Source organism: Cryobacterium sp. TMS1-13-1, from assembly GCF_004403125.1.
Lineage (GTDB): Bacteria > Actinomycetota > Actinomycetes > Actinomycetales > Microbacteriaceae > Cryobacterium > Cryobacterium levicorallinum.
Map to the genome: position 1 here is coordinate 343,590 of NZ_SOGX01000004.1, position 57,671 is coordinate 401,260.

The following is a 57,671-nucleotide window of genomic DNA, read 5'->3' on the forward strand; positions in this document are numbered from 1 at the left end:
TACCAGGGTGATGGCGACCCGGTCAAGCAGAGCCAGCTCATCGACGCCGCCGTTGCGACGCACCCCGACGGACTGATCGTCTCGATGGCCAACCCGGACGGCGTCAAGAACGCTGTCGAAAAGGCGGTCGCCGCTGGCATCCCGGTGATCACCATCAACTCCGGCCTCGAGCAGTCCAAGGCATTCGGTGCCCAGACCCACGTCGGTCAGAGTGAGTTCATCGCCGGTCAGGGCGCGGGCGAGCAGCTCGCCGAAGCTGGTGTCGGCAACGTCATCTGCGTCATTCACGAGGCTGGCAACAGCGGACTGGAAGAACGCTGCAAGGGCGCAGCTGACACCCTCGGCGGCACCGTCACCAACGTTCAGGTCGACGTCGCGAACGTCGCGGACGCGCAGAACACCATCAAGAGCAGCCTTCTGGCTGATCCGTCCATCGACGGCGTGCTCACCCTGAACCCCGGTATTGCCGTAGCAGCCAGCCAGGCCATCGACGAAGCCACCAGCTCGGCAAAACTGGCGACCTTCGATGTGTCCTCCGACGTGACGCAGCTGATCCTCGACGGCAAGATCCTGTTCGCGGTCGACCAGCAGCCCTACTCCCAGGGATACCTGCCCGTGACCTTCCTCACCCTCCAGGCTCGCAACGGCGACGTCGTCGGAGGCGGCATGCCGGTCTACTCCGGCCCTGGTTTCGTCACCAAAGACAACGCGGCCGAGGTCGCCAAGTTCGCGAAGAATGGAACGCGATGACCGTCACCGCACCCGCGGTAACCGATCAACGGATGATCGATGAAAGGCTTAAGCCAGCCGGTCTCATCATCACGCTGCTGCGCCGACCCGAGGTCGGCGCAGCAGTGGCCGCCCTCGCTATCTTCATCTTCTTCTCGGTCTCGACGACGGCGTTTCTGACGCCGGCCGGCGTGGCCACCTGGCTCTACTCGGCATCGCTGTTCGGCATCATGGCCGTCGCGGTTGCCCTGCTCATGATCGGCGGGGAGTTCGACCTCTCCGCCGGCGCCATGGTCGGTACGACCGGACTGATCGTCGGAATCGTCACAACCGAGTGGGGCGTCAATATCTGGCTCGCCCTCGTCATCGCCCTGGCGATTGCCCTGGCCATCGGTGCGGCGAACGCCTTCGTGGTGATGAAGACAGGGCTGCCGAGCTTCATCGTCACCCTCGCCACCTTCTTCATTCTGCAGGGAGTGAACCTGGCGGTCACCAAGATCATCACCGGCACGGTGTCGATTCAGGGCATGAGCGCCGTTCCTGGCTTCGATGCTGTCAAGGTGTTCTTCGGCTCCTCGTTCGCATTGTTCGGCATGGACGTGAAGATCTCCATTGTCTGGTGGATCGCGATAACCGCTCTCGCCACCTGGATTCTGCTGCGTACTCGCTCCGGAAACTGGATCTTCGCGGTTGGTGGCCAGATCGAAAGCTCACGCCAAGTGGGCGTGCCGGTCATGAAGGTCAAAATGGGCCTGTTCATGACCACCGCCGGCGCGGGCTGGCTCGTCGGAATGCTCCAGCTGTTCGATGTCTCGACGGTGCAGGCCACGACCGGAATCGGCCAGGAATTCATCTACATCATCTGCGCTGTGGTCGGCGGATGCCTGCTGACCGGCGGCTACGGATCGGCCATCGGTGCGGCCCTCGGCGCTCTCATCTACGGCATGACCCTGCAGGGCATCGTCTTCGCCCAGTGGGATAACAACTGGCTCAAGGCGTTCCTCGGTGGGATGCTGCTGCTGGCCGTGCTCGTCAACCTTTATGTACGCCGCCAGGCAGGAGTTCGCTCATGACGCCGGGAGACACATCCGCTGCCCCGCCCATTCTTGAGGTTCGGGATATCGGCAAGACCTATGGTTCGATTTTGGCGCTGCAGGGAATATCGGCCTCGGTCGGGGCAGGTGGGGTGCTCTGTGTGCTGGGGGACAACGGTGCCGGCAAGTCGACCTTCATCAAGATCCTCTCCGGGGCGCACGCGCACACCCACGGCAAGCTTCTCGCCTACGGTGTCGAGCGCACCTTCGGCAGCCCGCGCGAGGCACTGGACCTGGGCATCGCCACGGTGTATCAGGACCTCGCCGTGGTTCCGCTGATGCCGGTGTGGCGCAACTTCTTTCTCGGCTCCGAACTGACGCGCGGGTTCGGCCCGTTCAGCCAGCTGGACGTCAAGGGGATGCGCCGGATCACCAAGGAAGAACTCGCCAAGATGGGCATCGACCTGCGCGATGTCGACCAGCCGATCGGCACCCTGTCGGGCGGTGAACGCCAGTCGGTGGCCATCGCCCGAGCCGTGTATTTCGGCGCGAAGGTTGTCATCCTCGACGAGCCGACCTCTGCTCTGGGAGTCAAGCAGGCCGGTGTCGTGCTGAAATACATCGCTCAGGCCCGCGATCGCGGCCTCGGCGTGGTCTTCATTACGCACAACCCGCACCACGCCTACCCGGTCGGCGACCGGTTTCTGCTGCTCAAGCGTGGAACCAGCCTCGGCGATTTCAAGAAGAGCGAGATCACGATCGAAGAGATGACCAAGCTCATGGCCGGGGGAGCGGAACTCGACGCTCTCGCCCACGAACTCGCTCGCGCCTAACCCGCTGGATCTACAAAAAAGTCTGGCCGTCTGACCCTTCGGGGTTAGGCGGCCAGACTTTTTTGGTGCTTTTGGCAGGACTGCTACTTCTCGACCAGCGTCACTTCGAAGGAGTACAGGTCGGGGCGGTAGCAGTGCTGGCCGAACTCGACCGCGCGTCCGGAGTTGTCGAAGGCCGTGCGGTCCATCGTGAGCAGCGCCGCATTCTTCTCGATCTCCAGCAGCACGGACTCCTCGTTGGTGGATTTGCGTGCTCCGATGTGCTGGCGGGCGACCCGCATCGTCACTCCGCGCGAACGCAGCACCTGGTAGAGCCCGTGCGCGACGAGATCGTTGGGTTCGATTCCGATGAATTCTTCGGGGAGCCAGTTTTCCATCACGGCGACCGGCACGTCATCGGCCAGGCGCACGCGCCGAATGTACAGGGTGGGACTTCCCTCGGCCACGCTGAGTCGCTCAGCCGTTTTCGCATCCGCTACCCGGGTTTCGAGAGCGAGAAGGTGCGTAGAGGGCACCTTATGCGTGTTGGTGAGGTCGTCGTAGAGGCTGGTCAGTTCGACCTTGCGCGTCACCTGGCCGTGCACGACCTGGGTGCCGATGCCGCGACGGCGTACCAGCAGGCCCTTGTCGACGATTTCTTGGATGGCGCGGCGCACTGTTGGGCGGCTGAGGCCCAGGCGCTGGCCGAGGGCGACCTCGTTCTCCAAGCGTGATCCGGCTGGCAGTTCGCCACTGAGAATGGCCTTCTCGATGCGCTGCGAGACTTGAAAATACAGCGGAATCGGGCCGGACCGTTCCAGATCCATGAACATTCCCATGGGGAGGGTGTTTTCTTCCTTCGCGCTCATGTGACCCCTTCACTGACATGCCAAGAGCTTTGGCTGGTTGTCATGACAATATCAGGTCATAGCGACGTTGTCAGGAGGCGCGGCAGGTCACATTCATGACGCCCTCCGCAGCGCCGGTGGCGGTGTTATTGCATTCGACAATATTGCTGAGCTCCCACGTCATCGAATAGCCAAAGCCCGGACCGTTCACGGCGGCGGTGTTATTGCGGAAGATATTGTCTGTGCCCCACCCGTCGAGGATCTCGTGGGTCTGAAAACCGTCACGGAGCGAATTCGTGCCGGTGTTCGAGTCGATGACCCAGCCGTTTCCCTTGATATCCACCCAGGAGTCGGCCTCGCTCAGCGCCGACCAGTCGAAGGTATTCTGGCTGACAATTCCATTGCTCGTGCCCTCCTTCACATCGACGGCTTCTGAGGTAGTCTGCGAGAACGAGTTGCCCGTCACCGTGTTGCGATCGCTCCGGTCTGGCTGGCATCCGCTGATATCGCACCAGTTGCTGTCGGCTGTGCCGATATAGACACCCTCGCCGAACTTCGGTTTGCGCAACCCGGTGTCGAAAACGGTGTTGTCGGCGACGGTGTTGTCGGTGCTGAACCGGCGAAGGTGGATGGCTTCGTCGCCGATCGTAGAGACGGTCAGTGCGCGAATGGTGGACCCGACAGTACCGTCAGCCATGACACCTTTTTGCGCGTTGGTGACAGAAAACCCCACCAGATTCCAATACTGGGCGCCGTCGAGATGCATCACGTAGCCGTTCATCGGGTCGCCGCCGTCGAGCACACTGTCGGTTCCTCCGCACAGAGTGATCGGCTCGTCGACGGTGCCTGATGTCGTCGCGACGAAGTTGCCCTGATAGTTTCCGTCCGCCAGCCCGATGACGTCCCCGGGCGCGGCGTCGATGAGTGCCGAGGACAGCTCGTCAGCGGATGCCACGTTGATCGTCGCGCGCGGGCAACCTGCAACGTCGCGTGCCGTGGGCGCCTCGGCGAGTTGGGGGTGGGCATCACTCGCGGTATCGTCGACGACGATGGCGACCGGGGCAGGTTCAGGGGCGCACACGCAGTCACGCTCAGCATGAGCGTGAGGCTCAGGCTCACGAGTACCAGCGCAGGCCCGACCTGAGATCTGCTCATAACGATGACTCTAGCGTTGGCCGGACCGTGCCGACTTGGTTCGCGTCAGGTGCCGAGACTGGCGACCGCAGCTACCGCCGCACGAACGGATGCCGCCGCCTCGGCCGCCTCCGCCGCCGACGTGCCAGCACCCAGCGTGAACCGCACCGCGGTCTGCGCCAGATCGGCCGACACCCCCATGGCGGTGAGCACATGCGAAGGCTCGCTGCTGCCGGCCGCGCAGGCGGACCCGCTCGAACAGACGATGCCGCGCGCTTCGAGCTCGAGCAACACCGCCTCGCCGCTGGTGCCGGGAAAGACAAAGGACGCGGTGCCCGGCAGGCGTTCGGTCGGGTGGCCGGTGAGCCGGGCCGACGGCGTCTCGCGCAGTACCGTGCCGATGAACTCGTCGCGGAGGGCGCTGGTGCGCTGGGCAGTGAGAGCCCGTTCCTCACCGGCCAGGCGGAGCGCCACGGCCAGGGCCACCGCACCGGCGACGTTCTCGGTGCCGCTGCGCTTGCCGCGCTCCTGGCCACCGCCGTGCAGCAGCGGCTCGATCACGAGGCGGCCGCGCAGAAAGACGGCGCCGATGCCGGGGGGAGCACCGAGCTTGTGGCCGGAGAGGCTCAGTGCGTCCACGCCGAGGGCTTTTACGTTGAGGTCGAGCCAGCCACCGGCCTGCACCGCGTCGGTGTGAAAGGGCACACCCTGCGCGACAGCGGCCAGTTCAGCCAGGGGCTGCACGGTGCCGACCTCGTTGTTGGCGTAGTGCACCGAGACCAGGGTCGTGTCGGGGCGGAGCGCGCGGGCCAGGTCGGCGGGGTCGACGCGGCCGGCGGCATCCACTGGCAGCAGGGTGATCTCAAAACCGTGCAGTCGGCGCAGGTAATCGCAGGAGTCGAGCACGGCCTCGTGTTCGATCGGAGTGGTCACGATGTGGTGGCCGCGCGGGGCGCCGAGGGCGATCCCCTTGACGGCGAGGTTGTCGCTTTCGGTTCCGCCGCTCGTGAAGGTCACCTCGCCGGGGCGGCAGCCGAGCGACCGGGCGACACTGCGCCGCGCCTCCCGCAGCGCGGAGGCGGCCGCCTCACCGACCTGGTGGTGGCTCGACGGGTTGCCGAAGCCGCTCGTGAGGTGCGGCCACATGGCCGTAAGCGCTTCGCGGCGCACCGGGGTCGTTGCGGCGTTGTCCAGGTAGATCATGGGTTCGCAAGTGCGAATCCGGCCGGCTCGCTCACCCGAATGGCCACGTCGAGCCCGAGGTCGAGCGAGTGCACGCTGTGGGTGAGCGCACCGACCGAGATGACGTCGACACCGGATGCCGCGATCGCGCGAACCGTAGCGAGCGAGACTCCGCCGCTGGCCTCGACGATGGCCCGCCCGGCGATCTGCTGAACCCCTTGAATCAGGTCTGCGGGGCTGAAATTGTCGAGCATGATCGTGTCGATGCCGGCCGCGAGTACGTCGTCGATCTGGTCGAGCCGGTCGACCTCCACCTCGAAGTGGGTGGTGTGCGAAAGCTTCGCCCGCACTTCAAGCAGGGCCTCGGTCAGGCCGAGCGGGCCGGCCGCGAGGATGGCGAGGTGGTTGTCCTTGGCCATCACCGTGTCGGAGAGGCTGAACCGGTGGTTGTGGCCGCCGCCATCGCGCACGGCCTGGCGCTCCAGGGCGCGCAGCCCGGGCGTGGTCTTGCGGGTGTCGACGATGCGGGCCGTGGTGCCGGCCGTCTCGGCGACGTACCGGGCGGTCAGGGTGGCGATTCCGCTCATCCGCTGCACGAAGTTCAGCCCGATGCGCTCCGCCTGCAGGATACCGCGGGCGGGGCCGGTCACCTCGGCCAGCGTGGCGCCGGTGTCGAACGAATCGCCGTCCTGGACGAACGGACGCACCTCAATGCGCGGGTCGGTCAAGCGAAAGGCCGCCGCGAAGACGGCGGTGCCGCTAAATACGCCGGGTTCGCGCGCCTCGAGCCGGGCGGTCGCGACGGCGTCTTCCGGAATGAGCACGGCCGAAGTGAGATCGCCCCAGGGCGCGTCCTCGTCGAGGGCGGCCTGCACGACAACGTCGATGGAGTGATTGCTCAGCATGCGATGGCCTCCTTGGCCGGAATGAGTGAGCGGGATTGCGAGTAAGACAGGGCGAGTTCGGGCCGGGTGTCGGTGAAGTCGGAGCGGTAGTGCGCGCCGCGCGACTCCTCGCGGGCCAGGGCTGCGCTCACGAGTAGGCGGGCCAGGTCGAGCAGGTTGCGGTCTTCGAGGGCGGCGACGTCGCGGCTGGTCGCTGGCGGCGAGACCCACTGGGTGAGGCTGTGAGCGGCGTGCCTGAGGCCGACGCCGGAGCGGTGTACTCCGGCAGAGTCCCAGAGGAGCTGCTGCAACGTGTGGCGGTTGACCAGCGTGCCGAGACCGGCCGGCGGTGTTCTCGTGGCGGTCTCGGCAGGCTCGACCAGCGAGGGGGAGCTATCCGCAGGTTGGCTCGCGTTGGCCGGGTCGAACAGCGGGTGGGGGAGGTGTTCAGAGCGGGTCGCGTTGGCGAAGCTGGGGGAGAGCACTGTGCATGGCGACAGCGTCGTGCTCGCCCGCCAGGGCTCGCCGAGCGCGCGTACGGCTCGGTCCGCGAACACGGCCGCCTCGAGCAGGGAGTTGGAAGCGAGCCGGTTGGCGCCGTGCGCCCCTGTGCGGGCGACCTCTCCCACGGCGAAGAGGCCGGGCAGGCTGGTTCGACCCCAGGCATCCGTTTCAACGCCGCCCATCCAGTAGTGAGCGGCCGGAGCCACCGGAATCGGATCGACCGCCCAGTCCAAACCGGCAGCCCGGCAGGCCGCTGTGATCGTGGGAAACCGGGTTTCGAGCAGCTCGCGGCCCAGTGCGGTTGCGTCGAGCAGCACCGGCGTGCCGCCCTGCTGCTCCATCTGGCTGGCGATCGCCCGGGCGACGACGTCGCGCGGCGCGAGCTCAGCGTCGGCGTGCTCGGCGAGCATAAAGCGATCGCCGAGTTGATCGCGCAGCACGGCGCCTTCACCGCGCACCGCCTCCGACACGAGCGGTGTGCCGGGCACGGCGAGGGCGGTCGGGTGAAACTGGTAAAACTCCAGATCGGTAACGGATGCTCCCGCTCGCCACGCCGCCGCCACCCCGTCCCCGGTTGCGACGGAGGGATTGGTGGTGTGCGTGAACAGCGCGCCGGCGCCGCCGGTGGCCAGGATCACGGCGTCAGCGGCCAGCGAAAGCTGCACGCCGTCCGGGCCGAGCACGCGGGCGCCCGTCACCCGGTCATCGTACACGATCAGGTCGACCAGCATGGTGTGCTCCCGCACCTCGATCGTGGCGCGGCGTTGCACGGTCGCCACGAGCGCTGCCTCGACCGCGGCGCCGGTGGCGTCACCGCCGGCGTGCACGACGCGGGAGCGGGAGTGGGCGGCTTCGAGGCCGCGGGCCACGCCGGATTCATCCCGGTCGAAGTCCACGCCGAATCGAATCAGGTCGCGCACCCGCGCCGGACCCTCCTCACAGAGCACGCGCACGGCCGCCGGGTCGCACAGACCGGCGCCGGCGCGCAGCGTGTCGAGCACGTGGGCGTCCACCGAGTCGTCCCGAAACAGGGCGGCGGCGATTCCGCCCTGGGCATAGCGGGTATTACTCTCGGGCAGTACCGACTTGGTGACCAGCACCACCTGGTGGCCGGCATCCGCTGCCCGCACGGCGCCCAGCAGGCCGCCGAGGCCGCTGCCGATCACGAGGATCGCGGCCATGTCAGGCGCCGACCAGGATCGGCGGTCGGGCCGCCAGCATCCGCTCGAGGGCGACGCGCGCGTGTACGGCGACATCGGCCGACACCGTGATCTGGTTGAGGACCTGGCCCGGCGCCTCACCGCCACCGACGAGCGCCTCGAGCACCCAGGCCAGGTAGCCGGCGTGGATGCGGTACATGGTCGAGCAGGGGCAGATCACCGGGTCGAGGCAGAATATCTCGTGCTCTGGGTGCTGGGCGGCGAGCCGGTTCACGAGGTTGATCTCGGTGCCGATGGCGAAGGTTGTACCGGCCGGAGCTGCTGCGATGGCCTTGGCGATGAAGTCGGTGGATCCGGCCGAGTCGGCGGCGTCGACGACCGCCATCGGGCATTCCGGGTGCACCAAGACCCGCACGCCGGGGTGCTCGGCGCGGGCGGCGTCGATCTGCGGCACGGTGAAGCGGCGGTGCACGCTGCAGAAACCGTGCCAGAGCACGACGCGGGCGGTGTCGAGTTGCTCGGCCGTGTTGCCGCCGAGCGGCTTGGTCGGGTTCCACATCGGCATTTGGTCGAGCGGCACCCCCATCGCCTTGGCGGTATTGCGGCCGAGGTGCTGGTCGGGGAAGAACAATACGCGCTGGCCGCGTTCGAAGGCCCACTCGAGCACGGCCTTGGCGTTCGAGGAGGTGCAGACGATGCCGCCGTGCTCGCCGCAGAAGCCCTTGAGCGCGGCGGAGGAATTCATGTAGGTGACCGGAATGACCGGAACCCGGCCGGAGGCATCCGCTTCGGTGCCGTAGAGGTCTTCGAGCTGTTCCCAACACTCGGTGACCGAGTCGATGTCGGCCATGTCGGCCATCGAGCAGCCGGCGGCGAGGTTCGGCAGAATGACGGCCTGATCGGGCCCGGAGAGCAGGTCGGCGGTTTCGGCCATAAAGTGCACGCCACAGAACACGATCGCGGCGGCGTCGGGGCGGCTCTGGGTGGCCTGGGCGAGCTGAAAGCTGTCGCCGACGAAATCGGCGTGCCGCAGCACCTCATCGCGCTGGTAGAAGTGTCCGAGAATGACGACCGAGTCGCCGAGCACGTTCTTGGCCTCGACGATGCGGGCGCTGAGTTCCTCCGGCGAGGCAGTGCGGTAGCGCTCGGGCAGTGCGCCCTGGCGGGGAGAGCCGGCCGGAATAACGTCACCCATCGACGATCCGGGGCCGTAGCCCGGGGCTCGGGTGTCGAATTCCCACGGATCTGTTGCCAGGTCGGGGCTGCACGTGCTGCCGGCGGCTTTGCCGGTGCCGATGAGACGAATGGTGGTCTCGACCGAGGGAATAGTCATGGTCGTGCTCCTTGAGAGGTGGTGAGAAGTGAGAACAGGGGTTAGAGCGTGGGCCCGGGCGGGTCGTGCTCGTTGCCGCGACCGTCATAGCGGTAGAGCCGCGCCGGTCGATGGCGGGCGCCGGCTACGTGCTGATCGGTGCTGATCAGGGTGCCGCTCGACTCGATCGACCGCCGAAAATTGGCCGGATCGAGCGCCTTCTGCAGCACGGCCTCGTGCACCTCGCGCAACTGGGCGAGGGTGAAGGTGTCTCCGAGAAAGGCGTGCGCGATGCGTGCATATTCGACCTTGGTGCGCAGGCGCCAGAGCGCGTATTCCACGATGCGGTTGTGGTCAAACGCCAGCGGTGGCAGTTGGTCGGCCGCGAACCACCGCACGTTTTCACCAACGGATGCCCGCTCCGCGACCTCCGAGCGCACCAGCGCCCAGTACACGACGGAGACCACGCGCAGCCCGGGGGAGCGGTCGATATCGCCGAAGGTATAAAGCTGCTCGAGGTAGCGTGGCGACAGCTCCGTGGTCTCGCGCAGGGTGCGTGCTGCGGCTGCGGCAAGTTCTTCGTCGGCCGGCAGCCATCCGCCCGGCAGCGCCCAAAGATCTCGGTGGGGGTCGCGGGTGCGCCGAACGAGGGGCAGCCACAGGGTCTTGAGCCCGGACTCGTCGTCGGGGCGCAGGGCGAAGATCACGGTCGACACGGCCAGGCTTGAACCCGCAGCGCCTGACCCCGCAGCGCTCGCCGGGGCGTCTCCAACGGCGAGCGGGCTCTGCTGCGCGATCGGGGGTGTCTGTACGGAATGTTCCAGCACGGGGATCCAGTCGTAAAGGTCTAGTTGACTCTAACTGCTGGATCCATCATATAGTCAAACTGACTCAAACACCCGAATGTGACGAAAACCCGTCGTTGTCCGGCTGGCACAACTCATCCACGGCGGTCGTCCGTTGTTGTTGTTGCGCACACAGGTCCGCAACTAAATTCGTTGGGAGTCAGGCTCCGCGGGCTGCGGCAGTTGCGCGCGCGCCGGCCCGGCTGATGCCCATGCCTGTCACCCCCCAGAGCGTCACCCGGGCCATCGCCTCGATCGCGATGCGCGGGCTCATCTTCGACGACCCGCGCACCCGCTCGACGAAGGTGATTGGCACCTCGATGACGCGCAGGTCGGCGCGCACGGCGTGCAGCAGCATCTCGATCTGAAAGCAGTAGCCAAGGCTGTCCACGCTGGAGAGGTCCATGCGTGACAGGGCGCGGGCCGAATACACTCGGTAGCCGCCGGTGGCGTCGCGTTGGGGCAGTCGCAGCACCATCCGGGAGTAGAAGGACCCGCCGCGGGAGAGCGCGCGTCGATGCCAGGGCCAATTCTCGATGGCCCCACCCGGTATCCAGCGCGATCCCAGCACCACGTCGGCCGTTTCGGCCGCGGTCAGCAGACTGGCGAGTTGCTCCGGCCGGTGGGATCCATCGGCGTCGAGTTGCACAAGCTGGGTATAGCCGTGGCTGAGAGCCCAGCCGAAACCCTCGAGGTAGGCGGCGCCGAGGCCGGTCTTGTCGGTGCGATGCAGAACGTGTACGGCCGAATCCGAGACGGCAAGCTGATCGGCGAGGCTGCCGGTGCCGTCGGGGGAGGCGTCATCGACGACCAAAATGTGCGCCGCGGGGACGCTCGAGCGAACGCGTTCAACAATGCTGGCCACGTTCTCGGCCTCGTTGTAGGTGGGAATGATGACCAGCGTGGTGGCTGCGGAGTTCTGGGGCACTGGCTTACCTCGTCATTTCAATAATGATGGTGCGGTTGACCAGCGTCGTCTCGTCGACGCGGAATCCTTGGAGTTGCAGCGTGCGGACATCCGTTTCATTTCGCCAGTCCGCACTCCCCGAGTATTGCAGCAGCCAGACCGTGTTGAGGTTCGCTACGGCCGGAAGCGCGTCGGTCAGCGGGGCTACTTCGTCCCAGAGCCAGGCCGTGTCGCTGTAGGAACGGGTCAATGTCACGTCGTGCAGGCCGGCGAACGCCTCGGGGTAGAGGTGCATGGCCAGCCGCGGAATGCGCGATGGGCGCACGCTCTGGTCGAAGACGACGCCGTCGCCGGGCAACGCCTCGGCGGCCAGCACGGCCGCCACCTGACGCCAGTCGCTGCCCTCGTTCTTGCCGAATTCACCGCGTTGCACGGTGTAGGCGGGCACGATGGTGGCCACGAGCAGGGCAACGCTTGCGGCGCGCAGCCAATTATTGGCCAGAGCGGCCACCCCCACGGCGATCACGATGGCCACCGCCGGGGCGCAGATCGACAGGTAGCGCGTCGAATACATGGGGGTGACTAACTCGTTGCCGATCAAGAGGATGCCGCTCGGCAGCAGCATCCAGGCCAGGAAAATGCTCAGCGCACCGCGGCTGGGCAGACCAGCCTGATAGTGCGTGCCGCGGAGCCGAAAAAATACGGCCAGGACGGCCACGATAATGAGCGCCCAGGCCATGATCGCGACCGGAACGGTGTCGAACCACTGCATGACCGCGGCTTCAGAGACGGTGACCCTTGGGCGGCGGCCGATGAACGCGATCTGCTCCCGCTGGGCTGAGCCCGCGAGCAGAATGGGCAGGGCCAGCAGTAGCCCGAGCAGGCTTGCCCCCAGCCAGAGTGCCAGGCTCCACCAGAGTCGGGCAGTGGGTCGGCGAAGCGGATGCCGGCGGGCCAGCGCCACGACCGCCACGGCATGTACCGGAAGCAGCAGGGCCAGGTAAAGGAAGACGTATATTCCCAATGCGAGCAGCAGGGAGTAGCCACCCCACAGGGCGATCTGCCGCCGGCGACTCGCGGTGCGGCTGCGCACCGCGAGCACCAGCAGCACGGTCAGCCACACGCCGATCGCCGTCGCGATCGCCGTCGATCGCGCTTCAGACCCCATGTAGGTCACCCGGGGCAGCACGGCGAAGATCAGGCCGGCGCCGATCGCCGCCGGGTGGGAGATGAATTTTTCGGCCAGAACGACGGTGCCGGCGGCGGCAGCGCCGATCGCGATCGCGCTCGGCAGCCGGGTGGAGAACTCGGAGGCGCCGAACAGGTCAATCCAGCCGTGTAGAAACAGGTAGTAGGCGCCGTGCACCGCATCGATGTTGCCGAGCATCAGGAACAGTGAAGGCAGTGACCGCTCGGCGGACATCACACTGGCCGCTTCATCGCCCCAGTACGACGGCTGCCAGGACCAGGCGGCCGACACGACGAAGGCGACGAGACCCACGAGAAAGGCTGACCATCCGGTTGACCGGAGGGTGAAATCGGGTCGGGCCAGCGCGCGAGAAGCCAGGGGATGAGGCGCGATAGCGGAGGTCACCCGTTCAACCTACCCAGCAATTGTTAACGGTAGCCATCGAAACCCCTCGAATTTGCCGCAAAGACCAATCCGTTTGTCCCACGGTGTCGGCATCGGCCGCCAGCTATGCTTTCGCCATGAGCCCAAAAGCGCAGCCAGACCAGCCAGCCGCGGTGGGCGTTGCCGTCGCCCAGTTCGCGCCGGGGACCGATAAAGCGCAGAACCGGGCCGTGATTCGCCAGCTGGCGACGACCGCAGCCCGGCGTGGTGCCCACCTGGTCGTGTTCCCGGAGTACTCGGCCTTCTTCGAGCCCAAACTCGGGCCGGCCTTCGTGGCCGCCGCGGAGCCGCTCGATGGCCCGTTCGGTACGGCGCTCGCTTCGCTCGCAGCCGAGCTGGGCATCCACATTGTGGCCGGCATGCTCGAGACGACGGAGGACCCGGCCCGGTTTTCGAACACCCTCGTCGCCGTCGATCCGACCGGACGCCTCGTCGCGAGCTATCGCAAACTGCACCTCTACGACGCCTTCGGCGATCGCGAATCCGACTGGGTGCTGCCGGGGGACCTCGACGATCCTGAGATCTTCGAGGTCGGTGGACTGCGGGTGGGCCTGCAGACCTGTTACGATATTCGCTTTCCCGAAGTAACCCGTCGCCTCGTCGATGCCGGAGCGACCCTGGTGCTGGTGCCGGCCGAGTGGGTGCGCGGCCCCCTCAAGGAGCACCATTGGCGAACGCTGCTGACGGCCCGGGCTCTCGAGAACACCGTGTTCGTGGCCGCCGCCGATCACACGCCGCCGATCGGCGTGGGTACGAGCCTGATCATCGACCCGATGGGCGTCGCGTTGGTGAGTCTTGGGGAGGCAGCGGATGTCGCGATTGCCTTCCTGGAACCGGCCCGCGTTGCAACGGTGCGCGCGATCAACCCGGCCCTGGCGCTGCGCCGGTTCGCCGTAGTGCCGCGCTGATTCTGACGACGCTGACCCGGCTAGCGTTCGCTGACGCTCGCCTTGGTCGCGTGGGTCTGGGCGGCCGCCCGAATTCCGATGGCCGGTTCAATCTTGGGCGTGTGGTTGGCGTCGACGGCCGCACTCTCTTCGGCGGTCACGACGAGCCCCTGGGAGCTGTTAGCCGAACGGGTGAGCTGAGCGACCCAGTTCGGATTGATGGTCGGGGCGTGGCCACCGGCGAACTTGAAATAGAGCGGAATTGCCGGGTGCAGCCAGGCCGAACTCCGCCCGTCGCCGACCACTGAGGCGTCGCGCCAGGAGAGCAGAAAGCTCTCACCGCGGCGCAGTTTCTGAACGATCACGAGTTGCAGATGTGCCAACATTCGGTCTTCGAATTCCACGACGACACGGTCATACGTGAGCGAGCCCATGAGTGCTACCTTCGGTCGGTCGTGCTGCCCGCAACGAGAAGCAGAGGGTGTTGAAACACTGGCGCAGTAACGATTGAAAGCGAAGCCTGCACTTTAGCGTGGAACCGGGTACTCCTAATCACTGTCCTCCGTTCGGGGGACAAATACAAGCAGTTCAGCAAGTGCCCAGCGCATTGTCACGTTGTGGCTTGGTCGACCGGCAGCGGAGCGGCGAATTCGAGCCGAAGCAGCACTTCGAGCGGGCGTTCGATCTGACCGAAGTGCCCGGCTCCCGCAATCGTGCTGATCACGCACTGGGGCACAACCTCGCGCAGCTTCGCGTCGTCGGCCGCTGTGACGAACACGTCGTCGTCACCGTGCACGGCGCGCACCGGGCACACGATCTGAGCCCACCGCCGGGTTGCGTCGTAGGCGCCGGCGCGGACAGCGGCCAGCACGAACCCGGCTGGACGCACTTCGGTTCCGAGCGCGGCGACCACGGCCCCGTCGATGATTCCGGGGCGGCGAAACAGCGGCGCGACGAGGCCGCGCAGTAGATTCAGTCGGGCGAGGGCCGTGATCAGGCTACGGCTGGCGCTGCCGCCCAGCCGCAGCATCCGCATCGTCAGCAGCAGCGTGGTGAACGCCGGCAACACGAAGAAGTGGCGAATCGGGTGGCGCACGCTGTCCTGGATTGAAAACGACGTGGCCGAGACCAGACCGACGGATGCTGTCGCCCGCGTCTCGCTCGCCGCCAGCTGCAACGCGATGAACCCTCCCATGGAATGACCCACGACGTTCCACCGCTCATAGCCGAGGGCGCGCGCCACCTCGGCGACTGTCTCGGCCATCGACTCGACGGTCAGGCTTGCTTCATCCGCGGGAAGCGGCGAGTCGCCCCATCCTGGCAGGTCGGGAATGATCAGATCGGGCAGGTCACGTTCGGTGGCGTGGGCCGCCTGCAGCAGGGGCGTCCAGGTCGTCCAGGATCCGGCAGCACCGTGCAGCAGAATGGTCGCGGTCTGGCTGGTCGTGCGGCGCCCATGCCGTACGACGACGGTGCAGCCGCGCAGCCGCATCGAACTGGTCGTCAGCCCAAAATGACGCGCATCCGGGTCGAGCGCGAAGGGGCTGTAGCCCAGCACGGTCGCCGGGGGTGCCGGTCGGGGCTGGGCAGCCGGCTCGGGGATCGGTGCCGGCACGGGTTGCGCCGGGGGCGGGCCGGGCTTCGGCCGCGGCCCCGGAGTATCAAGGGCGGTCGCGACGGAGAGGCTTCTGCTCGTTGGTCGGGTCATCAAGATGCTCATGTGCATAGTTCGGTGCGCAGACCGCGCTGGATTGCTCCCAGCCCTGACAAAGATGGGGCACGAAATCTCAACGCGCAGGAAGCGCACGCGTTGAGCCAATTAACAGGCAGGAATATCGAGTGCGCCGCGGCCGTTGCCGCCTACGGGCGAAGAGCGACGACCGCTCGCCCGTCCTCCCTGAACCTGTCGATCTGACTGACCGGCTGACTCGTTATTTTCAGAAAGAAGTACCCGTGAACCTCTTTTCCCCGCTGACCCTCGGCGACCTACAGCTGCCCAACCGCCTCGTGATGGCGCCGCTGACCCGCATCCGTTCTGGCCAGTCTGGGGTCCCCGGCGAGCTGGTGGCCCTGCACTACACGCAGCGAGCCACACTCGGCCTGATCGTGAGCGAGGGCACCTACCCGAGCCACGCCGGCCAGGGCTTTCCCGGTCAGCCCGGTCTGGTTGAACCGGAGCAGCTCGCCGGCTGGCAGGCCGTGACCGACTCCGTGCACGCCGCCGGCGGACGCATTGTCGCCCAGGTCATGCACGCCGGTCGGGTCACGCACGAAGCCACCACCGGCGGCTACCGCGTCGTTGGGCCCAGCGCGATCGCCATCACCGGAAGTACCCGCACCTACGACGGCAAGCAGGACTTTCCCGTGCCCCACGCACTGACCGCCGAGGAGTTGCCGGGCATTATCGAGGACTTCGTGCGCGCGTCGAAGAACGCCATCGCGGCCGGATTCGACGGCGTGGAGCTGCACGGCGCCAACGGCTACCTGCTGCACGAATTCCTCTCGCCGGCCTCCAACGTGCGGGGCGACTCCTTCGGCGGGTCGCCCGAGAATCGTGCCCGTTTCGTGATCGACGTTGTCACGGCGGTCGCCGCGGCGATCGGTGCCGGCAAGGTCGGCCTGCGCATCTCGCCCGCGCACAACATTCAGGATGCCCTCGAAACGGATGCCGACGACCTCGCGGCCACCTATGGCGCCCTCCTCGGCGGGATCGCCCCGCTGGGCCTGGCTTACCTGAGCGTGCTGCACGCCGACCCGGCCGGGGAGTTCGTGCAACACCTGCGGGCGCGCTTCGGTGGCAACTTTCTGGTGAACAGCGGATTCGGCGTGATCACCTCGCGCGACGAAGCCCTCGCCCTGGTTCGTGACGACGTCGCGGACGCCGTCGTGGTCGGTCGCGCGGCCATCGCGAACCCCGACCTGCTGCGTCGCTGGCAGGAGGACCTGCCGGTCAACGAGCCCAACCCGCTCACTTACTATGCCGACGGCGCCCGCGGCTACACCGACTACCCCGCCCTGGCTTCCTAACTGCACTCCCGCCCGGGGGGCGGGTGCATAACTCCTGCAATTCGTGTTGCGTCGAAAAAAGTTCCGTGTCATTCCGGGGTTGAGAACGCGCTGCCGCAGAAATTGCAGGAGTTATGCACACGGGGGCTACGCAGTCAGCGTCGGGACAGGGCGGCCAGCTCGGCCGACGCCTGTTCCAGAAGTTCTATTTTCTTGCAGTAGGCGAACCGCACGAGCGGCGCATATTCGGCCCGGTGCGCGGGGGAGCAGAACGCCGCAATCGGCACCGCGACCACCCCGGCCAGTTCGGGGAGCCGGCGGCAGAGGTCGGCACCGTCGGTGAAACCGAGCGGTGTGGCGTCCGCCACGATGAAATACGAGCCCTGCGGCACACTGATGGCGAATCCGGCCGCGCGAAGCCCCGTGGCCAGGACATCGCGCTTGCCCTTCATCTCGGCGGCGATGTGCGCAAAATACGCGTCCGGCAGGTCGAGCCCCACCGCGATGGCCGGCTGAAACGGCGCCGCGTTCACATAAGTGAGAAACTGCTTGACCGCGAGAATGGCGGTCACGATTTTGGCGGGCGCACTCAGCCACCCCACCTTCCAGCCGGTCAGGCTGAACGTCTTGCCCCCGGATGAAATGGTGACCGTGCGCTCCCACGCCCCCGCCAGCGTCGCGATCGGAATGTGTGGCGCCCCGAACGTGAGGTGTTCGTACACCTCATCCGTGACGATCAACGCGTCGTGCTGGTGTGCGAGCTTGACAATCAATTCCACAGCCTCCCGGGAAAATGTCGCGCCGGTCGGGTTGTGCGGATCGTTCACGATGATCAGTCGGGTGCGATCGGTCACGGCGGCGCGCAGGGCGTCGAGGTCGGGCTGGAAGTCGGGAGCACGCAGCGGAACCGTTCGATGGATGCCGCCACCCAGGCCGATCAGTCCGCCGTAGGCATCGTAGAACGGCTCGAAGGTCACGACCTCGTCACCCGGTTCGATCAGCGCCAGAATGGTCGCCGCAAGCGCCTCGGTTGCGCCGGCCGTGACCAGAATCTCACTGCCGGGGTCGAGCGTCAGCCCGTAGAACCGCTGCTGGTGCCGGGCAATCGCCTCGAGGAGGACCGGCTGGCCGCGCCCAGGCGGATATTGGTTCACCCCGTCGCTGATCGCCTGGTGGGCGGCCTCGAGAACCTCGGCCGGTCCGTCTTCATCCGGAAAGCCCTGTCCGAGATTGATGGCACCGGTGCGCGTTGCGAGCGCGCTCATCTCGGCGAATATGCTCGCTGCAACGCTGCCGTCTTCCGCGAGGAGCCCGGCCCCGCGGGCTGTGCGTCGCCAGGCACCCGAGACGATCGGGGTATGTTCTGTGTGGAATGAGTCCTGCATGGGCTCCAAACTATCGCCTCGGCAAGGTCTCGGCTTGATCATTGAATGCTCTCAGGCCGTACATACCGAACGTTCAGGTTCGGGCGCAAAGCTGGCAACGCTTGGAAGGAGCACCCGATGACCGACAACAATAAAGATTCTGGCACCACCCCCGATCCGGCTGATGACGCAGCAGACTTTGCCGTGAATGAGTCCGGCGAGGCTTCTCCGCCCACGGTACCGCCGGTGCCACCCACCGAAGCGCCGGCCGCACCCTCGGCCCCGACCGCCCCGCCGACGAATTCCGAGCCCGCCGTGCCGGTCGTCAACGCACCGACCCAGCCTGCCGCGACTGAGACCGGCTACCCGGCCGAGAACCCAACCTCCACTTACCCGACGGATGCCTTCGGGCGCCCCGTCGAGACCGCCACAGCCTCTGCCTACGCCCCCAGCGTCGCCCCGCAGGACTACGCCACCGCTAATTCCTACCCCGGGCAGCCGTTCCCGGCCGGCAAGACCAAGGAATCCGGTCGCCGCAAGGGCAGCGTCGCGCTCATCGCCGCCCTCGCTATCGGCGCCCTGGTCGGCGGATCATCCGGTGCCGGCATCACCGCCCTGATGATGAGCAACCAGAGCAACGGAGTCCGGGTCAGCGAAGCCTCCGGCCCGAGCAACGTCGTGGTCAATGACTCCACGAGCGTCAATCAGATCACCGCCGTCGCCGCGAAGGCCTCGCCGAGCGTCGTGACCATCGATGTCGCCAATGGCTCCTCGGGCGGTACCGGCTCAGGGGTCATCCTCACCGAAGACGGCTACGTGCTCACCAACACCCATGTCGTCACGCTCGACGGGGCCGCCTCGGACGTCACGATCGAGGTCAAGAGCAACGACGGCAAGCTGTACACCGCTACGCTCGTCGGCACCGACCCTATCTCCGACCTCGCCGTGATCAAACTGACCGATGCCAGCGGCCTGACCCCGATCACCTGGGGTGACTCCTCTGAGCTCAACGTCGGCGACAGCGCCATCGCCATCGGCGCCCCCCTCGGCCTTTCCGGCACGGTCACTGACGGCATCGTCAGCGCCCTCAACCGCAGCATCACCGTCGCAAGCTCGGCCGCACCGAGCTCGCCCGACCAGACGGTACCCGACGAGGGCGACAGCCAGAACCCGTTCTTCTTCGACTTCCCCAACCAGAACGGCGAACAGTCGCAGGGCTCCCAGGGTGCCACCGCGAGCATCTCCCTCCCCGTGATTCAAACGGATGCCGCCATCAACCCCGGTAACTCCGGTGGCGCCCTGCTGAATGACGCCGGTGAGCTGATCGGTATCAACGTGGCCATCGCGAGCGCCGGCAGCACGACCGCGTCGTCGGCGGCCGGAAGCATCGGCGTGGGATTCTCGATCCCGTCGAACTTCGCCCAGCGCATCTCCGATGAGATCATCGCCAATGGAACGGCCACGCACGGCCTGCTCGGTGCGAGCGTCAGAGACGCGTCGAGCTCGACCAGCAGCACGGTGGGCGCCCTCATCGTCGAAGCCAGCTCCGGTGGTGCGGCCGAACAGGCCGGCCTGCAAGCCGACGACGTGATCACCAACTTCAACGGTGTGCCGATCACCGACGCGATCGACCTCACCGCCCAGGTGCGGGTACTCCCGGCCGGTGGAACCGCTGACCTCACCTATGTGCGGGACGGCAAGTCGTTCACCGTCTCGGTCACGGTCGGCGAGCTCACCAGCTAAGCCCCGCTCCCTTCCTGCACTGCACATCGCGTCGCCGGCTCGCCGGCGACGCGATGTGTTTGTCTGCAGGCGCGTGACGGAACGTCGGCGCGCGGCGAATTGCCGGGCTGGTAGGCTCGATCGTCCTACCCCATTATCGGAAAGCTGGCCAGCCAGGTGCACCAAGGTAGTACGGGATTTCTGCCCGGGGTCTCGTACGTGATGCCCGTGCTGAACGAGGCGACACACGTGCGAGCTGCAGTCGAGAGCCTGCTGGGGCAGGACTACCAGGGACCGTTTGAGGTCACCCTGGCGCTCGGACCGAGCATCGACGGAACGACCGAACTGGTCGAGGAAATGGCCGCCGTAGATGCTCGTATTCGTGTCGTGGCCAACGATGTGGGGTCGACTCCGGCCGGCCTGAACACGGCCATTCGCGCCTCCCAATATGCGGTCGTCATTCGCGTGGACGCTCACTCGGTGTTGCCCCCCGAGTACGCCCGCGTCGCGGTTGAAACGCTCGAACGCACCGGCGCCGACAACGTCGGCGGCATCATGGATGCTCGCGGAATCAGCGCCTTTGAACGGGCTGTAGCCCGCGCCTACGGCACCCGCATCGGCCTCGGCGGCACACCGCACCACGTGGGCGGAGCGGAAGGGGCCGCCGAAACGGTCTACCTGGGCTGTTTTCGCACCCAGAGCATCCTCGACGTCGGGCTCTTCGACGAGGGTGTGAAACGCGGCCAGGACTGGGACCTCAACCGTCGGCTGCGCGAGGCCGGTGGCCTGGTCTGGTTCACGCCGAAGCTGCGGGTGCTCTACCGGCCCCGGCCGACCCTGGCCCAATTGGCGCGGCAGATGCTGTCGACCGGGCTGTGGCGCGGAGAACTCGCGCGGCGCTACCCGGCGGCCAACGGCATCCGTTATTTCGTGCCGCCGGCCATGGTGCTCGGTGTGACTCTCGGGGTGCTCCTCGGCCTCGGGGGGCTCCTGCAGCTGGCTCTCGGCGCAACGCCGTGGCTGCTCCTCGGCCTGATTGTTCCGGCCGGGTACCTGCTCATCGTCATCGCCGCGACTCTCGCGGTGGCCCGACCAGACGGATTTCGTGCAGGACTGCACTTTCTCGTAGTCTTGCCGTGCATTCACTTCTGCTGGGGAATCGGCTTCGTCCTCGGATATCTCAAGCTCACCAGCAACATCACGGCACACACGGGAAGGTGAGCAGATGACCAGTGCGCCCCACATCTCGCCCAACCGGCCAGCCCGACCGGAGTCGATCGCCCAGCTCCGAGCCGTCGCCCAGCCGCCGGAGGTGCGCCTGCGTGCCAACGCCGAGCACTGGACGGCAAGCCTGTACCTGCGCGACCTGTCGCCGTACCTGACCTGGATGCTGCTGAAAACCCGCATCTCCGCCAACGGCGTGACCGCTCTGATGATCCTGGCTGGCTGGTCGACCGCCGCAGCGCTGCTGATTCCGGGAATCTGGGGCGCACTGCTGGCCCTCGCCCTCAGCCAGGTGCAAATGCTGATCGATTGCTGCGACGGTGAAGTCGCCCGCTGGCGCGGCACGTCCTCACCCGCGGGGGTGTTTCTCGACAAGGTCGGGCACTATTCCACCGAGTCGCTCATTCCCATTGCCCTCGGCTTTAGGGCAGCCGCGTACCCGTTCGAGTCGCCCGAGGATTTTCTCTGGACCAGCCTCGCGCTGCTGCTCGCCCTGATCATCGTGCTGAACAAAGCGCTCAACGACATGGTGCACGTCGCCCGCGCCAACGCCGGCCTGACCAAGCTCGCCGACACCCACGGCGAGAAGACCCCGACGCCCCGCCTGATCGCCCGCGTTCGCCGTCTCGCGCGCTTCGTGCCCTTCCACCGGCTGTACCACTCGGTCGAGCTGACCATGGTCATCTTCGCCGCGGCCGTCGTTGGGCTGGTGATCGGGCAGCCGATCGTTGACCGGGCCGTGCTGAGTATCCTGGTTCCGCTCGCATTTCTGTCGCTCATCGGTCATTTCGTGGCCATTATGGCGTCCAAGCGTGTCCGTTCCTAGCTTTGGCTCCGGTACCCCGACGGTCGGTGTCGTGGTGCTCACCCAGGGCACCCGGCCGGAGGACCTCGACCGCGGAATCCGCTCGGTGCTGGCCCAGCAGGGGGTTACCCTCGACGTAATCTGTGTCGGCAACGGCTGGCAGCCGACCGGCCTGCCTGGCGGCGTGCAATCGCTCGGGCTGCCGACGAACCTCGGCATTCCGGCCGGACGCAATCGCGGGGTGTCGCTCGTCAGCGGGGACTACCTGTTCTTTCTCGACGACGATGCGAGCATTCCCGACCCGAACTTTCTGATCAACGCGATCGGCAAGCTGCGCGCCGACCCCACGATCGGCCTGCTGCAGCCGCGGGTCGAGGACCCGACCGGCGTCGAATCGCCCCGGCGGTGGATTCCGCGCATCCGCAAGGGCGAGGCCACCACGCCCGGACCGGTGTTCTCGGTCTGGGAGGGCGCCGTGTTGCTGCCGCGGGCCGTCTTCGACGCGACCGGCGGCTGGGCCGAGCCGTTCTTCTACGCCCACGAGGGCATCGAACTGGCCTGGCGGGTCTGGGACCAGGGCCGGGTCGCCTGGTATGCCGGCGACCTCGTGGCCAACCATCCGGTGATCCTGCAGACCCGGCACGCCGACTACTATCGCCTGAATGCGCGCAATCGGGTTTGGCTCGCCCGTCGCAACCTGCCTGCCCTGTTGGTGCCGCTCTATGTCGGCGCCTGGACGGCAATTCAGGTGCTGCGCTGGGCCCCGAACAACCGGCCGGCCCTGCGCGCCTGGTTCGGCGGCTGGCGCGAGGGCTGGCGCAGCGATCCGGGGCCGCGGCATCCGCTTCGAGCACGCACGATCTGGCGCATGACCGTCGCCGGGCGACCGCCGATTATCTGAGGGACGGTAGGCTGATGCGGTGGTAATTCGGAAAGACATCAGGCGTGCCGTCAAGCTGGTCAAGGATGTTGTGGCATCCCGCAAGGTGCAACACGCGCTGCGCGGCCCGCTGAAATCGCGGGAAATACGCGAGGACAACCACTTCAAGATCGCCGTCTACTTTGCTGACGGGCCGGTCAACATCTACCAGATGCGGCAGTGGTACCGGCCGCTCGCCACCCTCGCCAAGACCTGGCCGGTGCTTGTGCTCAGCCGCACCGGCGGCGGCACCCTCAAGCTCATGGACGAGTCGCCGGTTCCGGTCGCCTACGCGCGCACGGTGCCGCAGCTCGAGCGGATCGTCGCCGAGCAGGACATCCGCATCGTGTTCTATGTCAACCAGAACCCGCGCAACTTTCAGATGATGCGCTACGGGCGCTGCTGGCACGTTTTCATCAACCACGGTGAGAGCGACAAGATGTATATGATCACCAACCAGTTCAAGGCCTACGACTACTCCTTCGTCGCCGGGGACGCCGCGCTGGCCCGACTGGACCGGGTGCTCTGGGACTACGACTTCGACAAGCGCGCCATCAAAATCGGGCGCCCGCAGGCCGACTATTTCAGCGGCGAACTGCCGTACACGCGCGACGAACGCCAGGTCGTGCTCTACGCCCCCACCTGGGAGGGCGATCGAGCCGCCGCCGCCTATGGCTCTGTCGCCACCCACGGGGTCGCGCTGGTCACCGCCCTGCTGGCCACCGGAACGCATCGGGTCATCTATCGTCCGCACCCGCGCAGCGGCGTTGTCGACCACCTCTACGGTGCCGCCAATAAGACCATCATCAGCGCCATCGCCGCAGCGAACGCCCGCGATCCGCGCGCGCAGCACGTCTACGATTCCGGCCCAGACCTCGGCTGGCAGTTGGCCGCCGCTGACGTCGCCATCGTCGACATTTCGGCGATGGTGTACGACCGCCTCGCCACCGGCAAGCCGCTCATTATCACCCGCCCGGTGAACCCGACGGCCGTGATCGACACGAGCGGGTACCTCTCTGACTGTGAGTGGCTGCCCGCCGAGGCGGCCACGGACATCGTCGCCGCCGTCGACCGGCTCACCCACGATGGCGCGGCGGTCGAACGACTGCAGGGCTGGGTGCAGCGCTATTTCGGCGACACCACCCCCGGCGTCGCAACGGAGCGCCTGCACACGGCCGTGCAGCATCTCATGGACGAATGGGATCGGTTCGCGGCCGTGCACGACCACGATGCACCCATCGTGCCCGATCCCGCCACGATCCCCGACGACGAGCTATAGCGTCGGGTTCTGACCGGGTGTTGCGCCTCCCCGCCAGCCTTGCGCGCTGCTGTGCTGCACGGGCGCCCGATTGTGGCTCGCGCGTCGGGCCGGCCGCGCGCGCGAGCGGCTTGGGGTTGCGCGAGCAGCACCAGCACGACCGACGCGCTACTCCCGTGCGGGGTCGGGCGGCGATTCGAGCGGCTGCGGCTGCGCAGTCGGCCACGAAGCGGATGCCGGAGCCTCGGCCGGTCCGGCCGCCACCGGCTTGCCCCGGTGCGTTTCCCGCACTCGGATCTCCCGCACTCGTGGGTCCAAATCCGGCTGAAACCCGGTGGGCGGCGGGCCGAACGCGAGTCGTGACGCGTGCATGACCTTATTGCCCAGAATGTGATTGCCGACACCACCGATGACCGCTCCGATGCCAAACGGGAGGACTTTGCCGAGCAGGCTGGCGCTGCCACGGGTGGCGAACTGACGCAGAAAAGCGCTCTTGAGCCGGTCGGTCAGGGGGCCCAAAACCGCCCGGGGGAGGCTGTTCGTGATGAGTTCGCCCCAGTAGGTGGTGCGGGCCGTGCCCGAACCGGTGACCTGGCCAGCGAGCTGGCGCACCAGATCGCTGCCCTCCCGGCCCAGCATCATGGTCATGACCAGGGCGCGGGCTCGCTCCGGATCCTCCACGGCGATACCGTGTACCTCGCTGACTGACTGCGTGAACAGCGCCGTCGCCTCGAGAAAGCCGGCGGTCTCCAGGCCAGACAGGGCGATGGTCACGCCCGTGCCGACCCCGGGAATGACGGCGGTCGCGCCCACTGCTGCGCCCCCGGCGGTGACCGCCGCGAGATAGCGCTTCTCCAGGATACGCACGATCTGCTCCGGCGAGGCGTGCGGATTGCGGCGACGGATGCTGCGGATATGGGCCAGGACCACTGGCCGCTGAATGGCCAGAACCCGGTCGATTCCCTTCACAAACCCGGTCGGTAGGGCGCCGCCCTGCGGATTCCCGCCGGTCGACGACAGCATCGGTGTGCTTTTCCTGGCCATTGATCGCCTTCCCCTCGCCCGTCTCGTCGAGTGTACGTGGTGCGCCGGGCACACGCTGTGCCGCGCGGCGACTCCGGCAAGACATCAAATACCACGTCTGGGCAATTGTCCAGCCGGTAGTCAAGACCGGGGCGGGCGGCTACAACTGAGGAATGCCCGAGCCGAAATCAGAAGCATCCAGACTGCTTGGCCGCCGTCTGCGCGAACGGCGCCTGACTCTTGGCTTCAATCAGGAGTCGGTGGCCCTGCTCGCCGGACTCAACGTGTCGAATTATGCCCGGATCGATCGGGGGTATGGAAACCCGACGATGTACACCCTCATTCGACTCGCCGCCGTCCTGCAACTCGAACTCAGTGAGCTGGTGATCGGCCTGGAGGTCGAACAGCTTCCGCCCACCCGGGACGCCTACCTGGCCATCAACTTTCGCTGACGATGCTTCTGGTCAGGCCTTGGGCTTGACGGCGTAGTCCGCGTTGTAGCGCTCAAGCACGTCGGTGATCGGGGCATCGAGCACAAGATCGCCCCGGTCGAGGTAGAGGCCGCGGGTGCAGAACCGACGCAGGTCTCGCTCATTGTGCGACACGATGAACAGCGTTCGGCCGCCGGCGAGAAGCTCTTCGATGCGCTGATAGCACTTCTCCCGAAAGGCCTTATCTCCCACGGCCAGTACCTCGTCGACCAGCAGAATCGGTTCTTCCAACCGGGAGATCACGGCGAAAGCGATGCGCACCTTCATACCGCTGGACAGATGCTTGTACGGCGTGTCGATGAAATCTGCGATCTCGGCGAAGTCGATGATCTCGTCAAAGCGTTCCGCAATTTGCTTGCGGGTCATGCCGTGCAATCCCGCAGTGAGATAGACGTTGTCGCGCACGCTCAGGTCGTCGACGAATCCGCCGGTGATCTCGATCAGCGGTGCGACGCCCTCGGTCACGTGCACCGTTCCCGTATCGGGAAGTACGACTCCGGTGACGAGTTTGAGCAGGGTGGACTTGCCCTGGCCGTTGCGGCCGACGACACCGATGGCTTCCCCCGGCTGCACGGTGAAGCTCACGTGCTGCAGGGCCCAGAATTCGCCCGGACGGCTGCGCCGGTTTCTGGCACCGAAGAGGTCCTTGAAATTGCGACGACCGCGACGATTCCTACGAAAGCGGATGCCGACATCCACTAGCGAAATCACCGGCAGCACCGCGGCTGTCTGGTTCACCACTAGATCTCCTTCAGAACGGCGCGTTCGGTGCGGCGGAAGACCAGCAGCCCCAGCCCGAGAAAGACCAGGGACATGACAACGCTGATCGCAACGGCGAACCAGTCGAGTTGCTCCGGAAAAAACGCTGCCCGGTAGAGGCTGAAGATGCCGGTCAGTGGGTTGAAAGCAGCCCAGAACTGCAGTTCGGGCGGAAGATCGGTGGTGCTGTAGATGATGGGGGAGGCGTAGAAGAGAAATCGAAGGATGAGTTTGACGGCCCGTTCCAGGTCCCGAAAGAACACGACGAGCGGTGCGACGAGCAGGCCGACCCCCGCGGTCAGCGCTGCCTGAATCACCATGGCGAGGGGAAAGAACAGCGCGTCGATGTGCAGTTGCGCGCCGTACACAATGGCGAAGAGAACCAGTACCGGTATCGAAGCGAGAAGCTCGATGCCCTTGGAGAGCACGAGGCGGTTCACCCAGATGGTGCGGGGAATGCGGGTGGAGCGGATGAGCTTGGCCTCGCGCAGAAATGCCCTCGTGCAATCGGAGACAGCCCCGTTGAACCACATCCAGGGCAGCAGGGCGGCCAACAGGAACACGATATAGGGCTCGTTGCCGACGTTTTTGTCAAATACCTGGGTGAAGACGAACCAGTAGATTCCGGCCATCACGAGCGGATCGAGGATGGACCAGAAGTAGCCGAGTACCGAGGTGGAGTAGCGCACGCGAAGATCGCGCTGCGTCAGCAGCCAAAGGGAATGCCGATACCGCGCGATCGGCGTGCGCTGTTCGGGGCGCACCAGGGCGTAACTACTCACGCCGTCTATCGTATGGGAGCCGGACTTGGTCTCGTGCCAGCCCACACTTACTGGGCTCTGGCCCAAACACCCCCAAACAGTGGTCGTCAGCCCCGCAGTCGCATAGGTTAAGGATCAGCGGGTTGCGTGGATTGGTGCTTGTCGACGCAGCCACCCGCACACTAGCAAGGGAGCCCGCATGGCCTACAACGTCGCCCAGAAATTAATTTCCTCGCACCTGATAGTCGGAGAGATGATCCCCGGCACCGAAATCGGCATCCGCATCGACCAGACCCTCACCCAGGATGCAACGGGCACCCTGGTCATGCTCGAGCTGGAAGCTCTCGGCCTGGATTACGCACGCACAGAGGTTTCCGTGCAGTATGTCGACCACAACCTGTTGCAGGCCGACAGCAAGAACGCCGAAGACCATGACTTTCTGCGTTCTGCCTGCCAACGCTTTGGCATCTGGTTTTCCAAGGCCGGCAACGGGGTATCGCACCCGACGCACATGCAGCGCTTCGGCATCCCGGGCAAGACCATGGTCGGCTCGGACAGCCACACCCCGGCGGCTGGCTCCCTCGGCATGCTCGCCATCGGCGTCGGCGGCACCGAGGTCGCGCTGGCGATCGCCGGCGAACCGCTCTACATTCGCATGCCCGAAATCTGGGGGATTCGTCTCACCGGAAAGCTGCCGCCGTGGACGAGCGCCAAGGACGTCATCCTTGAAATGCTCCGTCGCCACGGTGTGAAGGGCGGTGTCAACCGGATCGTCGAGTACTACGGTCCGGGGCTGGCATCGCTGACCGCGATGGACCGGCACGTGATTGCCAATATGGGCGCAGAGCTCGGAGCAACGACGACGGTGTTCCCCGCCGATGATCAGGTTCGCACATTCTTGCGCGCGGAGGCGCGTGAGGACGACTTCGTCGAACTGCTCGCCGACGCTGATGCCACCTATGACGTGAACGAGGAGATCGATCTCGCGACGATCGTGCCGTTGATCGCGCTGCCGAGTTCTCCGGGCAATGTCGTTCCGGTGAGCGAGGTCGCCGGCCGGCCGGTCGAGCAGGTGGTGATCGGGTCATCCGCTAACCCGGGTCTGCGCGACTTCGCGATCGTCGCGGCGATCACCAAGGGACGTCAGTCCTTCCCCGGGCTGAGCCTCGACGTCAATCCGAGTTCACGCCAGATTCTGCAGGACCTGACCAAAATGGGGGCAACCCTCGATCTGATCGGCGCCGGCGCGCGGCTGCACCAGTCCGGCTGCATGGGCTGCATCGGCATGGGGCAGGCACCCGCTAACGGCAGCATCAGCCTGCGTACCATGCCGCGCAACTTTCCGGGTCGCTCGGGCACCCAGGAGGACTCGGTCTACCTCTGTTCGCCGGAAACCGGGGCTGCGGCCGCGTTGACCGGAAAAATCACCGATCCGCGCGACCTCGCCGACTTGTTCGGTATGGACTATCCCGAGATCGTCCTGCCCGAGTTCTCCAGTGTGAACCTGACCATGCTTGAGGCGCCGCTGCCGGCGGCGGAATCGCTCACCATCGCGCTGGTCAAGGGCGAGAATATTTCGTCCCTGCCGGTCTTCGGCCCGCTCGCCGAGCGTATTGAGGCGCCCGTTGCGCTGATCGTTGGCGACGATATTTCAACGGATGAGATTCTTCCCGCCGGTGCGCGTGTCTTGCCGTTTCGCAGCAACGTGCCCAAACTTGCCGAATTCACCTTTGATCAGGTCGACCCGACCTACCCGACCCGCGCCGCGCTCAGCCGGGACACGACCGGCCATATGATTGTCGCCGGTGCCAACTACGGGCAGGGTTCCTCCCGCGAGCACGCCGCGATCACGCCCCGATTCCTCGGCCTGCGGGTGGTGCTGGCGGTGTCATTCGCGCGCATCCACTGGCAGAACCTGGCGAACTTCGGCGCGCTCGCGCTGCAATTCACGGATGCCGCCGATCACGATCGCATCCAGCGTGACGACGTCCTGGTGCTCGATGGTATTCGGGAGGCGCTCGCCAACGGCACCGAGATTCTCGTTCGCAACACCACCCGCAACGAGACCTATGCGGTGCGGCACGAACTCTCGACCCGCCAGATCGAGATGCTCCTGGTCGGCGGTCTCATTCCGTGGCTGCGTGCCCGGCACGCGCAGGGCGAGCCCGAGATCGGCGCAGCGGAGTAGCGGTACAAAGAACGGGACCGGCTTCAGCCGGCCCCGTTCTGGTTATTCGGTGCTGTCGACCACGTATCGGTAATATTCGACGCCCTCATCGAAGAAGTCGGGTCCGTTCGATGTTCCGACATGATCGACCACGAACTCGTCGTGGGCGGGCGGGGTGACGTCGATCAGGCGTCCCGCGTGCACGTCGATATATTGCGTTTCGTTCAGATCGACAGCTCCGAGCAGCGCGCGGTCGAAATTGATTCGCGCCGCCGCGTCTTGCCACCCGGCCACAACCCGCAGCGGCAGGGCCTCCGCCGCGTCGCCACTGCCATAGCCGAGGGCCAGCCAGTCCTGATCGGCCAGATCCAGGCCGTCGGTCAGGGCCTGGTGCAGGCCAGCGGCGAGCCAGGCCGGCAGAGCAGCGGTGTAGAGATTACCGAGGTCGCGCATGGCTTCCGAGCCTAGTCCGAGCTTTTCCCGAACGAGGGTGTCCCAGAGCGGGGTTTTGCGCAGCTGGTTGCGCGCCCGGCGCGCCAGCGGAAAGGCATCACCGGTGTTTTCGGCGAGCTGCGCACCGATGATGCCGAATGGTTTTGGGGCCAGCAGCTCAGCGCTCAGCCGATCGGCGTCGACGCCGGCTGCGGCGGCGAGTGCGCGCAGCTCGTCGTGACCGTCAGTATCGTGCGCGAGAGCGAACAGGTAGGCCATGACCCACCCGGTGGTGGGCATCTGGTGGTACGGGCGGTGCATGAACACCGCGTCGATGTCGTGAAAATAGTCGAGATTTCGGCCGGGGCGTTTGTCGAGCATCGCCGTCATCGCGTGGTGGGTGGCATCGATGTAGCAGCTGGTCGAGTAATGCCCGTTGAACATGGGCAGGTCCTGCAGCTGGCCGTCGTCGCGGTCGGGCTGATTGCGAAAACGTGTAAACGGCTTGCGAAAGTCGGCCACCCGATAGTCGGAGTCGCTGCCAGCCCCGGCGAGGTCCACCTCCAGTAGCCGGGCGTCGCTCTCCAGCAACATGGCGACGGCCCCTGCTCCCTGAGTGGGCTCGCCGCTGCCACCGCGCGCGTACTCGGCGATGTCGGCGCAGACGACGATGGCCTGGCGACCGCGGCCATCCGTTGCTAGATAGCGCAGCGCAGCTTTCATGCCGTACACGCCGCCGAGGCAGGCCTGCTTGAATTCAGGCACTTCGCAGTCTCTGGCCAGCAGTGGCAGGCCGGCGGCGGTGAGGGCCTCATTGACCATGCCCTTCACGATGACAGCACCGGCCGAATTGTCGGTGCTTGATTCGGTTCCGAGGGCGAGCAGCCCGACCTGGGTCGGGTCGATGTCGTAGTCCCTAATCAGTCGCCAGACCGCGGTAGCCGCGAAGGTATAGACACTCTGCCGGGGTGCGCGCATGCGAAAACTGCGTCCGACCACCGAACGGAATTTCTCCCACGGTTGGTCATTCCACTCGCACCACGATTCGAGCTGAACGCGATACGGCGGGAGGTACAGGGAGAAACCACTAATTCCAGGAGCCAACTGTGTCCACTTAACTTTCAGGTGATTGCGGGGCCGCGACGGTCACGCTATTTTAGCCGGCCAGGCTGCGAGTCGGGGCGCGGGCCGGTTTGAACGGATGGTGTCGGCGGCCCCGGCTAAAATGGAGGTAGAACCGATCGGAGCAGTCCTGTGTCACAGACCCTTGAGGCCGGCGCTACGGCCCGCGCCCGCGCACACAGCAATATTGCACTGGTCAAGTACTGGGGCAAGAACGATGCCGTTCTCAATACCCCGGCGGTCGGGTCGATCTCGATCACCCTCGACGCCCTCTACACCGACACCCGAGTGACCTTTCGCACCGGGCTCGCGACCGATGAATTATGGCTGAACGGATGCCGGCACGACGCCACCAAGGCCAGCCGCGTTCTCGACCTGGTGCGTTATTCCCGAGGTGCCACCCTGTGCGCGATCGTGGAGTCCGCGAATAATTTCCCGACCGGAGCCGGGCTGGCCTCGTCGGCGTCCGGTTTCGCCGCTCTCGCCGTCGCCGCGGCGGGCGCAGCCGGGCTCACGCCGACCGCGCGGGAGCTGTCCATCCTGGCCAGGCACGGCTCCGGTTCGGCCGCCCGTTCCATTTTCGGCGGTTTCGCCGAGATGCACGCCGGCAGTGCTGCCGACGGTTTGGACTCGTACGCCGAGCAGCTGCTGCGCGGCGCGGACTGGCCGCTCGCCATTTTGGTCGCTATCACCGAGCACGAGGCGAAGCCGATCAATTCGACCGTCGGCATGGGCGCGACCGCGGTCAGTTCGCCGTTCTACCCGGCCTGGCTTGCGACGGCCCCGACTGATCTCGCCGATATGCGGGCCGCGATCGCCGCTTTCGACTTCGTGCGTGTCGGCGAACTCGCCGAGTACAACTGCCTCAAGCTGCATGCCCTGATGCTCACCACCCGGCCAGCGTTGATCTATTGGAACGCCGCGACAGTCGCCGTGATGCACGCCGTTCGCGACCTGCGCGCGTCCGGCATTGCGGCCTACTTCACCATTGATGCCGGACCGCAGGTGAAGGTGCTCTGCCTGCCGACCGATGCGTCCCGGGTGCACGCCGCACTGTCGACCGTGGGCGGCGTGCTCGAGGTGCGCCAGAGCGCGCTCGGCCCCGACGCCTACCGGCTGGACTGACGTGACAGCGATAACGTCATCGGCCCCTGGAAAACTTTTTCTGCTCGGTGAATACGCGGTTTTGCACGGCGCACCGGCGCTGCTGGCGGCCGTCGATCGCCGAGTCACCGTCACGGTCGTACCGGCCTTGTCCTGGCGGCTACACGCCCAAAGCATTGGTATCCAGCACCTCGACCTCGACGATGAGGGGCAACTACCGGCCGCCCTCAACGCCCAGACCCGGTCGACCCTGCGCCTGTTCGATACGGTGCGAGCGGCAGTGCGAGCCCGAGCCCGAGCCGGCGGCGGCCCGTTCGAGATCAGCATCGACAGCGCGGAACTCTCCCGCGATGGCCACAAGTTGGGGCTCGGGTCGAGCGCTGCGGTGGCCAGCGCGCTCACGGCCGCCCTGGCCACGGCCTCGAGGCTGCACCTCGATCGCGCGGCGCTGTTCACGCTGGCTCAGTCGGCCCATCGGGCCGCCCAAAACGGCACGGGTAGCGGCGGAGATGTCGCCGCAAGCGTCTACGGCGGTCTGCTCTCCTATGCCGTCGGTGCAACGCCGGTGCCGCTGCAGTGGCCCAACGATCTCACCATGCTGGCCGTGGTCACCGGTGAAGGGTCGGTGACAACCGATCTGGTCGGTCGGGTGAACGACTTTGGTGCCGAGCATCCGCTGCAACACGCCCAGGACGTGGCGAGGCTGACCAGGCTCGCGCACACGGCACAATCAGCGCTCGCCGACCGCGCAGAATTTCTGCGCCTGATCGACGACTACTTCACCGCGCTGGCCCGGCTCGACAGCCACGCCGAGGCCGGCATCGTTACCGCGCGTCACCGGGAGCTGCGCGTCGTGGCTCAGCGGGCTGGTGGCGTGTTCAAGACTTCCGGAGCTGGCGGCGGAGATGTCGGACTCGCCTTCAGCGCGAGCGGCTTGGCCGCCGAACGGCTCGCGGCGGCACTGACCGACGCCGGCGCATCCGTTGTACCGCTGGTCCTTGGAGCAGAGGGGACAAAGTCATGAGCGGCTCACGCATCGCGAAGTTCTATCGGAAGTCGGTGCAGAAACGACTGGAGTTGCTACACGAACGCGGAACGTTGAACGATGCTGATTACGCCATGCTGCAGCCCGGTGCCGGCCTGCTGAACGCCGAAACCGCCGATCGTCTCACTGAAAACGTGATCGGCGTATTTTCGATGCCACTCGGGCTCGGACTGAATTTTCAGATCAACGGCCTGGACTATCTGGTTCCCATGGTGGTGGAGGAGCCGTCCGTAGTGGCTGCGGTCAGTTCCACCGCGCTTCTGGTGCGCCAGGCGGGTGGTTTCGCCAGCAGCTCCGACGAGCCGCTGCTGATCGGCCAGGTGCAGATCGTCGACGTTGCCGACCCGGCGCGTGCTCGCCAGGCTCTGCTTGCGCAATCCGAGCACATTCTGCAGCTGGCCAACAGCGGCCACGCGAACATGGTCGCCCGCGGCGGCGGCGCGCGCGGTATCGAGGTGCACCTGCGCGGAGCGACGGCGCAAAACGGCGAGCTGCTGGTGGTACATCTGCTCGTCGACACCCGCGATGCGATGGGCGCGAACCTGGTCAACTCCATGTGCGAAAGCATCGCACCCCTGATCGAGCAGATCAGCGCTGGTCGGGTGTTCCTGCGCATCCTCTCAAACCTGACCGATCGCGCCCTCGTGCGTGCCCGGGCGGTCATCCCGGAAGCCCTGCTGGCAACCGGGGACTATCCCGGCGACCGGGTGCGCGACGGGATCATTCTGGCCAGCGAATTCGCCGCCATGGACCCCTATCGGGCCACCACCCATAACAAGGGCATCATGAACGGCATCGACGCCGTCGCGATCGCCACCGGCAACGACTGGCGCGCCATCGAGGCCGCCGCCCACGCGTACGCCGCCCGCGGGCCACGTTATGCACCGTTGTCGACCTGGAGCGCCAACGACGCCGGCGACCTGGTCGGCGAACTGACCATGCCGCTGAAGGTCGGCACGGTCGGCGGTCAGGTGGAATCGAACCCGGCCGTGCGCATCGCCCATACAATTTTGGATGTCGCCTCGGCGCGCGAACTGGCCGAGGTGATGGCGGCCGTCGGGCTAGCCCAGAACCTGGCTGCGCTCAAAGCGCTCTCGACCACGGGGATCCAACACGGCCACATGCGCCTGCACGCCCGAGCGGTCGCGGTGGCCGCCGGTACCGGCCCGGCGCGGTTCGATGAGGTCGTCGAGCAACTCCTCGTCGGCGGCGAGATCAAGGTGTGGAAGGCGCGGCAGATTCTGGCCGAACTCGAAGCCCGGCCGTCGCCGGTCCGCGCGCCCCCGACCGCAGTGCCCCAGGCTGCAGCGCCCCAGGCCGCAGCGATGCCGGCCGCAGCGATGCCGACGCGTGCGCCGCTCGGTGCCCGCTCGCAGGTCGGCTACGGAAAGATCATCCTGCTCGGCGAGCACTCCGTGGTCTACGGCCGCCGCGCTATTGCCGCGCCGATCGGCCTCACGGTGCGAGCCGAGGTCGTTCGCGGCGAACCCGGGCAGGCGCCGGTCATCACCGACTGGAACGTTGATGGTTCGGCGCAGGAAACGATCAGCCCCGACGTCTCACATCAGGTCGCCGCGTTGATCGCGGCGCGTCTCGGGCTGCCCGAATCCGGCGTGCGGGTCGACGTGTTTTCGGAGCTTCCGCGCGCGAGCGGCCTGGGAGCGTCGGCCGCGTTCGCCGTCGCACTGATTCGAGCGACCGCCGAGTGCTTCTCGATCGAGCTCAGCGACGAACAGGTGTCGAGCCTGGCCTTTGAGTGCGAACAGATCGTGCACGGCACACCCTCGGGCATCGACAACACCGTTGCCACCTTCGGTCGGCCGATCCTGTTTAAAAAAACGGATGCCCCGAGCGGTCACGAAATAAGCGACATTGTCACACCGCATCCGATCCCGATCGTGATCGGTCTCAGCGGTGTGCACGCCCTGACCGCGCACACCGTGGCCGCGGTGCGCGCGGCGTGGCTGCACAACCGCGCGCGTTACGATGCGATCTTCGATCAGATCGACTCCCTGGTGGGGGAGGGGGCCGACGCCCTGCGCCGGGGCGACACGGCCGAACTGGGCGAGCTCATGAACATCAACCAGGGCCTGCTCAATGCCCTGCAGGTGTCGAGCCCTGAGCTCGAGCAGATGGTCGCCATCGCGCGCCGGGCCGGTGCGCTCGGTGCCAAGCTCACCGGCGGGGGCGGCGGTGGCGCGATTATCGCCCTGGCCGGGCCCGCTGGCGCCGAACCGATCCGTACCGCTCTGCACCAGGCCGGCTACACCACCTATCTCACCGAGATTCGATAATCGATCGCCGCCCCGGGTGTGGGTGATCGCTGGTTCCGTCAGGTTCACCGGCGTGCGCTGCGTCGCGAACGGAGGCCCCTGGCTACGTCACCGGGGTGCGCTCTCCTCGGCGACCTGGTCGCCCGATGCGCGCTGCAGCTCGCCCTGCAGTTCCTGGAAGTACGCGACTTCCTTCTGAATACCGGCGGTCTCGCGGGGCGAATATCCGGCGGCCGCCAACTCATGCGCGATGTGGGAATAGGCACGACCATACTCGGCCACCGCCGCGTACAGGGCAGCTCTACGCGGCTCGTTCTTCGACACGACCTCGGTGTTGTCGAGGTTTCTGGCGCAAAAATAGTTTCGGTAGTCGAGGGTGCGTTTCGGCGGGGAAACCGGCTCGCACAGCTCACGAAGCGCATCCTCCGCTGCATCCAGCATTGAGCGGTTGTCCTTCAATCGATTCTCCGGCATGTCAGCCCATCCTTTGCGAAGTCAGTCCTTCCAACCTACTCGGGGCAACGGGCGGTCTCGGCGCACGCGGTACGTTTGATGTGCGGAGCATTTATTGCCCGCATGACTGGTAGCTCAGAAAGAGACCCCCATTTATGCGCATTCGCGCCCATTCAACATCCTGGCTGCGCGCCGCAGCCGCCGTCCTTGCGACCGTCGCCCTGGTCACCGGGTGCACTGCCACCACCCCCACAACCGCCGCCGACGCGAACACCCTCACCTACGCCATCAACGGCGGCACGCTCAGTGGCGGCAAGATGGACATCCACTCGTCGGCGTTCCAGGCCACTGCCCTCGTGATGCGCAACTCCTTCGACTCCCTCGTCTATGAGAAAGCCGACGGCTCGTTCGCGCCATGGCTCGCCACGTCCTGGCAGATCTCGGACGACGGCCTGCACTACACGTTCGATCTGCGGGGCGATGTCACGTTCCACGACGGCGAACCCTTCAACGCCGAGGCCGTCAAGGCTAATTTCGAGCACGTCGTCGCCCCAGAGACGGCGTCAGCGGATGCTGCCAGTCTGATCGGGTACGCCGAAACCGGCGGCTTCTACGCTGGCACCGAGGTCATCGACGAATTCACCGTTCGGGTGAACTTCAGCCAGCCATACGCGCCATTCCTGCAGGCGGTAAGCACCGCCAAGCTTGGCTTCTACTCGCCGGCCACTCTGCGGGACAACGCGGCGCAGCTTTCGGCCGGTGGACCGGGCATTTCGGTGGGAACCGGACCTTACGTGCTGAGCGAATATACGCCAGACCAGAGCATCGTCTTCACCGCAAATGAAGACTACGACTGGGCGCCGGAGGGTAGCTCCCATCAGGGCGCGCCCGCCATCGACACGCTCGAGTTCCGCATCCTTCCCGAATCCTCGGTGCGCACGGGCGCCCTCACGAGCGGCCAGGCGCAGATCGCCAGCGACATCACCCCGAACACAGTGAGCCAGATCGGCGACGACTTCTCGATCGAGAACGTGACGATGCCTGGCCTGCCGTACACCCTGTTCCTGAACGAGGCGCACGGCGTCTTCGCCGACGAGAACGTGCGCCGTGCCTTCGCGCTCGGGGCCGACATCGGTCCGGCCGTCGAGACCATCTACCAGGGACAGGCGGAGCGCGCCTGGAGCATCCTCTCCCCGGCCACGCCCAACTCCTACGACCCGAGCCTCGAAGACAGCTGGACGTTCGACCCAGACCAGGCCAATGCGCTGCTTGATGCGTCCGGCTGGACCGAGCGCGACTCCGAGGGCTACCGCACCAAAGGTGGAGCCCGACTGAGCGCCCAGTGGCTCGCCTACACCCCGGTCTCCGACGCCAACGCAAGCCTCGGCGACGTGGTGCAGTCTGACCTGCGCGACATCGGGTTCGAAATCGTGCGCGACAACCGTGAGATCGCCCAATACTACGAGGCCTTCGACGCACGCGACTATGACCTGTCCGACTGGAGTTTCCCCAGCGTCGACGCCGACGTCCTGCGCGCCCACCTGCACAGCGGCGGCTATAAGAACGGCTCGTCTACGGCCGACCCGGTCGTCGACCAGCTCCTCGACGACGCCATCGCCACGAGCGACCCGACCGAACGCGAAGCGCTCTACCAGCAGCTGCAGCAGTGGAACGCGACCCATGTGGTCATGGTGCCGATCACGGTGCCCACCGCCATCACCGCCTACAGCAAGACCATCGAGAACCTGAGCTTCGATCTGTACGGGCAGCCGCTCTTCTACGAGGCGTCCCTCACGACCGCGCCGTGACCGCGCACCGCGAGGGCCGTGCGCGTCGATCCGGACGACCGGGCGCCCGCCTGGCCGGCCGGATCGGCGGCATGATCCTCGTGGTGTGGGGCGCCGCCACCGTGGGCTTCTTCTCGCTGCGGTTGATCCCCGGCGACCCGGTGAACGTGCTCGTGGGGCTCGGCAACGTGTCGCAGCGAGTGCGCGACCAGATCCGAGCAGACTGGGGCCTCGCCGACCCGCTTCTCCTGCAGTATTTCCACTACCTCGGGCGCCTGCTGCAGGGTGACCTCGGCACGTCGTATCGCATGCAGCAACCCGTCGCCGCGGTGATCGGCCAGCAACTCGCGCCGACGATGCAACTGATGGGCCTCGCCATCGTTGTCGCCCTGCTGCTCGCGTTCGGGTCGGCGCTGCTCGGCCGCGGCAGGCGTACCGGCCCGGTGGCTGGCCTGCTCGAGCTCGTGGCGGTGTCCTCGCCCACGTTTTGGATCGGCCTGGTGCTGATTGGTGTTTTCGGCTTTGGACTGGGTTGGTTCCCCGTGGTTGCCACCGCCGGGTTCGGCGCGCTCGTGCTGCCCGCCGTGACCCTCGCCATTCCGGTGGCCGGCATTCTCAGCCAGGTGTTGCGCCAGGGCCTCGACGACGCGGCCGCTCTGCCCTTCGCCGACACCGTGCGCGCCCGTGGAGCGAGCCAGACCCGCCTCCTGCTGCGGCATACCCTGCGCCACGCCGCAGCGAACAGCGTCACCCTCACGGGCTACATCGTCGGTTCCTTGCTCGGCGGTTCGGTGCTGGTAGAGACCGTCTTCGCCCGTCCCGGACTCGGACGCGTGGCCCTGAATGCCATCGTCAATCGGGATGTGCCTGTGGTGCTGGGCATTATTGTGCTCGCCGCAGTGTCGTTCTCGTTGGTCAACCTGCTAGTCGACTTCGTGGCCGATCGTCTCGACCCGCGCCTGGCGACCGAGCAGGCCTACGCGTGAGCATTCTCGCCGCCGCGCGCTCCCGAACCGCCCGCACCCGACGCGTGACTCGGATGCCCACACCGGCCCTCTGGGTGGCCGCCGGCTTCCTACTGCTCCTCTTGCTGTCCGCATTATTTCCCGGGTTGTTCACCGGGGCTGACCCCGTGCGCACGGACATCGGCGCTGCGCTGCTGGCGCCCGGCCCTGGGCATCCGTTTGGAACGGACCAGGCCGGCCGCGACGTGTTCGCGCGCGTGATCTATGGCTCGCGCTACTCGCTCGCGATCGGCTTCGGGGCCACCCTGATCGCCCTCCTGGCGGGGCTGGTGATCGGCTCGCTGGCCGGGCTGATGCGCCGGGTCGGCGACGGTGTATTGAGCCGGGCGATCGAGATCGTGATGGCCTTTCCGGAGTTTCTGCTTGCGCTGATCGTGATCGCGATCCTCGGCCCGGGAGGGGCGAGTCTGCTCGTCGCCGTGGCTATCGCGGTGATTCCCGTCTACGCCCGCGTAGCCCGGGTACAGACGCTCGTGGTGAAGCGGGCCGGCTACGTCGAGGCCGCCTGCTCGCTCGGGGTGTCGCCGACGGTCACCGTGCTGCGGCACGTGGTGCCGAACACGCTCGGGCCGTTGCTCGTGATGGCCACAATGGGAATCGGCACGGCCATCACGGCCGCCGCAGGCCTCAGCTTTCTCGGCCTCGGGCCGAAGCCGCCCACACCGGAGTGGGGGCTCATTCTCTCCGAGGGACGCAACTTTCTCGCTACAGCCTGGTGGATCGCTGTATTCCCGGGGCTCGTGATCACCGCGACCGTGGTCTCGACGAGCGTTCTCGGCCGGTACCTGCAAGCCAGCGCTGCGGGGCGGCAACGATGAGCGTCGTGAGTGTGCGCAACCTGCGCGTCGTCGTGCCGGGCGGGGCCGCCGTGGTCGATGGGGTGTCGTTTCGCATCGAGGCTGGGCAGTGCCTCGGTATCGTGGGGGAGTCCGGTGCCGGTAAGACCCTGACCGCGCGTAGCCTGATCGGGCTCGCCGGCACCGGGGTCACCGCCGACGAACTGACGGTGGCCGGCGTCGACGCCCGCGCCCTCTCCCCTCAAGGTTGGCGGGGCCTCCGCGGGGCGCGGGTGGGGCTCGTGAGCCAGGACGCCCTGGTCTCTCTCGACCCGCTGCGCCGAGTGGGCGCTGAGGTGGCCGAACCGCTCGAGGTGCACGAACCGCAGCTCGGCCGTGTCGACCGTTCTCGCCGCGTACTCCAGCTGCTCCGGCAGGTTGCCATGCCCGATCCGGCCCGGCGTGCCCGGCAGTACCCACACGAGCTCTCCGGCGGGCTGCGCCAGCGCGCGCTTATCGCCGCGGCACTGGCGGCATCGCCGTCGCTGCTGATCGCCGACGAACCCACGACAGCTCTCGACGCGACGGTGCAGGCGCAGATCGTGCGACTGCTGCGTGAGCTGAAGGAATCTGGCCTCGCCCTGTTGCTGATCAGCCATGACCTGTCGATCATCCGCCAGCTGGCCGACCAGGTGGCGGTCATGAAGGACGGCCGATTCGTGGAAGTGCAGGCCGCGGCCGCCCTGTTTGCCGCGCCGCAGCATCCGTATACTCGTCAGTTGCTGGCCGCTGCCGCGCTGGGCACAGCCACGGCGCCGATGCCGGGTCCCGTGGTGCTCGCCGCACATGACCTCGCCAAGGCATACGGAACGCTGACGGCCGTCGACGGGGTCTCGTTCGAGCTGCGGGCCGGCCACACCGTGGGTATCGTGGGCGAGTCAGGCTCGGGTAAGAGCACCGTGGCACGGATGCTGCTGGGCACGCAGTCGCCCGACCATGGTTCGGTGCTGCTGCACGGCGAGCCCTGGAGCGGCCTGCCGGAATCCCAGCGCCGGGCCCGGCGGGGACGTCTCCAGATCATTCACCAGGACTCGCTGAGCGCCTTCGACCCGCGGGCGACGGTGCTGCAGATTCTGTCGGAGGCTATCGCTCTCGACGGGATTCCGCGCCGGTGGCGCACGGCTCGGGCGGTGGAATTGCTCGCGCAGGTGGCGCTGGCGACCGGGCTGCTTGGCCGGCGCGCGCACGAGCTCTCCGGCGGGCAGCGGCAGCGGGTGGCGATCGCCAGGGCGCTCGCCCGGCGGCCGAGCATCCTGGTGTGCGACGAGCCGGTCTCGGCGCTCGACGCGCAGGTTCAATCGCAGGTGCTCACGCTGTTGGCCTCTCTCCAGGAATCCACTGGACTCGCCATGGTGTTCATCTCGCACGACCTCGCCGTGGTTCGGGCGCTGAGCCACGAGATCCTCGTGATGAAGGAGGGCGTTGTTGTGGAGCAGGGGTCGGCGGTCGATCTCTTTGCGGCGCCGCAGCATCCGTTCACCCGCGAGTTGCTCACCGCCCACCGGTAAAACCGGCGTTTCTGCGGTGGCGCGGCGCTCGCGGCACGTGTTTGCGACTGCGGCACTGGTTGGACCGCGTGCCACGATCTCCAACGAGTGCCACGAGCCGGGAGAAAACCAGCGGTCAGACAGTGGACCGGCGCGTTGACTTGCCAGCCGCGCTGAATTAGGACATGCTTATGTCATGTTAATAGCTCACCGCCGCGGAAGCGCGGGCACAGAAGGGTCGCACCCTGGAGCGAATGGTCTGGAGGAACGCACCTGGGACCGCGTGCGGCAGATGCTCGCCGAGGACGGCCCACTGACCGCAGCCGATCTGGCCGCGCGCTTGGGACTGACGCCCGCTGCCGTGCGCCGTCACCTCGACCAGCTGGCCGAGGAAGGGGCCGTCGAAGAACACGTGCCCGCTACATCAGGTGGCCGCGGCCGGCCGGCCCGCGCCTATGTCCTCTCCGTGTCCGGTCATGCCGGTCTGGGGGCTGACTACGTCGATGTGGCGACCTCGGCGTTACGCTTTCTCGCCGAACGCGCCGGAGCGGATGCCGTTGGCGAGTTTGCCCGTGAACGCAGCGCACGACTCGAGCGGGGGTATGCCGCACAACTGCCCTCGACCGGCGGAGATGTACGCGCCCGTGCAGAGGCACTGGCGTCGGTACTGAACGACGAAGGTTTCGCGGCGTCGATCCGGCCGGTCGGAGCTGACCTGCCAGCGAATGGTGTGCAGCTGTGTCAGGGGCACTGCCCCGTTCTGCATGTCGCGGCCGAGTTTCCGGAGTTCTGCGACGCCGAGACCGAGGCATTCTCTCGGCTGCTCGGAGTTCCGGTTCAACGACGCACGACTCTGGCGGGGGGCGCACACAGCTGCGCGACGTTCATCCCCCTTGACGCTCTGGCCACGACGACCACCTCCGACACGAATAATCGTAACGATGGGACAAATGCATGAGTACCAGTGCAGGACTAATCACGGGGGTGCGTCCGATCACCGGCTCCGAGGCCATCAATTTTGACGTCGGCGCGAACGCGGCATTCAGCATCGAGGAGTCGGCCGCCATCCGTAGCGACTTCCCGATTCTCTCGCGTCTCGTGCGCGGCGGAAAACCATTGGTGTACCTCGACTCCGGGGCCACGTCACACAAACCGCACCAGGTACTCGATGCCGAACGTACCTTCTATGAGCAGCACAACTCCGCGGTTCACCGTGGTGCTCATCAGCTGGCCGAGGAAGCCACCGAAGCATTTGAATCGGCGCGCGCGACCGTTGCACGGTTCATCGGCGCACAAACTAAGGAGGTGGTGTTCACCAAGAACGCCACCGAAGCCCTAAATCTCGTGGCGTATTCGTTCAGCAACGCGGCCGCTACCGGGGCCATGGACGGCGTCGAAGCGGATGTTGCGGCGCGCTTCAAGCTCGGCGTGGGCGACGAGATCGTGATCACCGAGATGGAGCATCATGCCAATCTCATTCCCTGGCAGGAACTTGCCCGGCGCAGCGGCGCTACCCTGCGGTGGATCGGTGTCACCGATGACGGTCGCTTAAACCTGAACGATCTGGAGACGGTCATCACCGACCGTACCAAGGTGGTCGCCTTCACGCACGTGTCCAATGTTTTGGGTACCATCAATCCGGTTTCGGCCATTGTGGCTCGGGCCCGGAAGGTCGGGGCTCTGACCGTGCTCGACGCCAGCCAGTCGGTGCCGCACCTGGGGATCGACGTCGTCGATCTCGACGTCGACTTTCTGGCTTTCAGTGGCCACAAGATGTTCGGCCCCCTCGGGGTCGGCGTGCTCTGGGGCCGCTCTGGCCTCCTGGAAGCCATGCCCCCCTTTCTCACCGGAGGTTCGATGATCCACACCGTGCACATGGAGGGCTCAACCTACGCCGCACCGCCGCAACGTTTCGAGGCGGGTGTCCCGGTGGCCGCGCAGGCCGTCGGCCTGGCTGCGGCCTGTGATTACCTGACCCGGTTGGGGATGCCGCGGGTGAGCGCCCATGAGCAGGCCCTCACCGAAGTCCTGCTGGCCGGCCTGGCCCAACGCCCCTGGATCCGTGTCATCGGACCGGCCGATGGTGCGGACCGTACCGGTGTGGTGTCTTTCGTGGTCGACGGCGTGCACGCGCACGACGTTGGCCAAATCCTCGACGATGCCGGAGTCGCGGTGCGAGTCGGCCACCACTGCGCCTGGCCATTGCACCAGCGTCTGGACGTGGCCGCGACCACGCGAGTGACCTTCGCGGCCTACAACACGGCGGCCGAGATCACCGTGTTGCTCAACGCTCTCGACCAGGTCCCCACGGTGTTCGGGGTGGAGGCACTGTGACCTACGTCATCGCCTTGCCCTGCGTGGACGTCAAGGACAGGGCCTGTATTGATGAATGCCCGGTCGATTGCATTTATGAGGGTGACCGGGCGCTCTACATCCACCCCGATGAGTGCATCGACTGCGGAGCCTGTGAACCAGTCTGCCCGGTCGAGGCGATCTTCTACGAAGATGACGTGCCGGAGCAGTGGGCCGACTACTACAAGGCCAACGTTGAGTTCTTCGACGACATCGGCTCCCCGGGCGGAGCGGCCAAGGTCGGCCCATACGCCAAGGATCACCCGCTGATCGCGGCACTTCCCTCACAGCGTCGCTGACCGAAACGATCGGGCTGCTCGCAGCCAACAACAACTGACATGGAGACGAAATGAGTGCACCCACAACCTCGACTGGTATCTCTGACGAGGTCCGCGAATTAGCGAACCAGGAATATCAGTATGGATTTGTGACCGATCTCGAAACTGACGTCGCACCCCGCGGGCTGAACGAAGACATCATCCGGCTGATTTCGAGCAAGAAAAATGAGCCGGATTGGCTGTTGGAATGGCGGCTCCGTGCCTACCGGCACTGGACCACGCTCACGGCACCGACCTGGCAGCACGTCACCTATGGGCCGGTCGACTACCAGGACATCATTTACTACGCCGCTCCCAAGCCGAAAAAACGCGTGGAGAGCATGGAGGAGGTCGACCCGGAGCTGCGGGAGATGTTTGACAAGCTCGGCATTTCGCTCGGTGAGCAGGAGCGTCTCAGTGGCGTGGCGGTCGACGCGATCGTCGATTCGGTCTCGGTTGCGACGACGTTCAAAGACAAGTTGGCCGAGGTTGGAGTGATCTTCTGCTCCTTCTCGGAAGCCGTTCAGGAGCATCCGGATCTGGTGCGTCAGTACCTCGGCTCCGTGGTTCCGTACAACGACAACTTCTTCGCCTGCCTGAACGCGGCGGTGTTCACCGACGGTTCGTTCTGTTACATCCCCAAGGGCGTGCGCTGCCCGATGGAGCTGTCCACCTACTTCCGCATCAACGCCGCCGACACCGGCCAGTTCGAGCGAACCCTGATCATTGCCGAAGAGGGCGCTTATGTCAGCTACCTCGAGGGCTGCACGGCGCCTGTTCGTGATACGAACCAGCTGCACGCCGCCGTGGTTGAGCTGGTGGCACTGGACGATGCCCAGATCAAGTACTCGACGGTGCAGAACTGGTATCCCGGAGATGCCGACGGCAAGGGCGGCGTGTACAACTTCGTCACCAAACGGGGCATGGCTTCCGGCCGCAACGCAAAGATTTCCTGGACCCAGGTGGAAACCGGTTCCTCGATCACCTGGAAGTACCCCGGCGTGGTTCTTAAGGGTGACAACTCGGTCGGCGAGTTCTACTCGGTGGCATTGACGGCCAGACGTCAGCAAGCGGATACCGGCAGCAAGATGGTGCACATCGGCAAGAACACCAAGAGCACCATCATCTCGAAGGCTATTTCAGCCGGTCACGGGCAGAACACCTACCGCGGTCTCGTGGACATGCGACATTCGGCCGTCGGAGCCCGCAACTTCACCCAGTGCGATTCGCTGTTGATCGGCAAGGACAGCGGTGCACACACGCTTCCGTACATCGAGGTGAAGAACCAGACCGGGCAGGTTGAGCACGAGGCATCGACCTCCAAAATCGGCGAGGAACAACTCCTGTACTGCCGGCAGAGGGGTATCCCGGAAGAAGAGGCGGTGTCGATGATTGTGAACGGTTTCTGCCGTGAAGTCTTCAAGATGCTGCCCATGGAATTCGCCGTTGAGGCGCAAAAACTGTTAACCGTAAGCCTGGAAGGAAGCGTTGGCTAATGCTGAAAATCGAAGAACTGCACGCCAGTATCGAGGACAAAGAAATATTGCGAGGGGTGAACCTGCAACTGAAGCCGGGTGAGGTGCACGCGATCATGGGCCCGAACGGTTCGGGAAAAAGCACCTTGGCCAGTGTATTGATCGGCCGCGAGGGGTACCAGGTCTCTGGCAGCGTCACGTATGAGGGTCAGGACCTGCTGACCTTGTCACCGGAAGAGCGCGCTGCCGCCGGTGTATTCCTGGCCTTCCAACATCCGGTCGAGATTCCCGGCGTCGGAAACATGTACTTCATGCGCACCGCCTTGAACTCCCTGCGCCGCCAGCGTGGAGAAGAAGAACTGGATCCGGTGGACTTTCTGGCGCTGGCTCAGGAGAAGATGAAGCTCGTTGAGATGGACCAGACCTTTATGAATCGCTCGGTCAACGAAGGATTCTCCGGCGGTGAAAAGAAACGCAACGAGATCCTGCAAATGGCGATCCTGGAACCCAAACTCGCGATTTTGGATGAGACCGACTCCGGTTTGGACATCGACGCTCTGAGGGTGGTCGCCAGCGGGGTGAACGCCCTCCGGAGCGAAGGCCGCAGCATGCTCGTCATCACGCACCACCAGCGCCTTCTGGACTACATCGTGCCCGACCAGGTGCACGTGATGACCGCCGGCCGGATCGTGCGTTCCGGGGGCAAGGACCTGGCCGTCGAGCTCGAAGCGCATGGCTACACCGGTACGCAGGAAGCTGACGCAGATCGATTGAGCACGGCCGGGATATTGCGATGACCGTTCTGAGCGCGGCCAGCGGAGTGCTCGCTGGCTTCGAACCTCGGCTCGGCGCGCGTGATCCGGCCTGGCTCGCCGAGGCGCGGGTAGCCGCCCTCCAGTGGGTGGGAGAGCACGGCTTCCCGACCCACAAAGATGAGGACTGGAAATACACCGGGTTGGCCCCGATCCTCGCCGTACCGTTCGATGCCGCCACCGTGGCATCCGGCAGCCGGGTGACGGCAGAAATGATCGACGAGGCAGCGGTCGATCTCGGTGGTCCACGGTTGGTCTTCGTCAACGGCCATTTCTCGTCCGAATTCTCGCGAGTGACCGGGGTGCCGGCCGGTGCGGTCGTCACGACCCTGGCCGCGGTGCTGGCAGCCGGGCCTGACCGCCTCGAACCCTTTTTTTCGCATGCACCGGGAGTGCGTCACGCCTTCGCAGCATTCAATGACGCTCTGGCCGAGGATGGCGCATTCATTCATCTTCCCAGCGGCACCATCGTGGACGAGCCGATTCAGCTGGTCTACTTCTCCGACACCGGTGGAGTCCCGCTGATATCCAGTCCACGTTCGGTGATAATCGCCGATTCTGACTCTCGTGCCACGATCGTCGAGACCTACGCCGGGGTCGATTCCGACGTGTATTGCACCAACGCCGTCACCGAACTCCTCCTCGCCGAAGACGCCCACATGGAGCACTACAAGGTGCAAAACGAGCCGACGAGTGCTTTCCATGTGGCGCTGCTGTCCGTGCGGCAAGGGCGGGGCAGCCGATTCTCTTCCCGTTCCATCATGCTCGGCGCCAGCATCGCCCGGCACGAGGTGCGAGTTCAACTGGATGGCGTCGGCGCCGAGGTCAGCCTCGACGGCGTCTACCTGCCCCAGGGCGATCAACTCCACGACAACACGATCTTCGTCGATCACGCCGCGACCGACTGCACCAGCCACCAGCTGTATAAGGGAGTGTTGGACGGCCGGGCACACGGTGTGTTCAACGGTCACATTATGGTTCGTCATGGCGCTGACGGTACCGATGCGAACCAGAAGAACAAGAACTTACTGCTCTCCGACCGCGCCGAAGTCGACACCAGGCCCCGGCTGGAAATCTATACCGATGATGTGAAGTGCACGCACGGTGCTGCGGTGGGCCAAATGGATGAGGAGGCTCTGCTCTACCTTCAGACGCGTGCCATCCCGCTGGAAGCGGCCAGGGGCCTGCTCATCTACGCGTTTGTACACGAAATGGTGGACCGGATTGAGTTGGATCCACTGCGCGCCCAGTTGGAACGCGTGGTCGCCACCCGGTTCGGGAGTGACGCCACTGTGGTCGCTCCATGACGGCCGGCCCAGGGATCGCTTTGGTCAGTGCGGGAATCGCGGGTCTCTACCAGGAAATGATCATCGACCATGGCCGCCGGCCACGGAATTTTCGTACAATCGACCGCGCGACGTGCTCGATCGAGGCCGTTAACCCGCTATGCGGCGATCAGTTAACTCTCGCCATTCAACTCACCGACGGCGTCATCGCCGACGTTGCCTTCACGGGGAGCGGATGCACCATTTCCCAGGCATCCGCTTCGCTGATGACCATGGCCGTCAAGGGTCTGGCAGAGGAGGAAGCCCTGACGCTGTTCGTTCGCGTGCACACCATGCTCACCAGCGAATCCGAAGGGGAAGCGGCATTGGCCGAGGTGGGCAAGCTCGCGGTGCTCTCTGGCGTATGGGAGTACCCGACCCGGGTCAAGTGCGCCTCCCTGGCCTGGCAGGCGTTGCGCAGTGCGCTGGAAGGTGACGACCGCGCGGACGGCAGCCGTGTCGTCGGAACGGAGAAGTAGCCGATGGACTCAGGCCAATACAAGATCGTTGAACTCGAACACAGCTGCCAGGCGACGGTAATTCCGGGCGGGCAGCCGATGCTGCTTCAGGCCGGCGAGCAGGTTGTCATAACGCAAACCCTCGGTGCGAGCGTCACCGTCCAAACCGCAATGGGCTATCTCGTTCGGATCAGTGCCGAAGACTCGGCCGCGCTCGGCCTGAGCCGGCCGGTCGCCGAAACCGTGACCATGAATGACGGTCCGTTCGACCTGGACCAGGTGCTCGATGCGCTCAAGAACGTGTTCGACCCGGAAATCCCGATCAATGTTGTCGATCTGGGGCTGATCTACCTGTGCGAGGCGGAGCCGCTGCCCGATGGCACCCACCGGGTCGAAGTCAACATGTCAATGACCGCTCCGGGCTGCGGCATGGGCGATGTGCTCAAAGAGGATGCCCGCACCGCAATTCAGGCGGTTCCGGGCGTCGGCGAGATCGATATCGAACTGGTCTGGGACCCACCGTGGGGCCAGGACCGGATGTCAGAAGCAGCTCGGCTCCAACTCGGAATGTACTAACCAGGCACGACAATATCGGGCAGTTGATGGCGCCCAATGGAGACAGATGAATTCAACGCAGGGAATGCTCGCTCCGCAGATCTCCGTCGGGAACGCGCCGGTCGTGTTCAACGAATTTCTGAACCGGCCCGGCGCGGTCGGTGCCGACCAGGCGGTCGATGCCGGAGTGGCCGCCCACTATGGGGACCCCCTCGACGAGCAGCGCGCACTGGCTGCAGGAACCGCGATCGTGGATCTCTCACACCGGGCCGTGATTACCATCAGCGGTCCCGATCGCCTCAGCTGGATAAATTCATTGACCAGCCAGAGTGTCGCCGGTTTGGCGCCGGGCGAATCCTCGGAGACCCTTCTACTCAATATGACCGGGCGGATCGACTATGCGGTGCGCCTGTTTGATGATGGAACCGATCTGTGGCTGCTGATGGAGCGAAACGAAGTAGCAGGGCTGCTCACCTGGTTGGGCAGCATGCAATTCGCGCTGCGGGTAGAACTGATGGATCGTTCCATCGAATTCGCGACCATCGGCACCCTCGGCCAGCCGACGCTTCCGGTTACGGCCCCTCATGGGCTTCCCGTGGTCTGGCGGGACCGGTGGATGAGCGTTGGCCCGGGTGGATTTCAGTACGCGAAGGCGACCAGGCATCCGGCGGCGGGCTGGACCTACAGCGAGGTATTGGTGCCGCGAAGCGCCCTGGCAGGGATCGTCGCCTCCGATATTCCTGTCGCTGGACTTGACGCCCTCGAGGCCTTGCGCATAGCAGCCTGGCGGCCACATTTTTCCTCGGAGGTTGATGAAAAGACGATTCCCCATGAACTTGATTGGTTGCGCACAGCCGTGCACCTGAACAAGGGCGGTTATCGCGGCCAGCAGACGGTGGCCAAGGTGCACAACATTGGGCATCCCCCGCGCCGGCTCGTGATGCTCTACCCGGAAGATGCGCACAGTGCTGATAAACACAGTGTGCGGCCCTCGCGCGGCGACGAAGTTGTGGCACCGAACAAAGACGGTGCGGACCAGATCGTCGGGCGGGTGACTTCGGTTGCCCGGCATTTCGAATTGGGTACGGTCGCGCTCGCGGTCATCAAACGCGGCACCGATCCAACGGCCGAACTTTTGGTGCGAACGGCCGGCTGCGATATTCCGGCCAGGCAAGTCGTGATCGTCCCGCCGGACGCGGGCGCCGCAGCCACAGTAACCGTTTCTCGGCTGCCGCGCCGGGGGTAACGAACCTGAAGATGGTGCAGCCGAGTTCGGGCGGGAGTGATCTAGCCCTGGGGGAAGAGGAGGGGGAGTTGCAGCGTCAGCCAGGGGCTGAACGCCCACGGGGTGGTGCGTACCGCCGTCACGAGGTCGTCGCGCGGCACCCACCGCCATTCCATTACTTCGTCGGCACGTGGCACGACCGTCGAGTGCGTGATCGCCGTGAAGACCGGGCATATTTCGTTCTCCACGATTCCGGAGGCGTCGATCGCCCGGTAGCGAAAATCGGGCAGCACCAGGGTGAGTTCGGTCAGGGCGATACCGAGTTCATGGCCCGCTCGGCGCCTGGCCGCATCAGCCAGGGTTTCGCTCGGTGCGGGGTGACCACAGAAGGAGTTGGTCCACACGCCGGGCCAGGCCTTTTTGGTCAGCGCCCGTCGGGTCACCAGGATACGCCCGTTCTCATCGAAGACGTGGCACGAAAAAGCCAGGTGCAGGGCGGTGTTATCGTCGTGCACGAGTGCCTTGTCGGCCGTGCCGATCGGTGTTCCATCGTCGGCCACCAGCACCACGGTCTCGATCTCAAGAATGTCGCGGTCTTTGGTCAAGCTGTTCTGCCCCACGTTTGTCCATCCTCTCAAGGTCTGTCCTTCAAATCTACGCCAGTGACGCGCGTAAAATTGGGGTTGATCGTTCAGTGTCGAATTGAAATGGAAAGTCTGTGGCCAAAGTTCCGCCCGCAACCCGCACCGCCCGATTGGATGCCCTGCCGTTTACCCGGGAGCATCGACGCCTTCTGGTCGGGTCCGGCCTGGGCTGGGCGTTGGACGCCATGGATGTGGGGCTCATCTCCTTCGTGCTGGCCCAATTGGCGGTGCAGTGGAACACGAGCGGCATGGAATTGTCCTGGATCGCTTCCGCCGGTTTCGTCGGCATGGCCGTTGGCGCTGTTCTCGGTGGACTCTTGGCCGATCGCATCGGACGCCGCCAGGTATTTGCGCTGACCCTCCTCGTTTACGGCGTGGCGACGGGGGCATCCGCTCTTTCCGGATCGGTGGCCGTGCTGATCGCCTGGCGCTTCGTTGTGGGGCTCGGTCTCGGCGCTGAGCTTCCAGTCGCCTCGACCCTCGTTAGCGAGTTCGCGCCGCCGCGAATTCGCGGTCGGATCATCGTGTTGCTGGAATCGTTCTGGGCGATTGGCTGGACCCTCGCGGCAGTGATCGGATATCTCGTGGTGCCGTCGTCGGAGAACGGATGGCGCTGGGCCCTGGCCGTCGGCGCGGCCCCGGCCCTCTACGCTATGTTCGTGCGGTTGCGGCTTCCGGAATCGGTCCGTTTTCTTGAATCGCGTAGGAGGTTTGTACAGGCAGAGTCGACCGTTCGCCGCTTCGAACTCTCGGCCGGAGTCACGGTCCCACCCCCAGCATTGGACCCGGCCGATCGGGCCGGAGCCGAACGAAAGGTTTCCGCAGGAGGCTTCACCGCGCTGTGGTCGCCGGGACTGCGTGGCCGCACGGCCGCCCTCTGGTTGGTCTGGTTCTGCGTCAATTTTTCCTATTACGGTGCCTTCATCTGGTTGCCTACCGTGCTGGTCGCCTCAGGCTTCTCACTCGTGCGTTCCTTCGCGTATACGCTGATCATCACCGTGGCGCAGCTTCCGGGCTATGCCGCTTCGGCGTATCTAATCGAGCGGTGGGGCCGACGTAGCACCCTCGCTGTGTTCCTGGTCGGTTCGGCCAGTTCGGCTGCCCTGTTTGGCATCGCAACGGATGCCAGCCAGGTGATCGCAGCGGGCATGCTGCTCTCGTTCTTCAACCTGGGAGCGTGGGGAGCGCTCTACGCGGTGACGCCGGAGGTCTATCCCACTCGCATTCGGGCCACTGGCTCCGGGTGGGCAGCAGGCAGCGGTCGCATTGCCGCGATTGTCGCACCGCTGGCGGTGCCCCTCCTGCGCGATACCGGCGGAACCGGGCTGCTCTTCGCGGTTTTCGCGGGGTTCTTCGTGGTCGCCGCGCTCGGCACCATAGGACTCCCGGAGAAACGGGGCCTGGCTTTGAATGATTGATATCTTTCGGCCAGTGATGGTTCTGGTGTTGTGCGTGTTTCGGTTTGTCCTCCCGCCGTGCAGCATCAGAGTGAATCCCGTTTGGGGGGTGGTGATGGGGGTAGCGGTCGCCAGAACGATGGGAACAAACTAAGCCCAACGGTCCCGTGAAATGTTACAAACTTCAGATTCGGCGGGGCAGGGCCGGACGAAGGAGTTCATTCCATGAGAATAACGTGCCCGTACTGCCATTCTGAGGCCAGACTGAGACCGAATCCGGCTCCAGCTGACGGGGTCACTTCACCCCGATACGAACTCGAGTGCAGCGGTTGTAACGCCACTTCAGTTCGGCCCCACCCGGGACGGCGGCAACCTCGCTGCGCAGCGGACGGGACCTTTATCCCGGAATCGCTGGCTCGTGCTTCGGCGGGATAATTTACTTCAGGCCCAGGCGCCACACGGGGCATTCTCTCTGGTCAGGACTCGCGCCGTGCCTTCCATGAGCGTTGGCCTGCTGTGGATCTGTGGCCTAATCCCAATGCTGTTCATTTAGTATTGATGTGTTAACCTTCCGGCATGGCGCGAAGTGGATGGGTCACTCCGGTAGGTCCGGAGCGGTTGAGTGATCATGTTTCTTTGGGCGTGTTGACGCGGGTCTTCCCGCCCGATGTGGTTGATGCCGTGATCGAGCGGACGGGTGCTTTGTAGCAGCGGAATCGGCTGTTGCCGTCCCGACTGATGGTCTACTACGTGATGGCCTTGGCCCTGTTTTCCGCTCGCTCGTATGAGGAAGTCATACGGTCGTTGTTGGCTGGGATGGAATGGGTCACGGGGCGATTTCGCAAATGGACTTTGCCGTCCAAAGCAGCGATTTTCCAAGCACGGACTCGATTGGGCTCGACGGTGATGGTCGAGTTGTTCGCCCAGGTCGCTAAACCCTTCGGAGTTCCGGGCGGTAGCGGATTTTACCGAAAGTGGCCGTTAGTTAGTGTCGACGGGACGACCCTGGATTTGGCGGATGTCCCAGCTATTGAGCGTGCCTATGGCCGTCCGGGGACAAAGACGGAGTTCAAGAGCGCATTCCCGCAGACACGGGTGCTGGGCCTGGTCGAATGCGGCACCCATGCGGTAATTTCTGCGGTGGTCTCCGGGTATCACACCGCTGAACATGACCTGTATCCGGCGCTGCTGGCAGATCTGAAAAAGGACATGCTGCTATCGGCCGACCGCGGGTTCTATTCGTACTCGGCCTGGAAGGACGGCGTCGCCACGGGCGCTGACCTGCTTTGGCGGATGAAAGCCAACAACCTGCTGCCCGTGCTGAAGGAACTCGCGGACGGGTCCTACCTCTCGACCCTTTACCCCAGCAGCAAGGACCGGCGCAACAACACCGCGGGGATCCCGGTGCGTGTCATCGAATATGACGTCACCACCGGCGAGGATGTCAGCACGTTTCGCCTGATCACCAACATATTGGACCCGGTGGCCGCCGATGCGGACGACCTGGCCAGCGCCTACGCCAAGCGGTGGGAAATCGAGTCCTGTTTCGACGAACTCAAAACCCACCAACGCGGCCCCGGACTCGTTCTGCGATCCAAAACACCCGACGGGCTACTGCAGGAAATCTATGGGTTCCTGTGCGTGCACTACGCGATCAGATCCCTCATTGGCACCGTTGCTCAACACTTCGAGGAAGACCCGTTGCGCTTCTCTTTCACACGCACCCTCCGGGCCGCGCGGCGATCCCTTGCCGCGCGCCCGGCTTTTTCCCCCTCAGCGATTGGCTGGAGCCTTCACCAACTTCTGCCAGGAAATCATCCACGAGCTCCTGCCCTTACGGCGTCACCGCGTCGTCCCACGTGCCGTCAAACGCAAAATGTCCAAATGGCCAGTCAAGAAAATACTCAAACCAAGAACTTAAGTGAACAGCATTGGGCCTGAACCCCCCGATTGATGAATCTTGGCCGGCGCGCACGCTCCGGCCACCCGCCTCAGGTCCCGGTTTCGTTCGCCTCAACTGAGGCGCAGCGACTCGCGTTGCGGCACGACGGAAAAACCCAGCGCCTCGGCGTGGGGTTTTTCCGTCGTGCCGTTTGGTGTCGGTTAGACGAACAAGTTCGCGCGCTCGAGGTCTTCGGCGAAATCCACCTCGACGGCGTAGAAGTCGGAGATGTTCACCGGCTCCACCAGCATGCGGTTCTGCTCGATCGCAAGCTCAATGCCGCGCTCGAAGTAGTCCTGGTCGGCTACCTTGCTCAGTTGGCGGATCAGCGTCGCCTTGTCGGCACTCGACACGTAGTTGATGCCGACGGCTTCGCCGAGTCCGCCCTTGACAGTCTTGGAGAGCTCCTTGATATAGCCCTCGGCGCTCGTCGTGTACTTGACCTCTTCATCGGACACCTTGTCGGTGTTCACGGTGACAAAGGACTGGTCGCGGGCCATCATGGCGGCCGCGCGGTCGAGAATGGCCGGGTCGAAGACGACATCACCGTTCATCCAGAGCACGCCGCCCGACTTCGATGCCTGCAGGGCACGCAGCAGGCTTTTCGACGTGTTGGTCTGGTCGTATTCTTCGTTGTAAACGAAGGATGCCTGTGGGAACGCTTCGATGATGTGCTCGAGCTTGTAGCCGACGACGATGGTGACCTTGGCGGCTTTGCCGAAGGCGTGCGCGATGTTGTCGAACTGCTGCTGCATGATGGTGCGGCCATCATTAAGTTCGGTGAGCGGCTTCGGCAGCGAGCGTCCGAGGCGGCTGCCCATGCCGGCCGCCAGAATAACGACCTGCGTCTTGACCGACTGCGTCTTACCTGCCTGTGTCGTCACGATTATCTCCTCAAGAATGGTTGGGGCTACGCCTGAAAACCCACTCGCTTGCGAAGAGTTTGCTTAGGATTCACCCACATGTTCACGTAAAGACACACCGTTATGTCAACCTCACCATAACCCGTCGGGTTGTTCCGTGGGCAGAAACGGCGCCGCACGTGTCCATTTCGTGACCCCGCATGGAGCGTACTCACAGGTTGAAATGGCTGTCAAGCGGCCTTCCGCGCCCCCAGGTCGGTGGTCCTTGGTAGGTTAACTGAGTGACTTTTGTGCCGCTCAACTCCGAACCTGACGACGAATCTGTCACTGTCACTTCCGCTGAATCGAAAGCGCCCAACGCCGTGGAACGAAAGATCGTGGAACTCAACGCCGCGGGTCCGGCGGCAATTGAGTCAGCTCTCGTTAAACCGGCCACGCTGGAACCTCCCGTTCCGAAGCCGGCTGCGCGTAAACCTGCCGTGCGTAAACCTGCTGCGCGTAAACCAGCTGTACGCAAGCCAGCCGCTGGGGCATCGGCTGCGGCCACGGCTAAGAAAACGACCGCGCCTGAACCGAACGCATCAACGTCCTCTGACACACCGGCCACACCGGCCAAGCCGGCCGCACGCAAGCCGGCCGCACGCAAGCCGGCCGCACGCAAGCCGGCCGCACGTAAACCGACCGTGCGCAAGCCGGCGGTTCGAAAGGCATCCGTCCCCGCGTCAACGACCGCTCCGGCACCATCCGCGGCCACGACGTCGTCGCTCGCCAACAGCGCGACCGACGAAACGACTCGTCCCTATGCGACGCGCGATGCGCTCCAGGACCGGCTCCGCACCGCTGCGCCCACAGACCCGGCCGCGCCGGATCCCCAGACCGAGGTTCCAGCCGAACTAGAGCTACAGACCGAGGTTCAATCCGAGATTCAAACGGCGCCCCAGTCAGCGCCCAAAACGGCACCCAGGACGGCCCCGAAGGCCGGACCGAAGGCGAGCCTGAAGGCGCAACCGAAGTCCGTGCCCGCATCCGTGGCCAAGCCGGCCCCGATTGTGATCGAGGCCCGTGGCCTGATCAAACGCTTCGGACACACCATCGCGGTTTCCGACCTCAACCTGACTGTTCGTGCCGGGTCGTTCTATGGCATCGTCGGACCGAACGGTGCCGGCAAGACCACGACCCTGTCCATGATCACCGGGCTGCTTCGGCCGGCAGCCGGAACCGTCACCGTGCACGGAATCGACGTCTGGAAGCGACCCAACGACGCCAAGCGCGTCATCGGAGTGCTGCCCGATCGGCTTCGGCTGTTCGATCGGCTGACCGGGGCGCAGCTGCTTTATTACGCTGGCACCCTCCGCGGGCTCGACAACGACACTGTGCGTACCCGGTCGGCGGATTTGGCCGCGGCGTTCGGCCTCGAGGACGCACTCAACCGGCTGGTCGCCGATTACTCCGCCGGCATGACCAAGAAGATCGCCCTGGCCTGTGCCATGATCCATTCCCCCCGCGTACTCGTGCTCGATGAACCCTTCGAGTCGGTCGACCCGGTGTCCGCGGTCAACGTCACCGAAATTCTGCAGAAGTATGTTGCTGCCGGCGGCACCGTCGTGCTGTCCAGCCACGGTATGGATCTGATTCAGCGGGTTTGCGATCACGTCGCGATCATCGTACAGGGGCGGGTCCTGGCGGCCGGCACCGTTGACGAGGTGCGTGGTCAGAAGACGCTCGAAGACCGGTTCGTTGAACTCGCCGGTGGGCGCAAGGTGGCGGAGGGCATGGAATGGTTGCACAATTTTTCGGACTGAAACTCCGGCTGCTCGCTAACCTGTTTCGCCGGAGTCCCTGGCAGGTCGTCGGCCTGGTCGTCGGCCTGCTCTACGGGCTCGGCGTTGCCATAACTTTTCTCGTCGCCCTGATCTCCCTGCGATTCGTCGGTGACCCGGCTCTGATGCGTGATTCGCTCATCGTGGCCGGATCGGTGGTGGTGCTGGGCTTTCTGCTCATCCCGATCGTCGCCGGAATCGACGACAGCATGGACCCACGCAAGTTCGCCTTCCTGGGCATTCCGAATCGTTCCCTGTCGCTGGGCCTGGCAGGGTCGGCTCTCATCGGTGTTCCGGCCGTCACGCTGAGCATTGTTCTGCTCGGCACGGTGTTCACCTGGTCGCGTGGCGTGGGCCAGACGCTGCTCGCGCTCGTCTCAGCCGGGCTCATCCTGGCCACCTGCATTCTGTTGTCGCGAGTGAGTGCATCCCTCGCAGCATTTCTGCTCTCCACCCGGCGTTCGCGAGAATTCACCGGCCTCATCGGAGTCGTCGTGCTGGTCATGATTTCCCCGGTGGTCGTGGTGCTGATCAGCACGGACTGGGCCCGGCACGGCCGTACCCTGCTCGGCACGCTCGCCTCAATTCTGGGCTGGACGCCGCTCGGTGCAGCCTGGGCAGTGCCCGGGGACGCCTCCACCGGTGCCTGGGGCCCGGCCATTCTCAAGCTCGTCATCGCTGCAGCGTCGGTTTACACCCTGTGGTTGATCTGGCAGCTGGTCGTGGCGCGTATGCTCGTGTCGCCCGGTCGCGAAGCGGCAGCGAAGCAGTATTCCGGACTGGGCTGGTTCGACCGCATGCCGCACAACGCCGTCGGCGCCATCGCCGCGCGCACCTTCACTTACTGGGCCCGTGACTCGCGCTACTGGGTATCGCTCATCATGATCCCGATCGTTCCGATTATCGCGGTCCTGCCACTCAATATCGCCGGTGTGCCCGTGCACTACCTCGCCCTGGTCCCGGTGCCGCTCATGTGCGTCTTCCTCGGCTGGACTATGCACAACGACGTCGCCTACGACAGCACGGCCATCTGGCTGCACGTTGCCTCCGGTACGCGCGGGGTAGCCGACCGCATCGGTCGGCTCGTTCCCGCATTGGTCATGGCCATCCCCGTTATCGGCATCGGGTCGGCCATCAGTATCTGGTTCTACGGAGACTGGACGGTGCTGCCGTCCATGCTGGGAGTGAGCACCTGCATCCTCCTGGCCGGTCTGGGTTTTTCGAGCTACACCTCGACGAGGTTCCCGTACCCGGTCACGAAACCCGGCGACAGCCCGTTTGCGCAGCCGCAGGCCTCCGACACGGCAGCGGCTCTGGTGCAATCGTTGACCTTCACCGGCTCGATCGTTCTCGCGCTGCCCGCGCTCCTGTTCGCGTACCTGGGAATTACCGAGGATCCAGTCTGGCATCTGCGTAGCCTGGGAGCTGGAATCGGGCTCGGCCTGCTCGCCGTGATCGTGGGAATCTGGCTCGGCTCGCGCACCTTCGAACGACGTGGACCCGAGATGCTCGCCTCCGCGCAGCGCGCCTGATCACCACCTACCTGATCACC

At 65.4% G+C, this 57,671-nt stretch carries 50 protein-coding genes and 1 pseudogene (1 of these 51 only partly in view); 32 read left to right on the top strand and 19 right to left on the bottom strand.

From position 1 onward, the window contains the following. The 3 genes in view from E3T31_RS03370 to E3T31_RS03380 are tightly spaced (each overlapping or abutting the next) and all read left to right on the top strand, a layout consistent with a single transcriptional unit that may run on beyond the window. Positions 1-750 carry the 3' portion of a sugar ABC transporter substrate-binding protein gene (locus E3T31_RS03370; protein WP_241977568.1) on the top strand. Its footprint begins 222 nt before the window's first position, so only the last 750 of its 972 coding nucleotides appear in the window; its start codon lies beyond the left edge, outside the window; it ends in the stop codon at positions 748-750. After that, positions 747-1,802 (top strand): ABC transporter permease, encoded by a 1,056-nt coding sequence (locus tag E3T31_RS03375; protein WP_241977569.1) that lies wholly within the window; start codon positions 747-749, stop codon positions 1,800-1,802. Before E3T31_RS03370 ends, E3T31_RS03375 begins: the two co-directional genes overlap by 4 nt. Continuing rightward, complete coding sequence (locus E3T31_RS03380) at positions 1,799-2,596, top strand: ATP-binding cassette domain-containing protein (RefSeq protein WP_134467457.1); 798 nt, start codon at positions 1,799-1,801, stop codon at positions 2,594-2,596. Before E3T31_RS03375 ends, E3T31_RS03380 begins: the two co-directional genes overlap by 4 nt. Positions 2,597-2,679: 83 nt before the next feature. On the opposite strand, the gene E3T31_RS03385 is transcribed toward E3T31_RS03380, so the two are convergent. The 9 genes from E3T31_RS03385 to E3T31_RS03425 all read right to left on the bottom strand — a co-directional run bounded on the left by E3T31_RS03385 (position 2,680) and on the right by E3T31_RS03425 (position 12,945). After that, the gene (locus E3T31_RS03385; RefSeq protein ID WP_134467458.1) at positions 2,680-3,444 is read right to left on the bottom strand and encodes a GntR family transcriptional regulator; all 765 of its coding nucleotides are present in this window, start codon (positions 3,442-3,444) and stop codon (positions 2,680-2,682) included. Between the two features lie 70 nt (positions 3,445-3,514). Beyond that, positions 3,515-4,504, bottom strand: a complete 990-nt coding sequence (locus E3T31_RS03390; RefSeq protein ID WP_241977571.1) for a right-handed parallel beta-helix repeat-containing protein — start codon at positions 4,502-4,504, stop codon at positions 3,515-3,517. A gap of 119 nt (positions 4,505-4,623) precedes the next feature. Then, a complete protein-coding gene (locus E3T31_RS03395; protein ID WP_134467460.1) occupies positions 4,624-5,760 on the bottom strand; it encodes a cysteine desulfurase family protein in 1,137 nt (378 codons plus the stop codon). Beyond that, positions 5,757-6,644, bottom strand: coding sequence for a carboxylating nicotinate-nucleotide diphosphorylase (gene nadC / locus E3T31_RS03400; protein ID WP_134467461.1), 888 nt, complete (start codon positions 6,642-6,644; stop codon positions 5,757-5,759). Before nadC ends, E3T31_RS03395 begins: the two co-directional genes overlap by 4 nt. After that, positions 6,638-8,308, bottom strand: a complete 1,671-nt coding sequence (gene nadB / locus E3T31_RS03405; RefSeq protein ID WP_134467462.1) for an L-aspartate oxidase — start codon at positions 8,306-8,308, stop codon at positions 6,638-6,640. Before nadB ends, nadC begins: the two co-directional genes overlap by 7 nt. Position 8,309: 1 nt before the next feature. Then, a complete protein-coding gene (nadA, locus tag E3T31_RS03410; protein ID WP_134467463.1) occupies positions 8,310-9,620 on the bottom strand; it encodes a quinolinate synthase NadA in 1,311 nt (436 codons plus the stop codon). Between the two features lie 41 nt (positions 9,621-9,661). Further along, entirely contained in the window at positions 9,662-10,321 is a 660-nt protein-coding gene (locus E3T31_RS03415) for an NUDIX domain-containing protein (RefSeq protein ID WP_241977617.1), read from the bottom strand. Between the two features lie 283 nt (positions 10,322-10,604). Continuing rightward, a complete protein-coding gene (locus tag E3T31_RS03420; protein WP_134467464.1) occupies positions 10,605-11,372 on the bottom strand; it encodes a polyprenol monophosphomannose synthase in 768 nt (255 codons plus the stop codon). A gap of 4 nt (positions 11,373-11,376) precedes the next feature. Beyond that, positions 11,377-12,945, bottom strand: a complete 1,569-nt coding sequence (locus tag E3T31_RS03425; RefSeq protein ID WP_134467465.1) for a glycosyltransferase family 39 protein — start codon at positions 12,943-12,945, stop codon at positions 11,377-11,379. Positions 12,946-13,061: 116 nt separating this feature from the next. Here E3T31_RS03425 and E3T31_RS03430 point away from each other — a divergent pair, with 116 nt between their 5' ends. Next, complete coding sequence (locus E3T31_RS03430) at positions 13,062-13,892, top strand: carbon-nitrogen hydrolase family protein (RefSeq protein WP_134467466.1); 831 nt, start codon at positions 13,062-13,064, stop codon at positions 13,890-13,892. Between the two features lie 20 nt (positions 13,893-13,912). On the opposite strand, the gene E3T31_RS03435 is transcribed toward E3T31_RS03430, so the two are convergent. Together E3T31_RS03435 and E3T31_RS03440 are read right to left on the bottom strand one after the other, a co-directional pair. Continuing rightward, on the bottom strand, positions 13,913-14,305 hold the full coding sequence (locus tag E3T31_RS03435) for an ATP-dependent DNA ligase (RefSeq protein WP_241977573.1): 393 nt from the start codon (positions 14,303-14,305) through the stop codon (positions 13,913-13,915). A gap of 176 nt (positions 14,306-14,481) precedes the next feature. Beyond that, entirely contained in the window at positions 14,482-15,486 is a 1,005-nt protein-coding gene (locus E3T31_RS03440) for an alpha/beta fold hydrolase (protein WP_166788373.1), read from the bottom strand. Positions 15,487-15,824: 338 nt separating this feature from the next. Between E3T31_RS03440 and E3T31_RS03445 the strand changes: the two genes are divergently transcribed. Then, entirely contained in the window at positions 15,825-16,898 is a 1,074-nt protein-coding gene (locus E3T31_RS03445; RefSeq protein WP_134467468.1) for an alkene reductase, read from the top strand. Positions 16,899-17,032: 134 nt separating this feature from the next. Here E3T31_RS03445 and E3T31_RS03450 read toward each other — a convergent pair whose 3' ends face one another. Then, the gene (locus tag E3T31_RS03450) at positions 17,033-18,262 is read right to left on the bottom strand and encodes an aminotransferase class I/II-fold pyridoxal phosphate-dependent enzyme (RefSeq protein WP_134467469.1); all 1,230 of its coding nucleotides are present in this window, start codon (positions 18,260-18,262) and stop codon (positions 17,033-17,035) included. A gap of 117 nt (positions 18,263-18,379) precedes the next feature. On the opposite strand from E3T31_RS03450, the gene E3T31_RS03455 reads away from it, so the two are divergent. From E3T31_RS03455 to E3T31_RS03475, 5 genes are all read left to right on the top strand, one after another. Continuing rightward, positions 18,380-19,984, top strand: a complete 1,605-nt coding sequence (locus tag E3T31_RS03455; RefSeq protein ID WP_134467470.1) for a S1C family serine protease — start codon at positions 18,380-18,382, stop codon at positions 19,982-19,984. A 144-nt stretch (positions 19,985-20,128) separates the two neighbouring features. Further along, complete coding sequence (locus E3T31_RS03460; protein WP_370304244.1) at positions 20,129-21,184, top strand: glycosyltransferase family 2 protein; 1,056 nt, start codon at positions 20,129-20,131, stop codon at positions 21,182-21,184. 4 nt (positions 21,185-21,188) lie between these two features. Next, positions 21,189-22,013 carry a CDP-alcohol phosphatidyltransferase family protein gene (locus E3T31_RS03465; protein ID WP_134467471.1) on the top strand — a complete coding sequence of 275 codons (825 nt, stop codon included), beginning with the start codon at positions 21,189-21,191 and terminating at the stop codon, positions 22,011-22,013. Continuing rightward, positions 22,000-22,893: a glycosyltransferase family 2 protein gene (locus tag E3T31_RS03470; RefSeq protein WP_134467472.1), complete on the top strand. Its 894-nt coding sequence runs from the start codon at positions 22,000-22,002 to the stop codon at positions 22,891-22,893. The genes E3T31_RS03465 and E3T31_RS03470 overlap by 14 nt, the downstream gene beginning before the upstream one ends. 19 nt (positions 22,894-22,912) lie before the next feature. Next, the gene (locus tag E3T31_RS03475; RefSeq protein ID WP_134467473.1) at positions 22,913-24,190 is read left to right on the top strand and encodes a CDP-glycerol glycerophosphotransferase family protein; all 1,278 of its coding nucleotides are present in this window, start codon (positions 22,913-22,915) and stop codon (positions 24,188-24,190) included. A gap of 147 nt (positions 24,191-24,337) precedes the next feature. On the opposite strand, the gene E3T31_RS03480 is transcribed toward E3T31_RS03475, so the two are convergent. Then, on the bottom strand, positions 24,338-25,213 hold the full coding sequence (locus E3T31_RS03480; protein WP_370304227.1) for a hypothetical protein: 876 nt from the start codon (positions 25,211-25,213) through the stop codon (positions 24,338-24,340). A gap of 152 nt (positions 25,214-25,365) precedes the next feature. Here E3T31_RS03480 and E3T31_RS03485 point away from each other — a divergent pair, with 152 nt between their 5' ends. After that, the gene (locus E3T31_RS03485; protein ID WP_092450179.1) at positions 25,366-25,644 is read left to right on the top strand and encodes a helix-turn-helix domain-containing protein; all 279 of its coding nucleotides are present in this window, start codon (positions 25,366-25,368) and stop codon (positions 25,642-25,644) included. 12 nt (positions 25,645-25,656) lie between these two features. On the opposite strand, the gene E3T31_RS03490 is transcribed toward E3T31_RS03485, so the two are convergent. Both E3T31_RS03490 and E3T31_RS03495 read right to left on the bottom strand, forming a co-directional pair. Further along, positions 25,657-26,424, bottom strand: a complete 768-nt coding sequence (locus E3T31_RS03490; protein ID WP_370304229.1) for an ABC transporter ATP-binding protein — start codon at positions 26,422-26,424, stop codon at positions 25,657-25,659. Further along, positions 26,424-27,224, bottom strand: coding sequence for an ABC transporter permease (locus E3T31_RS03495; RefSeq protein WP_241977574.1), 801 nt, complete (start codon positions 27,222-27,224; stop codon positions 26,424-26,426). Before E3T31_RS03495 ends, E3T31_RS03490 begins: the two co-directional genes overlap by 1 nt. A gap of 178 nt (positions 27,225-27,402) precedes the next feature. Here E3T31_RS03495 and E3T31_RS03500 point away from each other — a divergent pair, with 178 nt between their 5' ends. Next, complete coding sequence (locus E3T31_RS03500) at positions 27,403-29,391, top strand: aconitate hydratase (protein WP_134467474.1); 1,989 nt, start codon at positions 27,403-27,405, stop codon at positions 29,389-29,391. 42 nt (positions 29,392-29,433) lie between these two features. On the opposite strand, the gene E3T31_RS03505 is transcribed toward E3T31_RS03500, so the two are convergent. Continuing rightward, on the bottom strand, positions 29,434-30,906 hold the full coding sequence (locus E3T31_RS03505) for a hydroxymethylglutaryl-CoA synthase family protein (RefSeq protein ID WP_134467475.1): 1,473 nt from the start codon (positions 30,904-30,906) through the stop codon (positions 29,434-29,436). Between the two features lie 150 nt (positions 30,907-31,056). On the opposite strand from E3T31_RS03505, the gene mvaD reads away from it, so the two are divergent. Genes mvaD through E3T31_RS03520 form a run of 3 tightly spaced genes read left to right on the top strand, consistent with a single transcriptional unit; the run spans position 31,057 to position 35,367 of the window. Continuing rightward, on the top strand, positions 31,057-32,049 hold the full coding sequence (mvaD, locus tag E3T31_RS03510; protein ID WP_134467476.1) for a diphosphomevalonate decarboxylase: 993 nt from the start codon (positions 31,057-31,059) through the stop codon (positions 32,047-32,049). A gap of 1 nt (position 32,050) precedes the next feature. After that, the gene (locus tag E3T31_RS03515; protein WP_166788374.1) at positions 32,051-33,052 is read left to right on the top strand and encodes a mevalonate kinase; all 1,002 of its coding nucleotides are present in this window, start codon (positions 32,051-32,053) and stop codon (positions 33,050-33,052) included. Next, positions 33,049-35,367 (top strand): hydroxymethylglutaryl-CoA reductase, degradative, encoded by a 2,319-nt coding sequence (locus tag E3T31_RS03520; RefSeq protein WP_134467478.1) that lies wholly within the window; start codon positions 33,049-33,051, stop codon positions 35,365-35,367. Before E3T31_RS03515 ends, E3T31_RS03520 begins: the two co-directional genes overlap by 4 nt. 87 nt (positions 35,368-35,454) lie before the next feature. Here E3T31_RS03520 and E3T31_RS03525 read toward each other — a convergent pair whose 3' ends face one another. After that, positions 35,455-35,820 (bottom strand): hypothetical protein, encoded by a 366-nt coding sequence (locus tag E3T31_RS03525; protein ID WP_134467479.1) that lies wholly within the window; start codon positions 35,818-35,820, stop codon positions 35,455-35,457. Positions 35,821-35,954: 134 nt separating this feature from the next. On the opposite strand from E3T31_RS03525, the gene E3T31_RS03530 reads away from it, so the two are divergent. The 13 genes from E3T31_RS03530 (at position 35,955) to E3T31_RS03590 (ending at position 49,474) form a co-directional block, all read left to right on the top strand. Continuing rightward, positions 35,955-37,607, top strand: a complete 1,653-nt coding sequence (locus tag E3T31_RS03530) for an ABC transporter substrate-binding protein (RefSeq protein WP_134467480.1) — start codon at positions 35,955-35,957, stop codon at positions 37,605-37,607. Further along, a complete protein-coding gene (locus tag E3T31_RS03535; protein WP_241977576.1) occupies positions 37,604-38,572 on the top strand; it encodes an ABC transporter permease in 969 nt (322 codons plus the stop codon). The genes E3T31_RS03530 and E3T31_RS03535 overlap by 4 nt, the downstream gene beginning before the upstream one ends. After that, positions 38,569-39,429 (top strand): ABC transporter permease, encoded by an 861-nt coding sequence (locus tag E3T31_RS03540; RefSeq protein WP_241977578.1) that lies wholly within the window; start codon positions 38,569-38,571, stop codon positions 39,427-39,429. Before E3T31_RS03535 ends, E3T31_RS03540 begins: the two co-directional genes overlap by 4 nt. Continuing rightward, complete coding sequence (locus E3T31_RS03545) at positions 39,426-40,955, top strand: ABC transporter ATP-binding protein (protein ID WP_134467481.1); 1,530 nt, start codon at positions 39,426-39,428, stop codon at positions 40,953-40,955. The genes E3T31_RS03540 and E3T31_RS03545 overlap by 4 nt, the downstream gene beginning before the upstream one ends. A 175-nt stretch (positions 40,956-41,130) precedes the next feature. Further along, positions 41,131-41,892: a metalloregulator ArsR/SmtB family transcription factor gene (locus E3T31_RS03550; protein ID WP_134467482.1), complete on the top strand. Its 762-nt coding sequence runs from the start codon at positions 41,131-41,133 to the stop codon at positions 41,890-41,892. Beyond that, on the top strand, positions 41,889-43,268 hold the full coding sequence (locus E3T31_RS03555; RefSeq protein ID WP_134467483.1) for a SufS family cysteine desulfurase: 1,380 nt from the start codon (positions 41,889-41,891) through the stop codon (positions 43,266-43,268). The genes E3T31_RS03550 and E3T31_RS03555 overlap by 4 nt, the downstream gene beginning before the upstream one ends. After that, complete coding sequence (gene fdxA / locus E3T31_RS03560) at positions 43,265-43,585, top strand: ferredoxin (protein WP_092341486.1); 321 nt, start codon at positions 43,265-43,267, stop codon at positions 43,583-43,585. Before E3T31_RS03555 ends, fdxA begins: the two co-directional genes overlap by 4 nt. Positions 43,586-43,635: 50 nt before the next feature. Continuing rightward, entirely contained in the window at positions 43,636-45,099 is a 1,464-nt protein-coding gene (gene sufB, locus E3T31_RS03565) for a Fe-S cluster assembly protein SufB (RefSeq protein ID WP_134467484.1), read from the top strand. Then, the gene (gene sufC, locus E3T31_RS03570) at positions 45,099-45,875 is read left to right on the top strand and encodes a Fe-S cluster assembly ATPase SufC (RefSeq protein WP_092449394.1); all 777 of its coding nucleotides are present in this window, start codon (positions 45,099-45,101) and stop codon (positions 45,873-45,875) included. The genes sufB and sufC overlap by 1 nt, the downstream gene beginning before the upstream one ends. After that, positions 45,872-47,197, top strand: a complete 1,326-nt coding sequence (sufD, locus tag E3T31_RS03575) for a Fe-S cluster assembly protein SufD (protein WP_198416964.1) — start codon at positions 45,872-45,874, stop codon at positions 47,195-47,197. Before sufC ends, sufD begins: the two co-directional genes overlap by 4 nt. Then, positions 47,194-47,694 (top strand): Fe-S cluster assembly sulfur transfer protein SufU, encoded by a 501-nt coding sequence (sufU, locus tag E3T31_RS03580; RefSeq protein WP_134467485.1) that lies wholly within the window; start codon positions 47,194-47,196, stop codon positions 47,692-47,694. The genes sufD and sufU overlap by 4 nt, the downstream gene beginning before the upstream one ends. A 3-nt stretch (positions 47,695-47,697) precedes the next feature. Continuing rightward, entirely contained in the window at positions 47,698-48,249 is a 552-nt protein-coding gene (sufT, locus tag E3T31_RS03585) for a putative Fe-S cluster assembly protein SufT (protein ID WP_134467486.1), read from the top strand. Between the two features lie 64 nt (positions 48,250-48,313). After that, positions 48,314-49,474 (top strand): folate-binding protein YgfZ, encoded by a 1,161-nt coding sequence (locus E3T31_RS03590; RefSeq protein WP_134467556.1) that lies wholly within the window; start codon positions 48,314-48,316, stop codon positions 49,472-49,474. A gap of 41 nt (positions 49,475-49,515) precedes the next feature. On the opposite strand, the gene idi is transcribed toward E3T31_RS03590, so the two are convergent. Beyond that, a complete protein-coding gene (gene idi / locus E3T31_RS03595) occupies positions 49,516-50,073 on the bottom strand; it encodes an isopentenyl-diphosphate Delta-isomerase (protein ID WP_241977582.1) in 558 nt (185 codons plus the stop codon). Positions 50,074-50,171: 98 nt separating this feature from the next. On the opposite strand from idi, the gene E3T31_RS03600 reads away from it, so the two are divergent. After that, positions 50,172-51,515: an MFS transporter gene (locus E3T31_RS03600; protein ID WP_241977584.1), complete on the top strand. Its 1,344-nt coding sequence runs from the start codon at positions 50,172-50,174 to the stop codon at positions 51,513-51,515. 555 nt (positions 51,516-52,070) lie between these two features. Continuing rightward, positions 52,071-53,267, top strand: a pseudogene (locus E3T31_RS03605) (IS4 family transposase); the annotation flags it as partial. 330 nt (positions 53,268-53,597) lie between these two features. Here E3T31_RS03605 and E3T31_RS03610 read toward each other — a convergent pair. Continuing rightward, positions 53,598-54,320 (bottom strand): NTP transferase domain-containing protein, encoded by a 723-nt coding sequence (locus tag E3T31_RS03610; protein ID WP_255454004.1) that lies wholly within the window; start codon positions 54,318-54,320, stop codon positions 53,598-53,600. A gap of 995 nt (positions 54,321-55,315) precedes the next feature. Between E3T31_RS03610 and E3T31_RS03615 the strand changes: the two genes are divergently transcribed. Then, entirely contained in the window at positions 55,316-56,101 is a 786-nt protein-coding gene (locus tag E3T31_RS03615) for an ABC transporter ATP-binding protein (RefSeq protein WP_241977623.1), read from the top strand. After that, positions 56,077-57,651 (top strand): hypothetical protein, encoded by a 1,575-nt coding sequence (locus E3T31_RS03620; RefSeq protein WP_134467487.1) that lies wholly within the window; start codon positions 56,077-56,079, stop codon positions 57,649-57,651. Before E3T31_RS03615 ends, E3T31_RS03620 begins: the two co-directional genes overlap by 25 nt. The last annotated feature ends 20 nt before the right edge of the window (positions 57,652-57,671 follow it).

Bases quoted from the DNA above. Each gene is read 5' to 3' on its own strand.
- E3T31_RS03590 (WP_134467556.1), top strand. From the start codon at position 48,314: ATGCTCGCTCCGCAGATCTCCGTCGGGAACGCGCCGGTCGTGTTCAAC.
- E3T31_RS03455 (WP_134467470.1), top strand. From the start codon at position 18,380: ATGACCGACAACAATAAAGATTCTGGCACCACCCCCGATCCGGCTGAT.
- E3T31_RS03555 (WP_134467483.1), top strand. From the start codon at position 41,889: ATGAGTACCAGTGCAGGACTAATCACGGGGGTGCGTCCGATCACCGGC.
- sufB (WP_134467484.1), top strand. From the start codon at position 43,636: ATGAGTGCACCCACAACCTCGACTGGTATCTCTGACGAGGTCCGCGAA.
- E3T31_RS03480 (WP_370304227.1), bottom strand. From the start codon at position 25,213: ATGGCCAGGAAAAGCACACCGATGCTGTCGTCGACCGGCGGGAATCCG.
- E3T31_RS03395 (WP_134467460.1), bottom strand. From the start codon at position 5,760: ATGATCTACCTGGACAACGCCGCAACGACCCCGGTGCGCCGCGAAGCG.
- E3T31_RS03385 (WP_134467458.1), bottom strand. From the start codon at position 3,444: ATGAGCGCGAAGGAAGAAAACACCCTCCCCATGGGAATGTTCATGGAT.
- nadB (WP_134467462.1), bottom strand. From the start codon at position 8,308: ATGGCCGCGATCCTCGTGATCGGCAGCGGCCTCGGCGGCCTGCTGGGC.
- E3T31_RS03620 (WP_134467487.1), top strand. From the start codon at position 56,077: ATGGTTGCACAATTTTTCGGACTGAAACTCCGGCTGCTCGCTAACCTG.
- nadA (WP_134467463.1), bottom strand. From the start codon at position 9,620: ATGACTATTCCCTCGGTCGAGACCACCATTCGTCTCATCGGCACCGGC.
- E3T31_RS03525 (WP_134467479.1), bottom strand. From the start codon at position 35,820: ATGCCGGAGAATCGATTGAAGGACAACCGCTCAATGCTGGATGCAGCG.
- nadC (WP_134467461.1), bottom strand. From the start codon at position 6,644: ATGCTGAGCAATCACTCCATCGACGTTGTCGTGCAGGCCGCCCTCGAC.
- E3T31_RS03375 (WP_241977569.1), top strand. From the start codon at position 747: ATGACCGTCACCGCACCCGCGGTAACCGATCAACGGATGATCGATGAA.
- sufT (WP_134467486.1), top strand. From the start codon at position 47,698: ATGGACTCAGGCCAATACAAGATCGTTGAACTCGAACACAGCTGCCAG.
- E3T31_RS03550 (WP_134467482.1), top strand. From the start codon at position 41,131: ATGTTAATAGCTCACCGCCGCGGAAGCGCGGGCACAGAAGGGTCGCAC.
- E3T31_RS03465 (WP_134467471.1), top strand. From the start codon at position 21,189: ATGACCAGTGCGCCCCACATCTCGCCCAACCGGCCAGCCCGACCGGAG.
- sufC (WP_092449394.1), top strand. From the start codon at position 45,099: ATGCTGAAAATCGAAGAACTGCACGCCAGTATCGAGGACAAAGAAATA.
- sufD (WP_198416964.1), top strand. From the start codon at position 45,872: ATGACCGTTCTGAGCGCGGCCAGCGGAGTGCTCGCTGGCTTCGAACCT.
- E3T31_RS03545 (WP_134467481.1), top strand. From the start codon at position 39,426: ATGAGCGTCGTGAGTGTGCGCAACCTGCGCGTCGTCGTGCCGGGCGGG.
- E3T31_RS03380 (WP_134467457.1), top strand. From the start codon at position 1,799: ATGACGCCGGGAGACACATCCGCTGCCCCGCCCATTCTTGAGGTTCGG.
- sufU (WP_134467485.1), top strand. From the start codon at position 47,194: ATGACGGCCGGCCCAGGGATCGCTTTGGTCAGTGCGGGAATCGCGGGT.
- E3T31_RS03530 (WP_134467480.1), top strand. From the start codon at position 35,955: ATGCGCATTCGCGCCCATTCAACATCCTGGCTGCGCGCCGCAGCCGCC.
- E3T31_RS03520 (WP_134467478.1), top strand. From the start codon at position 33,049: ATGAGCGGCTCACGCATCGCGAAGTTCTATCGGAAGTCGGTGCAGAAA.
- E3T31_RS03450 (WP_134467469.1), bottom strand. From the start codon at position 18,262: ATGCAGGACTCATTCCACACAGAACATACCCCGATCGTCTCGGGTGCC.
- E3T31_RS03500 (WP_134467474.1), top strand. From the start codon at position 27,403: ATGGCCTACAACGTCGCCCAGAAATTAATTTCCTCGCACCTGATAGTC.
- E3T31_RS03435 (WP_241977573.1), bottom strand. From the start codon at position 14,305: ATGGGCTCGCTCACGTATGACCGTGTCGTCGTGGAATTCGAAGACCGA.
- E3T31_RS03485 (WP_092450179.1), top strand. From the start codon at position 25,366: ATGCCCGAGCCGAAATCAGAAGCATCCAGACTGCTTGGCCGCCGTCTG.
- E3T31_RS03430 (WP_134467466.1), top strand. From the start codon at position 13,062: ATGAGCCCAAAAGCGCAGCCAGACCAGCCAGCCGCGGTGGGCGTTGCC.